General features: G+C 58.8%; 33 protein-coding genes, 19 pseudogenes and 1 riboswitch (2 of these 53 running past the window's edge). Of the genes and pseudogenes, 28 read left to right on the forward strand and 24 right to left on the reverse strand.

The features are described 5' to 3' along the window. Both hemN (WDM24_RS06550) and WDM24_RS06555 read right to left on the reverse strand, forming a co-directional pair. Nucleotides 1–256 carry the 5' portion of an oxygen-independent coproporphyrinogen III oxidase gene (hemN, locus tag WDM24_RS06550; RefSeq protein WP_338830720.1) on the reverse strand. 1079 nt of this gene lie to the left of the window's left edge, so the window shows 256 of its 1335 coding nt (coding positions 1–256); the start codon lies at nt 254–256; its stop codon lies beyond the left edge, outside the window. An 817-nt stretch (nt 257–1073) separates the two neighbouring features. Further along, nucleotides 1074–1175 (reverse strand): annotated as a pseudogene (locus tag WDM24_RS06555) (IS66 family transposase); the annotation flags it as partial. 1686 nt (nt 1176–2861) lie between these two features. Between WDM24_RS06555 and WDM24_RS06560 the strand changes: the two are divergent. Beyond that, nucleotides 2862–4030 (forward strand): IS3 family transposase gene (locus WDM24_RS06560; RefSeq protein ID WP_338830721.1). Its coding sequence is split into 2 segments (ribosomal slippage): nt 2862–3150 and nt 3150–4030, totalling 1170 coding nucleotides; the frame shifts between segments, so codons are not numbered across the junction. Nucleotides 4031–4066: 36 nt separating this feature from the next. On the opposite strand, the pseudogene WDM24_RS06565 reads toward WDM24_RS06560, so the two are convergent. After that, a pseudogene (locus WDM24_RS06565) lies at nt 4067–4456 on the reverse strand (ISL3 family transposase); the annotation flags it as partial. Between WDM24_RS06565 and WDM24_RS06570 the strand changes: the two are divergent. The 4 genes and pseudogenes from WDM24_RS06570 to WDM24_RS06585 all read left to right on the forward strand — a co-directional run. Next, a pseudogene (locus tag WDM24_RS06570) lies at nt 4454–5224 on the forward strand (NEL-type E3 ubiquitin ligase domain-containing protein); the annotation flags it as partial. The pseudogenes WDM24_RS06565 and WDM24_RS06570 overlap by 3 nt on opposite strands. 444 nt (nt 5225–5668) lie before the next feature. Continuing rightward, nucleotides 5669–5915: pseudogene (locus WDM24_RS06575) on the forward strand (IS256 family transposase); the annotation flags it as partial. A gap of 1245 nt (nt 5916–7160) precedes the next feature. Then, nucleotides 7161–7750 (forward strand): annotated as a pseudogene (locus WDM24_RS06580) (helix-turn-helix domain-containing protein); the annotation flags it as partial. Between the two features lie 198 nt (nt 7751–7948). Beyond that, a complete protein-coding gene (locus tag WDM24_RS06585) occupies nt 7949–8914 on the forward strand; it encodes a TauD/TfdA dioxygenase family protein (RefSeq protein WP_166104080.1) in 966 nt (321 codons plus the stop codon). 637 nt (nt 8915–9551) lie between these two features. Here WDM24_RS06585 and WDM24_RS44410 read toward each other — a convergent pair. The 3 genes and pseudogenes from WDM24_RS44410 to WDM24_RS06600 all read right to left on the reverse strand — a co-directional run bounded on the left by WDM24_RS44410 (nt 9552) and on the right by WDM24_RS06600 (nt 11556). Further along, nucleotides 9552–10444, reverse strand: a pseudogene (locus tag WDM24_RS44410) (hypothetical protein). After that, nucleotides 10414–10788 carry a hypothetical protein gene (locus tag WDM24_RS06595; protein WP_224924218.1) on the reverse strand — a complete coding sequence of 125 codons (375 nt, stop codon included), beginning with the start codon at nt 10786–10788 and terminating at the stop codon, nt 10414–10416. Before WDM24_RS06595 ends, WDM24_RS44410 begins: the two are co-directional and overlap by 31 nt. Nucleotides 10789–10881: 93 nt before the next feature. Then, complete coding sequence (locus WDM24_RS06600) at nt 10882–11556, reverse strand: EamA family transporter (RefSeq protein ID WP_338696106.1); 675 nt, start codon at nt 11554–11556, stop codon at nt 10882–10884. A 936-nt stretch (nt 11557–12492) separates the two neighbouring features. Here WDM24_RS06600 and WDM24_RS06605 point away from each other — a divergent pair. From WDM24_RS06605 to hemN (WDM24_RS06620), 4 genes are all read left to right on the forward strand, one after another. Beyond that, nucleotides 12493–12981 carry a cyclic nucleotide-binding domain-containing protein gene (locus WDM24_RS06605; protein ID WP_338830722.1) on the forward strand — a complete coding sequence of 163 codons (489 nt, stop codon included), beginning with the start codon at nt 12493–12495 and terminating at the stop codon, nt 12979–12981. Next, nucleotides 12896–13072: a helix-turn-helix domain-containing protein gene (locus WDM24_RS06610; RefSeq protein WP_224924784.1), complete on the forward strand. Its 177-nt coding sequence runs from the start codon at nt 12896–12898 to the stop codon at nt 13070–13072. The genes WDM24_RS06605 and WDM24_RS06610 overlap by 86 nt, the downstream gene beginning before the upstream one ends. A 120-nt stretch (nt 13073–13192) precedes the next feature. Next, complete coding sequence (locus WDM24_RS06615; RefSeq protein ID WP_338696110.1) at nt 13193–13495, forward strand: hemerythrin domain-containing protein; 303 nt, start codon at nt 13193–13195, stop codon at nt 13493–13495. 566 nt (nt 13496–14061) lie between these two features. After that, nucleotides 14062–15414 carry an oxygen-independent coproporphyrinogen III oxidase gene (hemN, locus tag WDM24_RS06620; RefSeq protein WP_338823081.1) on the forward strand — a complete coding sequence of 451 codons (1353 nt, stop codon included), beginning with the start codon at nt 14062–14064 and terminating at the stop codon, nt 15412–15414. A 744-nt stretch (nt 15415–16158) separates the two neighbouring features. Here the strand turns inward: hemN (WDM24_RS06620) and metE are convergent. Continuing rightward, nucleotides 16159–18492, reverse strand: a pseudogene (metE, locus tag WDM24_RS06625) (5-methyltetrahydropteroyltriglutamate--homocysteine S-methyltransferase). Nucleotides 18493–18593: 101 nt separating this feature from the next. Further along, nucleotides 18594–18790: riboswitch (cobalamin riboswitch) on the reverse strand. A 900-nt stretch (nt 18791–19690) separates the two neighbouring features. Between metE and WDM24_RS06630 the strand changes: the two are divergent. The 7 genes and pseudogenes from WDM24_RS06630 to WDM24_RS06660 all read left to right on the forward strand — a co-directional run. Further along, nucleotides 19691–19882, forward strand: a pseudogene (locus WDM24_RS06630) (helix-turn-helix domain-containing protein); the annotation flags it as partial. A 4-nt stretch (nt 19883–19886) separates the two neighbouring features. After that, the gene (locus WDM24_RS06635) at nt 19887–20501 is read left to right on the forward strand and encodes a group II intron maturase-specific domain-containing protein (RefSeq protein ID WP_338701026.1); all 615 of its coding nucleotides are present in this window, start codon (nt 19887–19889) and stop codon (nt 20499–20501) included. Between the two features lie 78 nt (nt 20502–20579). After that, nucleotides 20580–21073: pseudogene (locus tag WDM24_RS06640) on the forward strand (IS630 family transposase); the annotation flags it as partial. 22 nt (nt 21074–21095) lie between these two features. Next, a pseudogene (locus tag WDM24_RS06645) lies at nt 21096–21855 on the forward strand (IS30 family transposase); the annotation flags it as partial. A 178-nt stretch (nt 21856–22033) separates the two neighbouring features. Further along, a pseudogene (locus WDM24_RS06650) lies at nt 22034–22751 on the forward strand (IS256 family transposase); the annotation flags it as partial. A gap of 593 nt (nt 22752–23344) precedes the next feature. Then, entirely contained in the window at nt 23345–23590 is a 246-nt protein-coding gene (locus WDM24_RS06655; RefSeq protein WP_338696114.1) for a hypothetical protein, read from the forward strand. 606 nt (nt 23591–24196) lie between these two features. After that, on the forward strand, nt 24197–24919 hold the full coding sequence (locus WDM24_RS06660; RefSeq protein WP_338830723.1) for an outer membrane protein: 723 nt from the start codon (nt 24197–24199) through the stop codon (nt 24917–24919). Between the two features lie 603 nt (nt 24920–25522). Here the strand turns inward: WDM24_RS06660 and WDM24_RS06665 are convergent. From WDM24_RS06665 to WDM24_RS06710, 11 genes and pseudogenes are all read right to left on the reverse strand, one after another. After that, the gene (locus WDM24_RS06665; RefSeq protein ID WP_338701028.1) at nt 25523–26248 is read right to left on the reverse strand and encodes a LuxR family transcriptional regulator; all 726 of its coding nucleotides are present in this window, start codon (nt 26246–26248) and stop codon (nt 25523–25525) included. Nucleotides 26249–28886: 2638 nt separating this feature from the next. Continuing rightward, complete coding sequence (locus WDM24_RS44415; RefSeq protein WP_063618987.1) at nt 28887–29048, reverse strand: transposase; 162 nt, start codon at nt 29046–29048, stop codon at nt 28887–28889. A gap of 21 nt (nt 29049–29069) precedes the next feature. Beyond that, nucleotides 29070–29523: pseudogene (locus WDM24_RS06670) on the reverse strand (transposase); the annotation flags it as partial. 354 nt (nt 29524–29877) lie between these two features. Continuing rightward, nucleotides 29878–30684, reverse strand: coding sequence for a glycosyl hydrolase (locus WDM24_RS06675; RefSeq protein WP_338696119.1), 807 nt, complete (start codon nt 30682–30684; stop codon nt 29878–29880). A gap of 330 nt (nt 30685–31014) precedes the next feature. Next, nucleotides 31015–32168 (reverse strand): IS3 family transposase gene (locus WDM24_RS06680; RefSeq protein ID WP_338832275.1). Its coding sequence is split into 2 segments (ribosomal slippage): nt 31015–31919 and nt 31919–32168, totalling 1155 coding nucleotides; the frame shifts between segments, so codons are not numbered across the junction. A gap of 223 nt (nt 32169–32391) precedes the next feature. Then, entirely contained in the window at nt 32392–32604 is a 213-nt protein-coding gene (gene tnpB / locus WDM24_RS06685) for an IS66 family insertion sequence element accessory protein TnpB (RefSeq protein ID WP_338696121.1), read from the reverse strand. Nucleotides 32605–33108: 504 nt separating this feature from the next. Beyond that, entirely contained in the window at nt 33109–33633 is a 525-nt protein-coding gene (locus WDM24_RS06690) for a hypothetical protein (RefSeq protein ID WP_338696123.1), read from the reverse strand. Nucleotides 33634–33880: 247 nt separating this feature from the next. Next, nucleotides 33881–34144 (reverse strand): annotated as a pseudogene (locus WDM24_RS06695) (transposase); the annotation flags it as partial. Between the two features lie 299 nt (nt 34145–34443). Beyond that, nucleotides 34444–34629 (reverse strand): hypothetical protein, encoded by a 186-nt coding sequence (locus WDM24_RS06700; protein ID WP_173640776.1) that lies wholly within the window; start codon nt 34627–34629, stop codon nt 34444–34446. Between the two features lie 240 nt (nt 34630–34869). Next, entirely contained in the window at nt 34870–35880 is a 1011-nt protein-coding gene (gene trpD, locus WDM24_RS06705; RefSeq protein WP_166072521.1) for an anthranilate phosphoribosyltransferase, read from the reverse strand. 2017 nt (nt 35881–37897) lie between these two features. Beyond that, nucleotides 37898–39052: pseudogene (locus WDM24_RS06710) on the reverse strand (IS3 family transposase). Nucleotides 39053–41169: 2117 nt separating this feature from the next. Between WDM24_RS06710 and WDM24_RS06715 the strand changes: the two are divergent. After that, nucleotides 41170–41340 (forward strand): hypothetical protein, encoded by a 171-nt coding sequence (locus tag WDM24_RS06715; RefSeq protein WP_165125932.1) that lies wholly within the window; start codon nt 41170–41172, stop codon nt 41338–41340. Nucleotides 41341–41522: 182 nt separating this feature from the next. Continuing rightward, nucleotides 41523–41741, forward strand: coding sequence for a DUF7694 domain-containing protein (locus tag WDM24_RS44635; RefSeq protein ID WP_420840919.1), 219 nt, complete (start codon nt 41523–41525; stop codon nt 41739–41741). 613 nt (nt 41742–42354) lie between these two features. On the opposite strand, the pseudogene WDM24_RS06720 reads toward WDM24_RS44635, so the two are convergent. Beyond that, nucleotides 42355–43651: pseudogene (locus WDM24_RS06720) on the reverse strand (IS1380 family transposase). An 897-nt stretch (nt 43652–44548) separates the two neighbouring features. Here WDM24_RS06720 and WDM24_RS06725 point away from each other — a divergent pair. Both WDM24_RS06725 and WDM24_RS06730 read left to right on the forward strand, forming a co-directional pair. Continuing rightward, complete coding sequence (locus WDM24_RS06725) at nt 44549–44998, forward strand: RICIN domain-containing protein (RefSeq protein WP_166072413.1); 450 nt, start codon at nt 44549–44551, stop codon at nt 44996–44998. A gap of 454 nt (nt 44999–45452) precedes the next feature. Continuing rightward, nucleotides 45453–45959: pseudogene (locus WDM24_RS06730) on the forward strand (transposase); the annotation flags it as partial. A gap of 219 nt (nt 45960–46178) precedes the next feature. Here the strand turns inward: WDM24_RS06730 and WDM24_RS06735 are convergent. Both WDM24_RS06735 and WDM24_RS06740 read right to left on the reverse strand, forming a co-directional pair. Next, a complete protein-coding gene (locus WDM24_RS06735) occupies nt 46179–46823 on the reverse strand; it encodes a class I SAM-dependent methyltransferase (RefSeq protein WP_338696141.1) in 645 nt (214 codons plus the stop codon). Then, nucleotides 46820–47653, reverse strand: a complete 834-nt coding sequence (locus WDM24_RS06740) for a radical SAM protein (RefSeq protein WP_338701030.1) — start codon at nt 47651–47653, stop codon at nt 46820–46822. The genes WDM24_RS06735 and WDM24_RS06740 overlap by 4 nt, the downstream gene beginning before the upstream one ends. 942 nt (nt 47654–48595) lie before the next feature. On the opposite strand from WDM24_RS06740, the gene WDM24_RS06745 reads away from it, so the two are divergent. The 4 genes from WDM24_RS06745 to WDM24_RS44420 all read left to right on the forward strand — a co-directional run bounded on the left by WDM24_RS06745 (nt 48596) and on the right by WDM24_RS44420 (nt 51209). Continuing rightward, a complete protein-coding gene (locus tag WDM24_RS06745) occupies nt 48596–48862 on the forward strand; it encodes a hypothetical protein (RefSeq protein WP_338696143.1) in 267 nt (88 codons plus the stop codon). 1197 nt (nt 48863–50059) lie between these two features. After that, the gene (locus tag WDM24_RS06750; RefSeq protein ID WP_248577157.1) at nt 50060–50236 is read left to right on the forward strand and encodes a glycosyl hydrolase family 28 protein; all 177 of its coding nucleotides are present in this window, start codon (nt 50060–50062) and stop codon (nt 50234–50236) included. A 451-nt stretch (nt 50237–50687) separates the two neighbouring features. Then, nucleotides 50688–50990 carry a hypothetical protein gene (locus WDM24_RS06755; RefSeq protein ID WP_338696150.1) on the forward strand — a complete coding sequence of 101 codons (303 nt, stop codon included), beginning with the start codon at nt 50688–50690 and terminating at the stop codon, nt 50988–50990. Between the two features lie 36 nt (nt 50991–51026). Further along, complete coding sequence (locus tag WDM24_RS44420; protein ID WP_414645695.1) at nt 51027–51209, forward strand: hypothetical protein; 183 nt, start codon at nt 51027–51029, stop codon at nt 51207–51209. 330 nt (nt 51210–51539) lie between these two features. Here WDM24_RS44420 and WDM24_RS06760 read toward each other — a convergent pair. The 3 pseudogenes from WDM24_RS06760 to WDM24_RS06770 all read right to left on the reverse strand — a co-directional run. After that, nucleotides 51540–52236, reverse strand: a pseudogene (locus tag WDM24_RS06760) (IS5 family transposase); the annotation flags it as partial. A gap of 106 nt (nt 52237–52342) precedes the next feature. After that, nucleotides 52343–53221: pseudogene (locus tag WDM24_RS06765) on the reverse strand (IS630 family transposase); the annotation flags it as partial. Continuing rightward, a pseudogene (locus tag WDM24_RS06770) lies at nt 53210–53977 on the reverse strand (IS5 family transposase); the annotation flags it as partial. The pseudogenes WDM24_RS06770 and WDM24_RS06765, both read right to left, overlap by 12 nt. Before the next feature lie 115 nt (nt 53978–54092). On the opposite strand from WDM24_RS06770, the gene WDM24_RS06775 reads away from it, so the two are divergent. The 4 genes from WDM24_RS06775 to WDM24_RS06790 form a co-directional block, all read left to right on the forward strand. After that, nucleotides 54093–55682, forward strand: a complete 1590-nt coding sequence (locus WDM24_RS06775; protein WP_338696151.1) for an acyl-CoA dehydrogenase family protein — start codon at nt 54093–54095, stop codon at nt 55680–55682. 374 nt (nt 55683–56056) lie between these two features. Further along, entirely contained in the window at nt 56057–56584 is a 528-nt protein-coding gene (locus tag WDM24_RS06780; RefSeq protein ID WP_338696152.1) for a hypothetical protein, read from the forward strand. A gap of 1 nt (nt 56585) precedes the next feature. Beyond that, entirely contained in the window at nt 56586–57470 is an 885-nt protein-coding gene (locus tag WDM24_RS06785) for a hypothetical protein (RefSeq protein ID WP_338823118.1), read from the forward strand. A 125-nt stretch (nt 57471–57595) separates the two neighbouring features. Continuing rightward, a protein-coding gene (locus WDM24_RS06790) for an IS110 family transposase (RefSeq protein WP_338823119.1) crosses the window boundary here: on the forward strand, nt 57596–57671 show its start. Its footprint extends 953 nt past the window's final position; only the first 76 of its 1029 coding nucleotides appear in the window; its start codon is at nt 57596–57598; its stop codon lies beyond the right edge, outside the window.

The following is a 57671-nucleotide window of genomic DNA, read 5'->3' on the forward strand; positions in this document are numbered from 1 at the left end:
CGCGGAGCACCGCGAGATATTTGCGGATCGGTCGCTCGCTGTGAGTGAGGCTTGTCGGGAAGCCGCAATACCAGCAAATCGAGCGACAGAACGGAACGTGGAGATAGATGGATACCGGTTCATCGCGCGGCAGCCGCCTCAACCATCTCCCATAAGTGTTGGCGCCCACCATCGCGGAGAAATCAGGTACGGTCGGATAAATAGTGTACCAAGGCAGGCGGGAATCGCAATATTTGTTCAGCAACGAGGTCTGCACGTCTTATCTATCCATGCTCACACAACATGAAGTTGACCCATCTCCTCTTCGGTGTCTTTGCTTCATGTCAATGCGCCCGCTTTGGTCTCGATCTTTGTCTGGGCGTAGTGGCAATCCGTCCTCCGAAGGTGTGTCGCTTCTGGCTCTCACACGTTTATGAAGAAGCAATGATCTCAAACCATCAGCTCGCGGCGGATGTGGTAAAGCGCGCCGACGGCTGGCGGGATCAAATTCGCTCTGGCAGCCTGGCAGCATAGGATCAATAGGGCAGGAGGGTTCATGAACTGATGGTCATACGTTCAAATCCGGTCCCGCAACGACCGATGTTTGCGATAGCAAGCCATCCAGAGCCCAGGCCTCCGAGAGGAAGTCGGGGTTCTTCTTGTCCGCCGCAAATCGCAGGATCGCGGCCAAGTCACCGCGCAGCACGATTCGAGCGCATCCATCTCAGCCTTCATCGACGGTTCATACATGCCATCTTGATCGCAGTGATAATGCCTCAAATCTGCTTTTTGACTCTTTCCAGCTCGCTTTGCCCAGCATCCTGATCGGTTCGACGTTCGATCCGCATTCGGTTCACTTCTTGGGTGAATTCCTCGCAAAACTGCTTGAACAATTCGGGCTTTATTAAGTGCGTCCGGAGGCCGTTCAATACGGATGGCGCCAGCGCATCGTGCCGGATGTTCACGCGATTATTGCACGTCCCCTTGTTCCCGCGCCGCCGCGCAGCCGAGCAGGTCCTTCGTGTACCCACCGCCGACGCCGGCGGCCCAGGCATCTCTTCGCCGGCCTAGTGAGATGCGGTTGTTGCGTGGCGGTCGAGCTTGTCGCGGGCGTAGATGGCCTCCTGGCGGTAAGGCGGCTCGCCATCGGCATATTTGGCAACGGCAATCTGGGCCAGAAGCGCTTCCGTCGTCAAAGCAAGTGCCGGTAACGAGAGACGCGGAAGCCAACTCCAGCGTCGCCGACCGCCTCGCAGTGTTCCAGTTCAACGTCCTCTCGGCCTAATCCTCCGTAGAAATCACCCGGCCTCGGCGAGCCGAGGGGCATCAGCAGCTATCGGATTGCACGTCTCTCCACCATACTGTGTATGTGAAGGACAGGACTTGGCGGCAATCAAATACCTGAACGTGACCGCTGACGATTTTCACTGAGAAGAAGGACGATGTGTCGTCCTCGTAGCCGATGCATATCTCCGAGGTCCCAGGGCTCAATATCCAACGCGATTTCGCCCCGTGGTGACATAGGTTCGGTAACAAACCGCTGACGTGGCATTCACTGTCGTAGTCGTATCCGTACACTTGTTTTCCGCATACGGCGACACTAATCTCGTTGCGCGTTTTGGTTTCGCGTTCGTACACGCTGAGGACTTCGCAGCGGCGATGGTAAGCGAACGCGACCGCCGCTGACGCCACTCGGACATGCTGTTTCATATCACCTACCTAATGCCGGACGGACGAAGGGCGGGATGCGCCGAGTGCGCCCCCGTGTCGTCAATGGCCGGCAACGATCGCCGAGGGTAAGGGAGTCCAAATAAAAGACGCCGCTCCTCTTCGTCCTAACTCCCCACCGCGGGTTCTTTCTTTAGGCCCGCAAGGGTGACGACCCGGATCCTGATCGCCGAATCACTGCGCTTTAGCTCACTCGCGATCTCTTGCGCAGCTCGCGCGGCTTCCCGCAGTTCGAATACCCGCTGGTCGTCCAGCTTAGTCCATCGGGTAAATCGCTTACCTAGCAACCCCACCTAAAAGCAGTCATTTATCTGGGTTCTCCCCGACTAAATTCGTGTCCTACCGCTGTGCGACGTCAGTGCTTTGCCTGACAAGCTCGCGAACTCTTACGCGATAAGGTCTCGTCTGAGAATGCTAACCCGTTTGTTCAGTGCTCGGCGCAACGCATTGCCCTCATCTGTCGTCATCCTGCCAGCGGACCGCTCGGACACACAATCCATCATGACCCGTTGAATCTGGACCAGTTTCATACTTTCGATCTGGGCAATGCGCTTCTTAACTTCGGCGTGCAAGCAGGCAGTCTTTCTAGACATCGTCAGATCCTGATGCTCCACGGAGTCCAGCCCGAAAGGCTAACGACGTTTGACGGTACAGCATCAACATTGGATCGGGCTCCTACCTTTTCTGGGGGGCCCGTCGCTCCCTGGCCACTCATCCTCTATTCATCCTCGGGGCGGCCCGGGCTAAAGAAGGGCACTGCCCGTCGTCACCCAGCGCTCAATCTAGCGGAGGTCGAGGCGCCGAGACCGAGCACCCGCGCCGTTTCCGTCTGCTCTCGCCGTCTTCGACCAGCGCGACCGCCCGCGCCCTGAGATCCTTCGAGTATCCCTTCGCCATCGCGACCTCGCCATTGCTTGTCAAAGCAACCCGAATCTGATTAGCGCGCCTCAGGGACCCCCCTTATTTGTTCCGATTCACATCAACCGAAAACCGCTCTAGCCTGAAGGAGATCGAGCTTAGCGCGCCCGTACATCTGCCGTTTGACCAGCTTGAGTTTCCTGAGCTTCCACTTGGCCATTGGACCATGGTTGCGTGTGAACCTCCTCCGAATGAGTGGACACCTGTAGTAGGCTCAATGAGCCCGGAGGTGTCGAATGGAACGTCAACGTCGGTCGTTTACCGAGGATTACAAGCGCCAGGCGGTCGAACTGGTCGTGTCGAGCGGTCGCTCGATCGGGTCGGTTTCCAAAGAGCTGGGTCTGCGCGACTCGGTGCTGCGGCGCTGGGTAGATAAGCTCCGGCAGGAGCCGGCATCGGCGGCGTGGCGCCCCACCACGCAGGCGACGCCGATGTCGGCGGACCAGGCTTCAGAGATCGCCCGGTTGCGTCAGGAGAACGAACGGCTGCGCATGGAGCGCGACATTTTAAAAAAGTCGATCGCGATCTTTGCCGGAACCCGGACATGAGCTTTCGCTTCATCGAGGACCACCGCGAGACCTATCCGATACGCTTGATGTGTGCCGTGCTCGAGGTCTCGCCGGCGGGCTATTACGCATGGCGCGAGCGCCCGGTGAGCGCGCGTGCGGGCTCCAATTCCACGCTCCTGGCCGAGATCCGGCAGGTCCATCACGACAGCGGTCAGCGCTATGGCAGCCCGCGGGTCTATGCCGCTCTGCGGACCCAGGGACGGGGCGCCAGCCGCGGCCGGATCGAACGGCTGATGCGTCGATATGGCATTCGAGCGCTCATGGCGCGACCCCGTCGGGTTCGCACCACCGACAGTCGTCACGATCTGCCGATCGCGCCGAACCTGATCGCGCGTGACTTTGCCGCCGCAGCGCCAAACCGGGTCTGGCTCGCCGATATCAGCTACATCCCGACCGCGGAGGGCTGGTTATACCTGGCGGCCGTCATGGACATGTTCAGCCGAAAGATCGTCGGGTGGGCGATGCGGGATCACATGCAGGTCGAACTGCCATCCGCGGCTCTGGCAATGGCCATCAAGCAGCAACGCCCGCAGCACGGGTTGATCCACCACTCCGATCGCGGAGTGCAGTATGCCTCACGCGCCCATCGCGACGCTTTCACGGGCGCCGGCATCACCGCATCGATGAGCCGCAAGGCCGATTGCTACGACAACGCCCCGATGGAGAGCTTCTTTCATACGTTGAAAACCGAGCTCGTCCATCATCGCGACTACAACACCCGCGCCGAAGCCCAGCGCGATATCTTCGCCTTCATCGAGGGCTTCTACAACCGCACCAGGCTCCATTCCGCCATCGGATATATCGCCCCGATCAAAACGGAGCTAAAAGCCGCTTAAACCGTCCACTTTTTCGGGGGAAGATCAGTGTTAGCCGTGCACCGCACCCTTATCTTTGGCGATGCCATTCGCGAACGAGCCAATGAGGCTCCGCTTGGATTCATCCATCCAAGGTTCGAACTCGATCTCGCCCCTCTTTCTGATCATCGCGTGGAAGCGGCCAACGAGAGCGTGGGCATCGGCCAGCATAGGAACGCTTTGTTCAATACCGGCATCCGTTACGGTCTCGGCCTTGCTTAGGTGGTCGCTCTTCGTCGTCAACAACTGCGCGATCGTCCTGGCGGCGGGGACCTTCTGCAATTGTTGACGGCTGATAGTCTCGGCGCGTCGCCGTCGCGTGGCCCATTCCGCCACCGCGTGCAGTGATCCCTTAAAGCCTTGCCCTCTCAAACGGCGCTAGAGTTCGGCACCGTTGCGACAGCCGCCTGGTTCCTAGAGAGGCTACGAGAGACCGTTAACTATGGCAATCACGAGTTTCGGCAGAGAGTGGCTGATGATCTGCGGCAGGCGGCGGCCAATCCGAGATTGCGCGAGCAGTTTTTTGCACAGGCTTCCGAGGCCAACGCGAGCTGCGAGGATCGAGTTACCTTGCACTGGAACGGTATGCAGACCGCGCGCCTCAACGCTGATGTCGAAGGCGGCGTATATGACGATCGTCTTGGCGAACTGATCCAGCGCGGCCGTGTTGCGTTCCGCTTGGAGGCACTTGACGAGATCGCGCGCGACAGGGTCAACTCGCTCCTCAGCCTCGACCCAGACATAGACGACGTGGAAGTCTACTTGGCCTATCAACATCGGCTGCGCGAGCCGCTGGAGCTCAGTCACGTCGCCCCTGACATGCGCTTCCTGGCGGTCTCTCGCGTAAGCGAGGATGATGCGACGGAGGCGCTGGACCTGGTCCGGGAGCGGGAAGCGAACCAATTCACCGACTATATGGCCACCCGCTGGCAACCTTGGGAGACGGTGCTGAGGCGCATCGCACCGGACGAACATGCAGCGATGCAGGACCGGCTTGTCGAAGCCATGGGCGAAGAGTTTCAAAGCCGTCTGGATCAGCGACTGGCCGAACATGGTCTGGTAGGCGACGTCGATGCCGAGCGGGTGCTCGGAGCCCAAGTCCGAAACCAAATCGCAGCCGAGATAAAAGGCGAGGTCATGCACCGGCTGCTCGCAGAGCGTGGCCTAGAACAGTGAGACTTCCCCTCTTGGAAGCCGACATGAAGCTTTGCCACGCCGAGCTGGCCGAAGAGAATCAGCTCCTTTTTCTGGTCCTGGCATCGACAGGCGTGAGCCTGTCAGAGGCATTAGAAATCAACAAAGAATTCGAAGAACGAACTTGTAGGTACACCTTTGTTGGAATGAAGTCCTTGACCTCCAAAAGGCGCACTCCTTTCCGAAAGTCCTGCGTCTCCGCCAGCCGAAACAAATACGACGGAACCTATTGACAGGTCGCATCCCGGAGGCGTTGAAGAGGCTGAACAGGTTTCTGGACAATTGCTGAATCGATGATTCGATAAGGTCATCCAAGTGGATCGACCGGATAGGCTATGGGCGAAAGTTGGTGACAGCATGAAGAGGTAAGGCGGCGTATCGTGGTGGTGTTCGAAGCCTCCAGTTTCCATCGAAGGAAGATACGCCGTGACCGACACTAACGGTTTTCAATTTTCCCAGCCAGGAAGTTTCGCGGACCCGCTTACCGAGGTTTTTCGCAACGGCGCGCGAGCGCTGCTGATGGAGGCCGTGGAGGCCGAAGTGGCGGCTTTGCTCGGCAGGCACGCCGCAGGTTACCGATGATGGCCGCCAACGGCTGGTGCGCCACGGCCATCTGCCCGAGCGAGAGATCATAACTGGCATCGGCTCGGTAGCGGTGCGCTGCTCGCGGATATCTGTCGTACTCACAGTTACGCAGGAGAGTGACCGTCGACGCGTGGTCGATGAAGGCTCCGCACGTCCAGCTCAAATTGTCTTCAGGTCTTTCACTCCGTGGTTGACGCTTGCTCTTCAGGAGCGATTCGATGCGCCTCATGCGGCGGCACCGGCCGAAATCAAGTCGAAGTGTCCTGCAAACCTACAACTCAATAGGGTCCGAGTTCAGGACGGTGATGCGTCTGGGCAACTGTTGTCGACTAACTCAAAAATGTCACGCCAAGTCGGCGCGCATCACGCCAAACTACCTGGCATATCGTATCGATGTCCGCGCTTAGAACGCGCAGCCCAAAGGTTGCGGGCATGAAACGCGCGTCAGGCGTCTGAACGATTGCGGAGGATGCCGTGAGGTGGCGGACCTTGCAGCGCATTGGACTGCCATCAACCAAGATCTGTCCTGCGCAGACAATGCTTTTCCGCTCATTCGACATATTCCGCCTTTCCCAATATAGCACCTGCACTTTTGACCGGCGACTTCCGCCTCAAATAAGGCCAGACCATGGTGTCACGCTACTCTCGGCGTCTCTTTTTCAATCCCAGCCAACTTTGCCAACCTCCCATCGTGTGTCCACAATTCTCCACCCGGCGTGCTTCGTGTCGCCGCTGCTGTTCCAAGCTGCAACCTACTCGACCATGACGCGCTCCACATTCCGTAAACCGCGCAGCGCGCCCTCATCATGCCGCTCTTCGCTCCGCCAGTAGCAGATTTGCAGCGTCTTGGACAACGGCCCGCCTCCCTTCTTCTCGCAGGCCCTCCAAGCTCCAAACAGCGCGCTTCCGCCTTGCGCGGTACACCCATAGAAGCTTCGACGCTCGGCGCGGCTTGGACTCTTGACAACCGTTTCTGCCGCGGCCCGGCGTGGCGAGCGCAAGCTCCGGCAAAGCCGGCCGGGCCAATCGGCCGTGAAACCGTTGGAGCACAGTATCTTGGCACACCCGGGGACGTTGATCTGCTTACAAGGATGCCGCGGAACTGGATCGACGAGGCGTTGAAGTCGCCGTGACGGCGTCACGACTGCCGCTTTCACATGTCGATTGGACCGCTTATCAACTGAGGTGTATTCCCCTCGATGACTCTGCGCGATCTCGATTGAACAGGCTTTCTTGTGCTGCCCGAACGAAAGGCTCTCCACACCCGCCTCGATCAACGCCTGCTCACCCTAGCACCCACTTTTCGTGGAACGAGAGTCGTGATTCAAGCGAGATAATACCCGAAGCAAGAGAAGTGCGCTTTTCGAGGAAAGATCGCAAGTGCCTGAAACCTGTTGCCCCTCACCGGTGACATTGCAGCGTGATTTGAAGCGAGCGCGGATACTTCTGTTGGCGGCGGCCGGACGCGGCCCCCGGTCGATCGCCAAGGAAGTTGGGGTCTAGCCGCGGATTGTCAGCCTTTGGCGGCATCGCTATGCTGAGCAACGTCTTGAAGGGCTGCAAGACAAGCCGCGGCCCGGCAAGCTGCGATCTATACGAAGACGACCGACAAGCGGATTCTCAAGCTGCTGGATAAGGCGCCCCGCGCAAGGGTTTGCGCGCTGGACCACCCGCCCTCTGCTGGCCGAGGCGCTGGGCGATGTTGATGTCCAATATGTCTGGCGGCCCCTGCACAACCACAAGATTGACCTCGCGGCTCGCCAGTCTGGTGGGAGAGCAATGACCCGAACGTTGCGGCCAAAGCCGCCGATGTAGTCGGCCTTTACGTCGCCCCGCCAGCGAAGGCGCTATGCGTGGACGAGAAGCGCTCAGATCCACGCCTTGGAGCATCCGAAGTTGCTCAACGGCCGCGCCTTGCCCGGCTAGAGCCACGATTAGAAGCGGCATAGTTGCGCCTGAGCTCAGTCCCTGGCCGGCTCGCGCCAAATATTCCAATCCTTTAGTGTCCGTGTCGTGCATGGCCGCCTGGGGCGCGGTCCCTTCGCCTGGCACAATGCTTGCTGTGGATCATTCACTGGCTGGGACGAGGAAGCGACGACCAGACGTGGGAGATATGTCACGATGAGTGCAACACCTTTGATCGATGATGTCATTCCGCGCGGCAACGTTGTGAAACGGGCAGCGCGCATCGGCGCCGAAATCAAAGATCTGAGGCTCACGGGCGATTTGCCGACCCAGATCATCGCTGCGATCAGTGGTCTGTTACTCGAGCACAAGGTGATCTTCTTCCGTAACCAGAGCCATCTTGATGATGCTGGGCAGGAGCGCTTTGCAGCTCGGTTCGGAAAGCTGGTACCGCACCCGATGCTCGGTGCTGCCAACGGAACTGCGTCGCTCCTTGAACTCGACTCCACCCGCGGCGGAGGTCGCGCTGACATATGGCACGCAGATGGGACCTTTGCCGACGCATATCCGAAGATTCTGGTTCTACGAGCCGTTGTAATCCCATCGTTCGGCGGCGATACGCTGTGGTCGAATACAGCAGCCGCGTATCTCGATCTGCCGCCTCCGCTACAACGGCTTGCCGACGGCCTCTGGGCCGTTCACAGCAACCTCTTCGATTACGCCGGAATGGCCCGTGTCCGCGAAGTCGACAAGAAGCATTTTGACGATGTCTTCACCAGAACCATCTTTGAGACCGAGCATCCTCTCGTCCGCGTCCACCCCGAGACCAGTGAACGCACGCTATTGCTCGGCGCGTTGGTACAGCGTTTTGTCGACATTCCCAAATATGACGGTCAGAAACTGTTCGACTTATTCCAATATCATATCACTGCAGCCGAGAACACCGTGCGTTGGAACTGGACGGAGGGCGACGTCGCGATATGGGACAACTGCGCAACGTTGCACTACGCGGTCAACGATTATGGCGATCAGCATCGCGTCATGCGCCGGGCCACGATCGATGGCGACGTGCCCGTAAGCGTCGACGGCAGGCGCAGCATAACGCGGCTCAAGATCACCAAGCAGCCGCCCTCGATACCGCCCATCATGCTCCAAGCTGGACAATCGAGCGAGCCTGGCTGAACGGAGCTGTTCCCGCTGAGTCCCACTGGTTGACTGCTCCCGCTGAAATCGTCTGAGGTCCAGCGCACGCGCCCCATACGTCGTTGTTCCCAGAGTAGTCACCGTGAAAAGTTGCCGTATGGATCGCTCGAGCTCCAAATCGGAGCCTTTGCCGGTACAGTTGGAGCAGATGATGACCCGACTTACACCATTGCGTCGATGACGCACGTGTTGTGCCGGCGACCTTTGCAGCCGGCCCGCTTGCGCGCGTCAGCTCAATCTTCGCTTTCATCTCCGCATGGTTTGTTCTGGTGGCGCTCACGGCCTGCTTGAATAGAGTTTTGTCCCCCTCTCTGCCGGAGTACTCCGTTGGAATTCCTGGCGAGCCAGCACCGCTTATCCAACTGAAGACCATAAAGCTCTCGCCGGTAGCCTATTTCCGGAGCGGACATCCCAGATTCGCGACGTTCGGTTATAGGCAGCATCGACCTCTTGAGCCGAGGTTCGAATGGTAAGAAGGTTCGCTTTCGAGGAGCTGACGAACTGGAACAGAATGGCCGATCGAACAGCCGGAAACGTGCGGTTGGTGATGCCGATCGCCGATACGCTCGGGCCCGCGGGCTTGCAAGGCGCTGTGCATCCTGACAAGGATCCGAGGTCAAGCCGACATCACGAACCATTGGAGCAGCATGGAGCTTACGCTAGGTGATCTCGAAGCACCGCTGACGTTAAAAGTCGGTAACACGATGTTGAACGGATTCCCATTCCCAACGGCGCGAGCAAGAAAAGGCTTCAACAAACATGTCTCCAAAGACATCCCTGGCGACTGGAGACCGTGCAAACCGGTATGTCGCCTCTGATAAGCTTTGCGGAAGTCAGCGGAAGTATGGCAGGTTTTCTCGCTTGCATCACCGACGATCGAAGCCCGCAATGCAGCATCTTCTTCGATTCCCAGAATGCCTGAACCGATCGCGCACGAGAGCGCGAGATATGGGTTCATGTCCGCGCCTATTGGACAGGCTGGAGCCCAGCAGCCGGGCACCAACCGCTTGTAGCTATTGAAGTTCGGCGCGGCGAGCACACAGAAATCACTCATGTATTTCAGCTGTCTGCCAATGAATTGACTCATCTGTTTTGAGATACTGCGGAACCTGTCGCGGTCGTGGAACGCATTGTCACCGTCGGACGCAACTGAGATGTGAATATGTCCGGACCGGCCGGGCCATTTCTCAGAAACCTTGGCCATGAAAGTGGCCATCATGCCCCGCGTTTGCGCCCACGCCTTTATCATCGATTTGAATGCGATGCTCGATCCGCGGCCTCCAGCGCATCACAATAATGAAGTGACGCTTCAATGACGCCAGGCCCCGTTTCAAAGTGCAGCGCGATAAGAGGTATTCTGGCCTTGTCACAAAGCACCAAGATCTCACCGAACAGCTCCTGGTGTGCGACAGAGCGCGCAATCGAGTAACCGAATGGACCACGCGTTAACGGAACCCATTTGTCAAAGGGCTTCTCTTCTATCGTGTCTGCGTTCTCCTTGAACAGCATAAATTCAAACTCGAACCCGGCAGCGCAGCTGTATACACGACCTGCCTGATCGATCGCACGCCTGCAGCGCCCAGCGCGTCAGCCAAACGCGCTTTGTCACGTCGGGCGGCTGACAGCGCCGTCCCATTTGAAGGTAAGCCTAGCCGCTCCGACAGCAAGTTGGCGAGCTCAACACCGGTTTCGCACCCTGCGATAACAAACTCCAGCTTCCTGCCGCGGAGGACCTGAGCATGAAATTCAACGATCTCCTCATTAGACATTTGCTCGGGCGGACGAGTGACTTCATCATACAGATCTGCATTGAAATGCGGTTGAAAGATCGCAGGAATTTGCGCAGCAGACATCACGTGCACCGTTCCAATTTCATAACATTCAAACTCCTCCGGTAGGTCATCGACCGGTCGAGTATGCGTCCACGATTACGCAACTGCGTTCCTTCATGCGGATCTCCGATACTGCAAGTAGATGTTGCCCGAGGCGACAGCCGTAATGAGCACGTTTCCAACGAACGTATGTGAGGAGGGCACGATGCGAGAATCGCAGTATTGGAACAGAAAGGTGATGATAGGAGCCGTGGACAGGACCATGTTGACTGTGAACGGCTCTACGCGGCGAATGCCCGCTTGGATCAAGAGCAAAGGAACGATGATCGTCGACAGCCCAATCGTCGCGATTGCAAGCCAATGCTGCGAGATCTCAAGCACGAGAGAGGAATAGTCAGCCAGTCCCAGCAGCAGCAGAATGGTTGCGTAAAACCGATGGGCCAGCACTTGCCGTACAGAAAACCCACGGTCGAAGAGTAACTTGACGAGAATATTTGTGAGGGCCAGCGAGAGACCGGCCACGATTGCCAAGACGATGCCAAAGGACGATCGAGTCCCCCACTCCATGCCCGCGTTGCCGCTAGCCGAGATCCAAATCATGTAGCATCCAATCGCCGCGATCGTAACGCTCACGACAACATCGGATGCTGGAGGGACGCCCTGTCGCCTGATCAGTGCATTTAACCACACTGTTGCTGTGGGCCCTAACGCCACCATGAACGCGACGACGATCGCCGGTTCTGCATATTTGAGACCGATGAACAAGCCGATCCAGCTTATCGCGGTCACGACATTGAGCGAGACAAAGCACCGGGAGCGAGCGCTTCGTCAGCCGCGCCTCGCCTCCCTCGTGGCGAGCTAGGAGATTGAACATTAGACAAACCGCAGCAAAGGACAGCAGCAGAGCGACGAACACGTCTGCTTGCTGAAAATACGACGCGGCATAAACCTCCCCTGCGGCGCTCACGACGACATAAAGCGCCACAAAGAGAACTCCTAGAGCGAAGCGACTTGCCGATCGCCCGCCTGCCATGCATCTTCCACGGCCCGTTTCGGCCTGGCGAATCGGGATTTGCTGGGACGGCAGCCGTCGCGCGGCCCGCGCGTTGCACGACGCGATGCCGCTGCTGCGCGAAGCTGACGTCCTCACCATTGTCGCGATCGCCGCTCCAAACAGGCTTCCGGCGGAAAGTTCTACGGAGCATTTGGGGCAGTACAAAGTCGGCCTTGCTGCAAAAGGTCGTTTCACTCCCGGCATCCCGGTCAGCGGGGCGCACCCTCCTGTCGCTCGCGGCGCACCAAAGCTTCGACCTGCTGGTGATGGGCGGATCCGGCACCTTCGTCCACGGCCGATTTCGGCTCTCCGCCTTAGGATGACCTGGCCAATAATCCTTCTCCAGCCACCGGCCGGCCGCCGCTGTGAACAACGCGCATATTGGCGGCTCCCCTCATCGGTTACGCCAGGTCCACCTGGACGACGAGCTTGGTATGATCGGATACGCGCGCACGCGTGAGCCCGAGAACTTGGCTCGGGTGACATATTGATCCGGCTCAACGGCTGGCCTTGCCGCTCTCCGGTGATTTTCGATCGATATCGACTTGCCACATTCTAAGGCATTGCGCTTCCGCCTGGCCGCACCTTCTCACGAGATCAGCCGACATCCGACTAGCGTCTTGCGCAGGCAGCCGCATGGTTGTGGTCCGTTTGGTATGATTGCGGCACCGATGCGGTTCACTCGCAACAGCGAGATCTACGGCGAGGATGAGGCAGCTGAATACCTGTATCAGGTGGTGTCAGGTGCTGTGCGAACCTACAAGATTCTGGAGGACGGACGCCGTCAGATCGGTGCATTTTATCTGCCCGGTGACATCTTCGGCTTCGAGGCCAGAGAAAGCCATATCTCTTCGGCCGAGGCGATCTGTGAGACGCATCTGCTGATGGTGAAGCGCTCCGCCGTCATTGTTCGCGCCAGTCACGAGAGGGAGCTCACGCGACAGCCGTGGGACGGTATGGCGCTGGAGCTCCGCCTCTTTCAAGCAACATTCAATGCTCCTGATCGGCAGCGCAGAAGATCGGGTGATGGCCTTTCTGCTCGATATGTCTCGCCGCGCTACCAAGAACGCTGCGATCGAACTTCCCATGTCACGGCAGGATGTTGCCGATTACCTTGGTTTGACCATCGAGACGGTGTCGTACGCCTTTACCCAACTTGAGCAGAATGGCGTTATTGCCCTACCAACCTCACGCCGAGTCGAGTTGCGTGACGGCAGATTATCCAGCCGCTATGCGCAGAACTTGGGTTAAGTCGCAAGCCGCGGCGAAAATGCGAATTCTGCAAGAACAGCGCGAACAATTGCGGCGCCGTGAAGGACACTGACCCTTAGCTCGAGCGACCTGCTACCTTGTTCCTCCATGGAGCCTGCAATGACCATCGATCTGTTGCTTCGAGAGCATCGCAATATTGATCTTCTTCTGACTTTCCTCCAACGCGAATTGGAGGTTTTCGAGCATGGGACCCGTCCGGACTATGAGGTCATTCGCGCGATCCTCAGCTATTTCGAGGTTTACCCGGCGATGTACCATCATCCTCAAGAAGACTTGATTTTCTCAAAGCTCGAGACTCGCGATCCGGATGCGATGTCGGCAATCTCGCACATGAACACCAGGAAGTCGTCGACCGTCTGCACCACGCCGTTCAAGCTATTGATGGGTCCTCGCGGATCGTGAACTCGTTCGGCAAGACGTCGGCAATACCGTACGCGACTTTATCGTACGCGAGCGGCACCACATGATGTTGGAAGAACGAGATTTATTTCCCGCCGCCGTTCTGGCTCTATCCCCTCAGGATTGGTCCGACATCGCTTCTGCTCTCACCGATCATGGTGATCCCCTATTCAGCGAAGCAGCAAGGGCGACCTCCGATGCGCTAAGAGCGCATATCCTAGAATTGGAGCAAGAAGCTGAAGCCGAACGGAGTTCGGTCGCTCTTTCCTCCGGAATGGCCAGCAGCCCGCTACATGGCCTCACGAGGGACGGCTAGTATCCTTCGGGAGAGGAATACTTTCTCCCTTCGCTCATGCAATTGGATCAAAACGAGAACTGGCTTGCATGCCGCCCATTGCTGCGGCATCACCGCTCATCGCGATCCAGGGACGATATACGCCGTGGGCATGCCCTACCAATTTGGCTTCAGACTCGCCACTGCCATCAGCCACCATTAAACTGACGCAGCGTAAAAACCTATCCGGCGTAACCTATCCGGCGTAACTGCGATTTGGACCCAGAGAAGAAGAATGCGACCCGACTTGGCAAAATCCTACGGGCAGCACTCCCTGCCACGCTACACCAGCTATCCGACGGCTCCCCATTTCTCGGCGTCAGTTAGCGAATCCGACTATCAAGCGTGGCTCAAGTCGTTAGGCGGCCAGCAGTCCGCCTCGATTTACGTGCACGTGCCATTTTGCCGAAGCATGTGCTGGTACTGCGGCTGCCACACATCTGTCATGAAACGCCAGGAGCCGCTCGCGACCTATGCAACCGCACTGCGAACTGAAGCCTACCTCATTGGAGAAACCATCGGTCGACGACAACCGGTCTCCCATGTCCACTTCGGCGGCGGCACGCCGACGATCATGACACCTGAAACGTTTGCTGATCTGGTCGCCTCGTTGCGCTATTCGTTCGCAATTTTGCCTGATGCCGAGATCGCCGTAGAGATCGATCCACGCATATTGACCGAGCCGATGGCCGAGGCGCTAGGCTATTGCGGGGTCAACAGGGCGAGCCTAGGTGTCCAAAGCCTCGATCCGGTTGTTCAACGGGCCATTGGCCGTCTGCAGAGCTTCGAACAGACCGCAGTATCGGTCGATCGTCTACACCGCGCCGGCATCGGCCGGATTAATTTCGACCTGCTCTATGGGCTGCCCCAGCAGACCGTCGTTTCCTGCCTCGACACTCTCTCCAAATGCCTCGCACTGCATCCGGATCGGTTCTCGGTGTTTGGCTACGCGCACGTTCCTTTCCTTAAGAAGCATCAACGCAAGATCGATGGATCCACTCTGCCCGACAGCGTCGAGCGACACCTCCAATCGGAAACGATCGCGCAAGCTTTGGTCGACGCTGGATATGTACGCATCGGCATCGATCACTTCGCCCTGCCGGACGACAATCTCGCCCTGGCACGGCAGGAAGGCAGGTTGAGGCGCAACTTTCAAGGTTATACGGATGATTCGGCGGACACCCTCCTTGGACTCGGCGCCAGCGCCATTGGCCAGATGCAACAAGGGTTCGTCGCGAACGCTGTGTCGATAAAGGACTACCTTGCTCGCATCGCCGAGGAACGGCTGGCCACGATGAAGGGCTATTTGCTGGCCGACGACGATCGCTTCCGCGCCGAAATCATCGAGCGACTCATGTGCGGCTTGGCAGTCGATCTTTGCGAGACATGCCGTCGTTACGGCAAGGATCCGAGCCTGGCCGTCGTCGATCGTTCTCGACTCGCCAACCTGATCGCAGATGGAGTTGCCGTACTGGACGACGGTCGACTTTCCGTGGTCGATGGCGCAGAGTTTCTCGTCCGGAGCGTCGCATCTTCGTTCGACGCGCACCTCCCTGGGTCGGAGGCTACGCACAGTCGGGCGGTTTGAACCGAAGCCAACCCGATCCGGTTCCGATCGGAGATCAACATCACCAAATCGGCTTCTGGTTAGGAGTATCGCGGGGCTGATAGCACGCCGATTTGGCATCCGGTCCCGAGCTATCTACAAGCGTCGTCACACCCACTACGTCGAGCCGTACGTAGATTTCAAACACTCGTTGGAACCGAGGATTCCAATCGGGCGACAACGGTTTGACCAACGACCGACCGAATCTGGCCTAACTCAAGCTGCTCATTTCATTGGTGATGATGAGGTCCTTGCGAGCGCGATTTTGATATGTCTCGGTGATTGAGCGTATTGTTTGCGGGCAGGAGAGCGCACCACGTTCTGCGGCTCGTTGCCTTCCATGGCGATCGCTCCACATCATCGCCCACCCATGCTCGACTCAGCGAGTCGTTGAGACAGTCCTCATCAGCAACAACCTTGGTGTAGTCTTCTAATCCTTGGCTATATTGGGCGCATACCAGGGCATAATTGAGTTACGATCATCCTGTGCCTTAACTGGGACTTAGATTTTCGGCGAATGTCCTCGCCGAGATCGATCCGTGGGCCGTGCTCCCTCTGCCGATGGAAGTGGCCGCGATGCCTAGCAGCGTCGCTCCTCCCAGACTCGACTTCCGCCCGGCCGCTAAACGCGGCCGGGCCTTTTGTATTCACCAAGGCTCTCCCGGGACTATCGAGATCTCCTTAAGCCGATCAGCTCGACGAAAGACCTGACCAAGGATCAATGGCCTATTGGAGCGGTGCAGCGCGCAGTTCGCGGGCCGCAGCGACCATGTTGACAAGTGCCGGGCGAACCTCCTCCCATTTGCGTGTCTTCAAGCCACAGTCCGGATTGACCCAGAACTGCGACCGCTGCAGCCGCTTCAGAGCCAAGGCCATGAGCTCCTTCATCTCGCCGGTCTCGGGAACGCGTGGGGAATGAATGTCGTACACGCCTGGCCAATTTGGTTCGGATAGTTGTAGTTCCTGAACGCGTCGAGCAGTTCCATCTTCGAGCGCGAAGTCTCAATCGAGATGACATCTGCGTCCATTGCAGCAATCGCATGGATGATGTCGTTGAATTCTGAGTAACACACGTGGGTATGAATCTGAGTTTGTTCGGCGACGCCCGATGAGCAGATGCGGAAGCAATCTCCAGCCCACTCGAGGTAAACGGTCCACTGCGCACTACGCAATGGCAAGCCTTCGCGTAGTGCAGCCTCATCGATCTGGATCATGGAAGCACCCGCATTCTCGAGATCGCCGACTTCATCTCGAATTGCGAGCGCAATCTGACGGCAGACTTCGCTTCGGGGAATATCCTCGCGAACAAACGACCAGTTCAAGATCGTTACTGGTCCGGTCAACATCGCCTTCATCGGCCTTTTGGTTAGCGACTGCGCATAGCGCCACCAGTCCACCGTGATCGGCTTCGGCCGTGAGACATCTCCAAACAGGATCGGCGGCCGGACACAGCGCGAGCCATAGGATTGCACCCAACCGTTTTTGGTAAATGCGAAGCCGGAGAGTTGCTCGCCGAAGTACTGCACCATGTCATTGCGCTCAAACTCGCCATGGACGAGCACGTCCAGACCGATGTCTTCCTGCCAACGTACGGCGCGCGCCGTCTCTTCCTTGAGGAACTTGTCGTATTGCTCGTCGCTCATCGCGCCTCGCGCATGCGCCGCCCGGGTATTACGGACCTCTGAGGTCTGAGGAAACGATCCGATCGTCGTGGTCGAGAACGCTGGAAGCCCGAAGCGCTTGCGTTGGATCTCGGCCCGACTGGCAAATGGGCTGGCCCGCCGGCGCATGGCCTGGTTGATCGCACTCAGCCGGACAACGACATTGGCATCTCGGATCTTCGGCGACGTCCCGCGGACGGCTGCGGCACACTCCGATTCCGCAAGAGCTTTCGCAACATTCTGGTCGCCTGCGAGTGCCCGCGCCAAGGTCGCAAGCTCACGCATCTTCTGAACCGAGAAAGCAAGCCAGCTCTTGACGTCGGAGGCGAGCCCGGTCTCGAGTTCAACATCGACCGGCACATGAAGCAGCGAGCAGGATGGGGCGATCTGTACGCGGTCCTTACCAAGCTTCGCAATCGCGGGATCCAGTCGCTGGCGGAGCGCCGACAAATTCGATCGCCAAACATTCCGACCGTCTATGACGCCGAGCGACATGACGAGGTCACTCGCCGCTCGCAATGATCTGGCTCAATAACTCTGGCGCGCGAACCAGATCGACGTGCAGCCCGGCAACAGGCAGGCGCAGGGCAGCGTCCAGATTGTCGCAGAGGCCACCGAAATAGCTTGCAACCATGATCTTGATGGCCGGCCCTTCCTTTGCGAGCCGGCCATAAGCATGTACCAAGGATTTTCGCGAACTCTCATCCAGAACAAGGACTAGGCAAGGTTCGTCGAATTGACCCCAATTTGCCCCGCGTTTGGCCAATTCCTTCAAAAGCTCAATATAGACCGGTATCAGGTCATCTAGCAGTGACAGTGGCTGGAACGCAAGATCGGCACTCTTGCCAAGCTTCAAGAATGTAACCGGCCCGATCAGGACAGGGCGCGTCTGAAAGCCAAGGGCCTTGGCTTCCTCGTACTCCTCGATTGGTTTGCGAGAGGATAGTCTGAAAGTCTGCCCCGGGTGAAATTCCGGGACCATGTAATGGTAGTTGGTGTCGAACCATTTGGTCATCTCCTGCGCGGGTGCGCCATATCCACGCGACGGGTGACCGCAACTCCCATCCTGACCGTCGCATTGTGCCCCGCGTGCCATGGCGAAGTATGTCTTGAGCGAAATGGATCCGGCATTCGTCTCGTAGACTTCTGGGATGGCACCAACCATGACACTGGTGTCGAGCACCTGGTCGTACAGCGAGAAATCGTTCGATGGGATCACGGTGACACCGAGAGACCTCTGGCGAGCCCAATTTGCGGCACGTAGGCCAGCTGCATCCTCGAGCAACTGCTGTTCGGCGATTTTTCCGGCCCAGTAACTTTCGAGCGCAACCTTGAGCTCTCGCCTTGGACCGATGCGTGGCGTTCCGAGTGTGGCAACCGGAAGAGAGAGAAGAGACATAGCGTTAACCCCATATTGGTGGCAAAGGCCATGGCGGACGCAGGCAGAAGAAGCCGCGCGAGCGACCGCTGCTTGGCGCACCACCGGGACACCCGCCGGTGGACGAAGATAGTGGCGGGGCAGGTCTCCTGGCTCGCGGCTCTGCGCTGCTGTCCGGTCTTCCCGAAACCGTCAGGCTTCAGTGCCTTCGTTGGACAGCTCGCCACTCACAGTTGCGGGGACAGCGCCGGAATTGACACCGGCTTCCCTCTTAGCTCCGGCCTAATGAGACCGGAGAACCTCGACACCTTCAATTATCGGCAAAAGGGATATTCCGTCAACCTCGCGTCATGTTGCGATCTGCTAATGTGCCTAGCGGCATGCCCACCGTTCATACTCGATGCAGAAGTCGCTCTACAATCACGGACATCGGATGACATCCCGAAAGTCCCTCCGCGTGGGCCGCGACAAATCCGAATACGCCGCCTTTGCACCGAGGACCACTTGGTCGAACAGACGGCTTTCATGCAAGCTGGCCCCGGTTCATCAAGCACGGCGCGCTGCGCTGCCTTCTCCAAGCAATCAACGATCCACCGAATAAGATAGCATACGCGGCGCGAGGTGGTTCTGTGATGCCAGCCATTTCTGGTAGGCGTCACTCGGACACTTTTTGGCGATACTGCCCAGGCAAGCATATCAACCAAACCAAGGAGACCGGCTCGCAATGAAAATGGCTGTTTGGAGTGCCCTCGGTGTCTTTGCTGTTGCCGTCTCGGCGGTCGGCTTGTTCGGGTTGATGGTAAGACCGCTCTTGAGTAACACCGCTCGACAGTTTCTCTCGAAACTATTGATCGGCTCAGGCCGAGGCTAGCACGGCTCGGCGTCCTCTACCTGCTTGAGGAGGACAGGACTTGCGTCGAAGCCGCATCTTCCGGTCGATTGAAGAGCACGATATGCGCCGGCCGACACGAGCGATCGCGCATGCCGGCGAGTGAATGCTACCATCTTGCCCGCCTGCTTAAAGCGTGCACTTCGGCGGCGTCTGTTCCAAACGCCCGGCGCTGATGGGCGGTTTCGTATCGTTGTGGGCCCTTGAGTGCCAAGCACATCTGCCTGGCGCTGCAACTAGAGCATTTCATTGCTTAACTGAATCGGAGGGGATTCCGGTTTTTGGCGGTTTGTGATTCAAGATGCTGACTGGATTGGAGGCCAGCATCGCATGACCCGACCTCTTTCCCTGGACCTTCGCGAGCGTGTGGTGGCGTCGGTTTTAGCGGGCGAGAGCTGCCGATCTGTGGCGGAGCGGTTTGGTGTTGCGGTCTCGTCGGTTGTGAAGTGGTCACAGCGGCAGCGGGCGACCGGCTCGGTTGCGCCTGGCAACATGGGCGGTCACCGCAAGCCCGTGCTTGATCTGGATGGCGCGGACACATCCCGACCTCCCTTGGTGTCGGTATGCCGACGACGGACTGGTGCACTGCCGGACCGAGCAAGAAGCAGAGGCCATTAGGGCGGAGCTTCAAGCGAGGTTGGAGGTGTGCGGACTTCAGATGCACCCGACAAAGACGCAGATCGTCTATTGCATGGACAACAGGCGTCGGCGAACGTATCAGAGGGTCAAGTTTGACTTTCTCGGATATCAGTTCAGGCCGCGGCAGGTGGCAACGTCACAGCGGAAGGAATTCTTTTGTGGATACACCCCGGCGGTCAGTCCGACAGCTTTGAAGGCCATGCGAGCAACGATCCGAAGCTTGCACATTCCCCGGCAAACGCCGGGGACGCTGGCTGAGCTTGCCCAACAGATCAATCCGCTCCTCCGGGGGTGGATAGGTTATTATGGTCGGTTCAGCCGTTCAGCGCTGTTCTCTCTGGTCGACTACGTCAATCAGAAGCTGAAGGCGTGGATCATGCGAAAGTACAAGCGCTTCCGGCTCCACAAAACCGGTGCTTCGCTGTTCTTGCGAAAGCTGGCTCGGAATAACGCGGAGCTGTTCGTACACTGGCAGTTCTTCGGAACGACCACGTTCACCTGACGGGAGCGGTGTGAACCGAGAGGTTCACGCACCGTTCTGCGAGAGGCCGGGGGTGAAAATCCCCGGCCTACTCACCCTTGGATCAAGACCAACATGGCCCCTTTGCGGGGCTGGGGCCCCAAGGGCGCACGCCTGCGCGGCTTCGCCCCGCACGGTCACTGGCGTACCCTCACATTCCTCGGCGCGCTCCGCCATGACCAACTCACGGCACCCTGCGTCTTCGACGGCCCGGTCAACGGCGAATGCTTCTGCGCTTATGTGAAGCACCTTCTCCTGCCAACCCTGCGCGAAGGCGACATCGTCATTCTCGACGAGCTCGGAAGCCACAAGTCGAAAGCTGTCAGGCAGATGATCCAGGCTGCTGGCGCCAGGCTCTGGTACCTGCCGCCATACTCGCCCGACCTCAACCCGATCGAACAGGCCTTCTCCAAGATCAAACACTGGATGCGGCAGGCTCAGAGGCGCACCGTCGAAGACACTTGGCGCCAAATCGGTCACCTCGTTCAGGACATCCAGCCTCGCGAATGCCAAACTACTTCGCAAACACCGGTTATGCTTCAGTCAAAATGTGAAACGCTCTAGGGTGTTGTGGCGATGGGACAATGTTATGGCCAGCTCAGCCTTGAAGAGCGCGTTGAGATTTACCGCCTGCATGCAGGCGGTAAATCTCGAAACGATATTGCGTCTGCGCTTGACCGCGCGACGTCGACGATAAGTCGGGAGCTGAAGCGCAACTCGCGGCCTACCAAGGTCTGGAGGGGCGGTTACGAACCTGTCCGGGCTCAACAATTGGCCGAACGTCGGCGACGGCAGGATGGCCGCTTCAAGCTGGCGCGCCAGCCGGCCCTGCGGGACTGCGTCGGCAAAAGCCTTGCGATGGGACATTCGCCGGAGCAGATCGCTGGTCGACTGGCGCGAGAGCATGGTCGCGTCATGATCAGCCACGAGTCAATCTATCGTTTCATCTATCATCGTACGGCCCAGAAGGATTACTGGCACCGCCTGCTGCCGCGCCATAAACTCAGACGAGGGCGCCGGCGACGCCCAGGCGGCAGCCCTGCCAGCTTCATTAAACAACGGCGCTCGATCGATGAACGACCCTCCGAGGTCGAAGGCCGCGGGACGCCGGGTCATTGGGAAGCCGACTTCATGCTGTTCGCGCGATATGGCCAAGGATTGCTGGTTCTCCACGGGCGACAAGCCCGCTTCAGCAGCCAGCGAGGCGCTCAAGCATATCGCCGAGTTCTACGCCAACATCGTGCTGCATCCACGCGATCGGAAAGCTGTCCTCACCCCTCGGACCATCGCCCGTCAACTTGGCAAGCTTCCACAGGCGATCCGCAAAACCATCAGCTGCCGAGGAGCGCCGTCTCGTTCGGCACCGCGGCCACGGATGTCCCTTTCGATGACCACGCCCTCACCAGGATCGTCAACGGCCATCCAAACAGCGACATCGATCAACTGCTTCCGTGGGCCTTTGCCGTCAAGACCTCAAAGCTGTGGCCTGAGAACGACGCTTACGCATGAAGAGGATCTGCGCCGTCGTGCAGGAGGCCTACGTGCAGGGCGTCTCGACCCGTTCGGTAGACGACCTAGTGCAGGCAATGGGGATGAGCGGCATCTCCAAGAGCCAAGTGAGCCGGCTGTGCGGCGAGATCGACGACAAAGTGAAGGCGTTCCTCGCCCGCCCGATCGAGGGCGACTGGCCGTATCTGTGGATCGACGCCACCTACGTGAAGGTGCGCCAGAATGGCCGCATGTGTCGGTCGCGGTGATTGTCGCGGTCGGCGTCAACAGTGACGGCCACCGCGAGGTTCTCGGCATGGACATTGGCCCTTCCGAAGCCGAGACATTTTGGACGGAGTTCTTGCGCAAGCTCGCCCGCCGCGGCTTGCGCTGCGTCAAGCTGGTTGTGTCCGACGCGCACGAGGGCATCAAGGCCGCCATCAGCAATGTGCTCAACGCCACTTGGCAGCGCTGCCGCGTGCACTTCATGCGCAACGCGTTGGTCGCATGCCGGCAAGAGCGGACCGCGCGTCGTCTCCGCCTTCATCGCCACCGCCTTTGCCCAGGACGATGCCGAGACCGCCCAAGCGCAGTGGGCGGAAGGTCGCCGACCAGCTCCGCCCCAAGCTGCCCAAGCTTGCTGGCTTCCTCGACGAGGCCGAGGCCGATGTGCTCGCCTACATGACGTTCCTGCCCCAGCATCGAACCAACCTGCACTCGACCAACCCGATCGAGCGCCTCAACGCGCCACACCACGCCCGTGGACCCGATCCGGCGCACTCTGGATCAATTCCGGCCCGATCGGCGCTGGCGTTTTTCATCCTCTTCTAACGTGTTCGGCTTGTACGGGGCTTAGATCCATAATGCGAGCAAGATAATGCCCCGACACATGTCACAACACCAACAACACTTGTCCGGAATATGCCGGGCTTGATCGGAAGCCGACATCTCAGAAAACGACCAGGCTGTTCGCTTGAGATCTGCAAATGGTGGACGACCCCGACCGCCATGGTCGTGTTGAAGCTGCGACTGGCACGAGCGAAGTTTGATCGCCCGAAACAACGCCTTGCACCGTTAGCGGACCTCAAGCGGTACCGCTAGAGACGCTTGTACTGCGTTGTTAGCTTCACTCGCTCCGAGATCAATTCCAATTGATCGACATTATGACGCTCGGTCATCCGAACTTCAACAAGCATCTATATGATGTCCATTATGGCGCCGAGCGTAGCTCGATGCGCGAGCAAGATCGCAAACCGATTTGAGCGCTGGCCACATGCTCTCGGTTTCGTTTGGGGCAAACTGATTTGTCTTTGAAGGGCGTTGCAGTGGAGTTTGAGATGGATCACGACTTATCCCAGCAGGTCCAGGCGCCAGAGGCTCTCGTGAGTGTGGCGTTTGATAAGGCGTGGCGCTTTGTCGAGAGTGATCCGATCCTAGCGCACAATCTGAAGTTCGTCCTTCGTCGCCGATTGCGCGATTTACTGGCGAGCTCGGTAAGGAACGGCGAACGCGATGCACTCCATCTTGCAAACGAGGCGATACGCAATTTGCGCGCCGAGCTTGCGCATGCGACCACGCAATAGGCTTCCTCGCACATCCACTGGCAAGAGAGATCCGGTTCGCCGGGTTTGCCCCGTCATTCAGCCAGAACGAACGCCGACGCCGATGGTGACCGATCTGACCTTCCTCCACTCATATCTTTCGCCGCGCTGAAGGCGCCGCAACGCCGCGCGCGATGTGATCGCACGTGCCCTGCGATCGGGTGATCCTCAACGGCTTGATAAAGCGCGGCCCGCCTGAGAGCACTCGCCAAGCAGCTCATCACGCACCGGCAGGACTTACGCAGCTCGGCTCTCGCGCTGGTTCTTGACGGGGAGCTTACACCCCATATCACGGCGCACCGCGATGCGAAACCGCAGTCCCAAGGAGCACGCTGCACCATAATGCCTCACGTCTTCCAACGTTGACTGATCCGAATTTCCATTGGCGTATTTTGCGTGTGAGCTCCAGCCAGATTCGGCCATTTCGCTGACGGGTGCGCGTGACGTCCTTGCACGCTCCACAATCTGACGCTGCGTGCGGTTCGACGCATTTCTCCCGAAGGATTGTTGTCCTGCAGTTACAGCAATCGGCGTCGATGTTGTTAAGACGCACAGCGCCGGGGGGCACCGAAAGGAACGACACTCGAAATGAAGAGTTTTCTGATTCTGACTGCAAGCATTGTCGCGCTCAGTGCAGCGGCACCGGCGCTTGGCGCAGACTTCGCCGTGCAGCCCGTCAATATAAAGGCGCCGCCGATGCCCATCGCGGCCCCGATCACACACTGGACCGGCTACTATATCGGTATCAATGGCGGCTGGGGGGCTGGCCATAATTGCTGGAACTTCAATGGCGTCACTCCCGAGGGCTGTCATAATTCGACAGGTGGTTCGATCGGCGGCCAGATTGGCTATCGTTGGCAGATCTTCAATATGGTTTACGGCATCGAGGGCCAGGGCAATTGGGCCGACTTCAGCGGCTCCAATGTCAGCACCGCCTTCCCGGCCGACACCCTCCGCACCAAGACGGATGCGTTCGGGTTGCTTGCTGGCCAGATTGGCTACGCATTCAATGCCGTGCTGCTCTACGCCAAGGGCGGTGCCGCCGTGACCAGCAACACCTACCACATCGACTCAGTGGCGACTGGTACGGAGATTGCCAAAAGCAGCAATGTGCGTTGGGGTGGCGCGCTGGGCGCCGGTGTCGAAGTCAGTCTTACGCCGAGCTGGTCCGCCGGCGTCGAGTATGACCGTTTGTTCATGCAGGGCACCAATGTGGCCTTCCCAGGTGCCGGCGTGGATCGCGTCCACCAGGACGTCGATCTGATCACAGCGCGGCTCAATTACAAGCTCAGCCCAGTGCTTGGCAAATAATGATCTCTACGCACTAGCGCGGTGAATCGAGAGCCTCGACTTGGGTCGGGGCTCTTTCTTCAGGAGGCGCTCTCTGCAGCGGCCCGGCCGCGGCCGAATTTTCCTGAATCCCGAGCTCGGTCTCTCGACGGACTGCGCGACGTCAGTCAAATGGCGGCTACCATCAAATGGTGTACGTGGCGCCACCAAATTTATGAGCCAGATGCCGGGATGATCACCGGTTTTCGCGGACTGAGCGCAAGCAGCTCCAGACGACGTAGGCCACTGGCGCGGCCACCTTGCCCTAGGCGATCTCATTGAAGTGATGCATCGAGCGACACGTTGTTGTTGGGGGCGTCGGCATCACGACCAATACGATGCGGCGACGTATCAAAGGCGGAGCGTTGGACGAGCCGCTTCTGTACTCGCCCCGCGGGTCTGGGGATCTCATCAGTTCCGCACGCATTACCTTTTCATCCGACATATTGGCAACGTAGCGGATCCGAAGTTGACGCGGCGTCAGATTTCAATGCGCTTTTTCCCGATCGATCGTTGCGCGGCAGTTTCGGTGGCAAGCGCCACATTGAAAGTTGTGAAACAGCCGGCGTTTGCTCTCAGCCGGTATCAAAGGACATTGAGTCGAACGGCCATGATGGCGGCCTGGATCCGACTCGTCGCGCCCAGCTTTCGCATCACATTCTTAATATGAAAGTTCACAGTATTCTCGCTGATTTGCAAGATCATTCCGATTTCCCACGACGATTTACCCTCGGCCACCCACCGTATGCAGCTGGTTTCCCGCCGTGACAGCGCAACTTTCTTGTCGCAGTCAGCATCCGCGCGGCGCGCGATTTCACCATAGGCAGTGTGAAATTGCCAAGCCAGAGCGTTGAGGTGACTGATGCAATGCTGAGGATCAATATTCTCTGATGGAGACGCAAACGAGGCGACAGATACCCGGCCCAGCGGACCAAACAATGGCACGCTCATACCATGCTTCAGACCTGCCTCTCTAGCCTCGTCAAGCACCCGTCTTTCGTCCGGCTGAAGTTGATATTGTTGGCCGAGCTGATCCCATAGATAAGGCCGCGAAAGCAGCGGAGTGCGCCGGACCACCGGATCGATGGTATGGTACTTGCGTTTAAAATAGCGGTCGCACCAGTCTATTGGCCATTTCACGGCTACGGTCGGGGGTGGGTAGTCCGCCAGCCGAAGTGGCTCGACGAAGTTGAGAGATCCATAGGAAACTTCAGTAAAGCCCTCCTGGCTCGCACAGCTTACAAGAAGGTCGAACAGGGCTCTGAGAGAATGTGTCCGGTTTGCGCATTCAGTGAAGCTAAAAAGATCCATAGGCGCCTCAGGACGCCCATCACCATCGGTGTTGGTGTGTTCGATTGCGCTTGTTTCAGGCGGAGCCAAGTTTCGTTCCATGACCTGAACTCTTGGGTTGCTCTTCGTCAAGGCCGGAGCGCTCGGATGCTGCGCCAGATCTGCCATTGCCGAACTTGTCACCCTCCCGTCCGCTGTGGTCGCGTGACGCATCCTTCAAACATTGCGAGGTGCCGCCGCTATTCTTGATCAAAGGTTGAACCGCATGCGGCAACCGCCGCGCCGATGCCCCCTCAATATGTTCTGTCCGGCTCATCCGATGAAGCATGGGCACATTGACGATTGCCCAGCTCGCCCTGGGTTGAGGGGGCAGGCCCGCGGCTAAAACGTCGGCTCTGCTCAGACTGGGCCGTATGAAACCGATGTCCTGCCGAATGAAGCTTCGCCGCGCGATCCAGGTGAGATAGAGCACACCGATCGGTTTGGCGGCGCCAGGATCGAACGTCGCGGTGTTGCCATCGATCTTCTGCGTGCCAGTGACAACGACAGCAACCTTATTCTTTCTCCCAATCCAGCGAATTGGCGCCGTTAGCCCGTGACTGGTCCTCTCCTTTCGACGGCCTCGAACGGGTGATCGATGAGCTTTACGGGGTACTACCCGAGGCAGAAGGTAGCCGCCTAGTATCAGTGCCCCGTGTCGGACCGGGAAGGTCGGGCAGGTCCTGCGCGAAGGGGTTGTGCCCGCAAATGTTGGCCGCGACGGCGGCGCAACTTTACATGCGCGGAGGCGCGAGGCTCGCTTGATGCAGACGACACTTTGCATACAGATCTCCAGAAAGGAGAGGACGTGGCATCTGAACAGCAAGCGTCGGACCAATTGCCGGCCACGCGAAACCATCCGTCTGATCAATGGCTTGAAAGACGGACGACGCGTTCGCGCGCCTTAGGCACATTGAAGCGATCGCGACATCGGGAGGAAACGCGACAATGGCGCAGCACGAATCAATCGAGATCAGTCAGCCCAATTGCAGCTCTCTGCGCTGGAGCGAGCTGCTCGCGCTGCTGCTCACGCATTATACGCTTGAACGGCGTCCATCGCATCCAGCATCCGCGAGGAACACCACCCGCTTGTCTTGAAGGGCGCGAAACTCATGCGCGATTGGCTCGAAGGTCCTCATTGTACCTATGCAGAGCCATCGATCTGCTCGAGTTTGGCGAAATCGATCCTGTCGATAGTTCAAAGTGATCGGGGGCACGGCGACAGCTCGCAATTCGCGCCGCAACATAGAGGGACTCGACAGATCATTCTGCCCGAATTCGGCGAGGGCGAGACGCCGTCGAACCAAGGCGCCCCGACGCACTTTGCCGGGGTTGGAAGTGCGCCGGGTCCGCCCCAACATCATCAGTACATCCGTGATGATGCTTGTGGCAATGAGACAAGCAGCGTGGCGGAATTGAGGCTCGTCGATTGCTTTGACCTCCAGTCCGAATTGTTTTCATGCGCGCTCCCAGAAACTTGTATCGGACGTAGCGTCGGGTTGTGCAATTCTCTATTGGGGTCTTCGTCGCACAAGCAGCTTCTTGTTCATGGCTCGCCAGACGTCGAACGAAACGCATGCTGGGCATCTTGAGGAGAGATGCCGAGCATGGTGAGCATAATCGGCGAGAGGCAACTCGCCTCGCCAAGTTGCACTTCCAGATTCCCGCCGCCGGCTACCGCGTGGACATTGTGGTTAAAAAGATATACGTTCAGCCCTTCTCTCTAGGAGGAGCTCCTATTCGGCACTCCCAAAAGCCCAGATTGGCTTGCCGGCCGGCAACTCGCTCATCGACACATTCAGACTAGGGCTGCACGTTCAAAAACAAGACGCGATGAAAACATCGTGCGGCACCTTTCCGCGCGATGAAGTCTTAGCGGTTCCGACGCTTGTCATCGAATTCCATCACCGCTCAGGAAGAGTATCCCTTGCAGATATCGGGAATGAACTCTTCCGCGCGGAAGCCCGGACTGGCGCTGAACTGACGCTTGGGGCCGGCTTTCCGGATCGACATCACCGGATCGGGTGACTTCGCTTGACCCGCCGCAAAACACCACCAGCATTTGCATGCTGAAGCCGCGGCAGCGGAGCCGCATTCGCACCGGCATCTCCACGAGCCGCTTCGCCACAAGCATTCGCGCTATCCAGATTTGCATTATCGACATCAACACTGTTGCGACTCCGCTCTCCGCAGATAACGGCTGCTTCGCGACGGCTCGGGTCCGAATCGGACGAAGGCGATACATCGCGTCACCTTCGCAGATAGCGGCTGAACCGAAAACGCTGCGTGTTGCCGCTGGGGGTAACATGATCGTGCCGCTTGGAATCGACCAGGTCGAACTCGGGTCCGAGCGCGGAGGCGCGGCAGCGCAATGGGGACGCAGAAAATTAGGCCCACGCCTTCCGGGATCGCAGACCTCGTCAGCTTCTCGAAAGTTTGCCCGATTAGGCTGTTTAGCCCGTCCTATTCGTGAGAGTGCTTTTTTATTCCGCTTGATGTGGCGCACATCTGCTCTGACGAGGCGCGCGGGATTGCCTTCGGCTTTTCACCGCCTGACGACCGGTACTTTGCAACGCGCTTGAGGGATGGGTTGGGCGAACGGGGGCGGACGCCCCGCCGGTCAAGGACCGAGCGGCAGCAGCGCGCCTGGCAAGCCGCGGATCAGGTCGGCTTCGGGACATGCCGCGGCAAACGCAAGGCGAATGCGGCTCGTGGTCTCGACGACACGGGCAGCGAGTTTCAAGAGACGAAGACGCAGCGTCGCGAACTCGGCTGTGGCCAATTCCCGGGCTTTGGGAATCGCGACGACATCGCAGGTATCATCGATGTCGAGCGTGACGGATGCCGGCTCGCGCGGGTAGCTATCCATCCATGCGTCGAAGGCGCGGAGCATTCTCCAGCCGCGACAGCGTCGGTTGGGAACACAGATCGCGACCCGTGTCCGGCAGCCGACCGCAGGCCAGCTTGAATGCGGGATCGGACCGCAGATGATCGAGGTCGTCGGCGTCCTCGTAGCCGCAGCAGATCGCGAACATGCGCGCGCGGAACATATCGACAAGGCTGTGCACGACCCGCGTCGGATCGCGCCGATCCGGGAACACGCGGGCCAAATTGTCGGCCAAGCCGAGACGCCGCTCGGCCATCGCCAGAAGCATCACGCCCCCGTTCGAGGTCAGCCGACCGCCATCGAAGGCAGCTGTGACTTTCTTGGCGTGAACGGCTGGAAACGAGAAGGGCAGAATCGTATCATCGGTCATGGCGGGCGTGCTGTTCGCGGCTGAAGGTGATGGGGTTGGCTTTGCAACCGAATCCTACGCCGCATCAGCGCTTTACACCACGCTCGCCAGCCTCTCAGGCGCCCTCTGACGAATAAGACGGGCTTTAGAGGCCTTGACCGCGAGGGCCGGCCGTCAAGCCGTCGACGCGAGTGATCCTTCCAGCGAAGCCATCACCGAACGCGTACAGAACGTCCGCGACATTTCATCAGAGGCTGGTGCGGCGGGAATGTGTCCATTACGGCCGCGAGCGAGACGGTAAGCGCAAGCTAGGCCGTCAGCCAGCGTGGCTCATTGGCATAAGCGCAGCTCACCTTGCCGCCCGCACACGGATCTTCACTTCGAGGTCACAGACCAGTTGTTGAAATTGAAGTTCTTTCCCCCCGGGGACGAGGTAATCTCGACGCCGTATTGGACGCTACCGACGTTTATGTCGCCAAAGTACCCCTTCGATTTGATCCACTGCAGGATACTCTTGATGTCCACTGTCCCGCTGTTGGTCTTCGAAGTGCGCAGCAATGAGATGACCTTGTGACCGTCGGGGCCTTCACCTTCAAACACGTTCCAAGTCGCTCCGCCTACATTGACATTGATGTAGACCGGAATCGCCGCACCGGAAGGGGCATAATGATATGAAATGGGCTTAACGTTGCCGCTCCCGTCCGAGTTTCCGGTGTAGTTTGTCCAGAGCATTACCTCATGCTGGTTTGAGCTGTCCCAGATATCGTAGGCGACATCCCAGGCGCCGCCAGTAGGAACCTCCTGATTGAAGCTCGAGCTCAGACTGTTGATTGAACTGAGCGGTTTCCCGATACTAAAAGCCTCGTGCGGATAGCTCTTGATGCCCGGCGTATCAGGCTGGTTCGACCATACGCTCCACCGGTTGACGCCACTCACCGAAATCGTCTGAGGCCCAGGGCGCGGACCCCATACGTCGTTGTTCCAAGAGTAGCCATCGCGTGAAAAGCTTCCGTATGGAGCGCTCGAACTCCAAATCGGAGCCTGCGCCGATACAAGCGCGGCAGATGATAATGACCCGGCTTCATTCGCGGCCTGCCTAAATAGATCATGATCCTCCTGTGTCCGGACGTACCCCGGTGGGGACCCTTGCGCGCCGCCACCGCTTATCCGATTGGAATCCATAAAGCTCTCCTTTCGATTATAATAACAAAGTCTCCTGCATATCCGCCCAGCGGGGACCCTAGTTCAGCATAGGCGGCATTGGCATCTAGAGACCAGGTGCGAATGCTAGGAAGGTTGGCTTTCGAGAAGCTGACGAGCTCAAGGAGAAAGGCGGAGCCACGCCCGGGTTTGCCGTCTTTCGGATGACAACAGCCTGCTGAGACAGTGGCAACGATCCACTGGATGACGAGCCTAGTTCGAACATACTTAGAGCGAACGTCCAACAAAGAGTGTGGTGCTCTCGTTCGACTTACGGAAGTTTGAGCTGCTGCCGGTTTGATGGACACCCGCTTAAGCTAATCCCACCTTGCGCTCGAACTCAACCGGGCTGAGATAGCCGATGGTCGAGTGCCTGCGGGTCGTGTTGTAAAATCGTTCGATGTAGTCGAACACATCGGCGCGTGCCTCATCTCTGGTTTGATAAATCTTGTTGGCCGTACGCTCGGTCTTGAGCGAGGAGAAGAAGCTCTCCATCGCCGCGTTGTCCCAGACGTTGCCGGAGCGGCTCATGCTGCAAACGATGCCGTGGTCGGCCATCAGGCGCTGGAACTGCTCGCTGGTGTACTGGCTGCCCTGGTCGGAGTGATGCAACAGCGCATCCGGCTTGCCGCGCCGCCAGACGGCCATCAACAATGCGTCCGTCACGAGCTGTGCCGTCATGGCGGCACTCATCGACCAGCCCACCACGCGGCGTGAGAACAGGTCGATCACCGCTGCGACATAGAGCCAGCCTTCGGCCGTCCAGAGATAGGTGAAGTCGGCGATCCACTTCTGGTTCGGCCGCTCGGCGGCGAACTGCCGGTCAAGGAGGTTCGCCGGTACGGTCTCGAGCTGTCGATCGCCGCTGTCCTTCGGTAAGCGCCGACGTCGCGGCCGCGCCCGCAAGCCTTGCAGGCGCATCAGCCGCTCAATCCGGTGCAGGCCGCAATCCGCCCCGTCGGCGAGCAGGTCACGCCACACCCGGCGTGCGCCATAGGTGCGGTCGCTGGCGGCGAAGCTGGCCTTGACCTTGCCGCCGAGCTCCTCGTCGCTGCGGGATCTGGCGCTGGGAGAGCGGTTCAGCCAGGCATGGAAGCCCGACCGCGACACTCCCAGCGCATCGCATAGCCATGCCACCGGCCAGATCGTCCGGTGCTTCGCGACGAAGGCGAACTTCATGTCGCTTCCTTCGCGAAGTAGGCTGCGGCCTTTTTTAGGATATCCCGCTCGGCCTTCAGCTTGGCGACCTCACGGCGCAGCCGCTCGATCTCCTGCTGCTCCGGCTTCATCTGCCCGTGGCCGGGAAAGGCTTGCGCCGGGTCGGAGCCCAACTCCTTCACCCATTTGCGGAGAACATTCTCATGAACATCCAGGTCACGGCCAGCTTGCGCCACCGACACCCCACGTTCCCGCACCAGCTTGACCGCCTCGACCTTGAACTCGCGGCTGAACTTCCGTCTTTTCATCGCCACCTCCGGCTTCATGAAACACCTAATCTCGGTGTCCATCAAACCGGCAGCAGCTCAGTTCGCAAATTTATGGGTAGTGCCGTGACTCCTTCTAAAGGTCGGATTCGTCTGGTTCGTTCATGGGGGGACACTTATATCTCATAGCCAGACGGTCTAACCAGCGCTGGCGCGCAGTCAGTTGTTCGTCCGTGGCTGGCGACGGCTTTCGTCCACGCTGCCTCTACCCTGAATGCGAACTGACCGAAAGTACGCGGCAAGGTGAGGCCGTCAGGCGGCCGCGTTCCATGGCATAAGCGCATCGATTTCGCTGCTCGGCCAGCCGTTTGGCGAGCGCACGGTCGAACGGATCTGAGCCGGCATCGCGCACAAGCGCAACAAGGCCATGGATGCCCTTGCGGAAGTCGACTGGATGGCTGGCGAGGAACACCTTCACACCAGAGGGGATCATGCCGAACGGGCCGCGCGGATCACCCGCTGCAAGCACGCTTCGTCGATATCCACGCCCGCACGCACGACTACCTCGCCCTTGGCAATCTCGATCACTGCGCCTTCCCAGACGCCACCACAACCTCGCAACTCGAGTGCCGCGAGCGATAATGCCGCTCGGCCCGAGCGTCAACGCGCCAGGTGTCCGCGACAATCTGCGCCTTCAAATCATCTGGCCACTGTTTCCGGCCGCCGCCGGCGTACACTTCTATGCGCGGTGACAACGGTCGTCTGATGTCGTCCGAATGGTCGTCCATTGTGAGCGCCCTTGCAGAAGATGACTCTTCTAACGGCGCTCACAGGTCTACGCACAAACAATCTGATGGGGCTTCGCAGCCCCGCTTACTGCGTATCTCTTGCCCTAGGTAGTGGACTGCTCTCCTCGCCGGTCAAGATGACATTTCCAAACCCACCGGCTCCATTGTCCAACTTAACAATTACGCTGCCGGTCTCAGAGCTCAGGGAGGTGACCGCTCTGAATAGTTCGTCTGGGTTCGTCGTGACGCGTCCGTTGGGCAACAGAAGGCCAACACACGTCGCCAATTGTCGGAAGTGGCTCTTGCGATTCAATAGATCTGGACCGCGCTGCAGAGCGAAGTCGTCTCCCGGCTGCGCGACACATAGCACATCCGCCAAGCGTGCAAACCTTCACTGAAGTAGCAGGGATAGATTCTCCAAGAGGATTTCTGACGAATATGGAGTTGCTGATTCGCTTTACGAGCGCTTCGGACAGCAGAGTGCAATCGAGGACCGGTGCTTTGCGAGCGCCTCCAGGCACAAGCTGCGACAGGCTCGAGGCGTCGATATTGAGCGCCGCGCCGATGAAGGATAGCAGATCGGCTGGGATAGCTACCGGGGAAACTATGAGGTCTCCCTTCTGAGCAAACCACGCTGAACGGCAAGCCGGGTTGGCGGTGAGCGAAAGTTGAGCTGCTGTCAGATCAGCGCCCGACATTTGAGCCGTACCAGCATTCATGATTAGGATCCGAGGCACCAACGTTCTTCCGGCCGGAGATGGTCAGTTCTTCTTGCGGTCATGGACTTAAAAATCATCTAATCTGCCTCGCGGCGTCTAATGTCACCGGTGCGATCAAACAACTGGATAGAGCCACGCACGTCGCTTATTGATAGGCTCATTATTTTGCAGACGAGGTGCATCTCCGTGTGGTTCGGTCGGCGCATGCGCGTGTCCCGATGCAGTTCAGTGGGAGGTCGGAAACGTCTAACTCGCCGGAGGTCGCCGCACGCGCCGTATCGCCCGCCAGGCGGCGCTTACCGGCTTCGAGGAACTCCTTCGACCAGCCGTAATACATTGAGGCGGCAATGCCCTCACGCCGGCAGAGCTCGGAGATGTTCTCCTCGCCCCGCAGTCCTTCCAGCACGATGCGGATCTTCTCTTCCGCCGAATACTGCCGGCGGGTCTGGCGCCGAATGTCCCTTAGTACCTGTTCTGCCGGCGCTTTGCCCGGTCCGGATTTCTGCTTCATCTTCGCTCCTGGTGGCTACGATGAACCAGAAATCCTCCCTCCGCAAAATCCTTCAATTTGTCTCACACGCCCTGACGGCAAACACTCTGTAGACCAATGAGCAATTGCTCGATCTCGTCGAGCTCAATCCTATCCCCGCTAGGCAGAAAGGGGCGGCCATGCTGCTGGATTCCGTCGGCGCGATCGGTGCATGGCTGGAACGTCGCCGACTGGCCGTGCGGACAGGATCATACCGATTGCGGTACTGGCGGGCGCTGGCCGGGGCAAATTGTTTCTCCTTATGCAGGGCATTGGCGCGCTTAATGTCCCCGTGAGAGAACACGCTTTTTTGCATCGATAAGATGCTCATCGAGTATTGCGTGCAGCGCGCCCCGCAGCTCCGGGGGGATCGAGCTGTCCGTATCAATCAATTCCCTAAACTTGCGAATGATGTGTTCTATCGTTGCGATGGATCCGAGTGCTTCCGTTTTTTGTGCGAACGTCATCGATCATCTCCTTTGGCCGGCAGCGTTAGCACCACGTAGCGGGCTCTGAAACCTCGGCAACGGTGCGCCGCAACAGGCTCTCGCCGACGATGAAGGCCGGCTCTTGCCACCTATTCGATGCCAACTGCGTTGATGCATGGGCAAGCGGCGCAAGCTCGCAAGCCTCGCAGGGGCAGCGCGCATTCGCGCTTGTGAACGTTGGCCTTGGCGGTCACAACTGAACAGGGCCCAACTCAGTTGTCATTCGTTGGAAGCCGCGATCAGGCGCTCCAGTCGGGTGGCTGCGGCGCCGCGATCAAGCGCTTCCTGGCCAAGTGCGACGCCTTCCTGGAGCGTGGAGGCCCGGCCGGCCACGATCAATGCCGCCGCCGCGTTCAAAAGGGCGGCATCGCGATATCGACTTGCTGCGCCACCGAGCACGCTTTGCAGCGCGACGGCATTGCCGTCCACATCGCCGCTCTCCAGCGCCTCGGTGTGGCGGGGGAGCCCAGCATCTTCTGGCGTCACCTCGAAGGTGCGGACTGCACCCGCCTCGAGCGCGGCAACAAAAGTCGGGCCGGCAAGGGTTATCTTATCGAGCCCGTCTGAGCCGTGCACCACCCACACCGATTCGGCGCCAAGGTTCTTCAACACTAGGGCCAGTGGCTGCACCCATTCACGAGAGAACACTCCGACCATCTGCCGCTTAACCCCCACGGGGTTGGACAGAAGTGTGATTAGATTAAAAATCGTGCGAGTCCCAAGTGCAGTTCGGATCTGGCGAATACGCTGCATGGCCGGATACTGGGCCGACGCAAACAGAAAGCCGATGCCGGCTTCCTGTAGACAACGAGCAACGGCTTCAGGCGTGAGATCGGTCTTCACGCCTAGGCGCGCCAAAATGTTCGCGGTGCTCGAGCTTGATGACGCTGCGCGGTCGGTGTGCTTGGCGACAGGAACGCCGGCCCCGGCGACGATAAAGGAGGCGCACGTCTCCACGTTGACTGAGCAAAACGGGGTATCGTTCGTGCTAGCGATACCGATGGGATCGCATGGTGCATCGACCCGTGGCATTCTATTGCGGATCGCGGAGGCCGCGCCGGTGACCTCTTCGACGGTCTCGCCGCGGACCCGCATTCCCAGCAACAAGCCACCGATCTGTGAAGGGCTCGCTTGACCCGACATCATGCTGTCGAAGGCGAACTCACTTTCCTCACATGTCAGAGTGGTGCCGCTGGCAACTTTGCCAATGATCGATCTAAGCGCTTCCATCGAACTTTACACGTTACCTGTCTATCCTCGGGCTCCTCGTTCAATAGGGGACTTTTCGTCGACGAGGCGTGGCGTCAATTGCATTGATATTGTTGTGCGAGCACCCGCTCGCGGCAGACCGTCCTCGATGCTTGCGTATCTGCCGCTTAAATGCGATTCCTTCGTGAGGCTACAACCTGACGCTACGTGAGGGTCAAGCGCTCCAGGCTGAGCTGCCCGATAGAAGTAATCGGCGACCGTGTCCGTCAGTTCTAAGTTATCGACGTCGCTCTCGATCGCCCGTGCCTGTTGTCCCGCCATCGCGTGACGGCCTGCTGGTCACGGTCGGCAATCTCTGAGCCTGAGGCGAAGGAGCAGCCACCTGGTTCGCCATCCCCTCATTTCGGTTCGTTACTCTTCTTGCCAGCGTCACCAGCGGAAATCATGTAGCGACATTTCAGACTGAGCCTCGATTGCTTGGATATGAGACAAGCGATGATGGCGACGCGATCCGGAATATGGCTGCTGCACAGGCGGAACACGTCCTCCATGCAGGCTTCTTTCTCCTTCTACGGTCGGCGCGTGATCGCGCGCGTCTACTCGCTCTGGGATGAGGACGGTCATTGCAAAAGCAAGGGGATGGCAGCCTTCAGGGGCGAAGCCAAACGAAGCCGCTGGTTTTGAATCATGGTGTTCCTTCGCGTCGGTTGGTTTGCGGCTTGTTCTTCAGGCCTTCCGACCGAAGACATGCCGGATTGTTAGGTGGGCGCCTGCGAGACCGTTTTTTTCTCTTGCGAAACCATCCGGGCCGGGAGTCGGTATTTTCGCGGCGACTTGTCAGCATCTTCGTTGCCGGCGCCGAGCTGCACTGACCGAACAATTTGATCACGGTTAAGCTTTCGGTGATCGTGCGGTGGCCGCGGTCATGCCCCGATCTCGTGAGGCATTGGGAGGCTTTTGCATGAGTCTAAAGTGCGGCCGCAGCCTAATGACGAGTCAACCGACGGAGGAGGCCATCGTCGTCCCGACGCAGGGATCGAACAGGACTTGTGACCGCGGGCCAGGAAAGGCGGCGAGGAGCGCCCAAGGCAGGGCTGCTCAATCCATTGACAAATGATGCACTCGACTGCGCAGGCAAAGCTGTCATCGCGCGTGTCCCTGTCACGCGCGGCGCGGTCCCGCAACGTGCGTGCCACTTCATTTGACGCAAGAGCGGGGGCGGGGGCAATCGAGTTGGCGTCAGTACCGGGCGTCCGTTCCCCTGCGCATGCCATGATCGAAAGGGGCCGTCCATGTCTCGAAGAGCGCAATTGTTTCTGCCTCTCATTGGACCAGCCACCAATAAAGTGCAGACAAGTGTGCTTTGAATCTCGCGGGTTGAGCTTGGGGTGTTTGAAGCATTCTCAGTTCTGGGGATTTGGCGGGAAACGCCTGGATTGTTCGAAACAGTCTTCACTCGTCTAGGATCGTGCAATCTGACGCTACGTGCGATTCAAGCCCTATCGTCTGAATACGTCTTGGGATCTACAGGGTCCGTCAGCAGGACGAGTATGCTCCGGCGAAACCTCGCGCTGAGTGTTTGTAAACCGCGGCGTCTCTATGACCACGCTCAGGGCAAGTGTGAGTTTGCGCGCACCGTTGGTGTCTACTCGCTGATAACCCAGGGCCACAAGCGTCACTGCTACGTAATTGTACGGAGCGCCACTGTCACATTTGTTTGATCTGCAAATTGCATGTTCATCGCTATGAATCCGAAGAGTAAACTCTACGATCCCGACCTTTGGCGCGGCCGTGCGGAAGCAACGCGAGAGAAAGCGGAAGCGCTGGCGTACGGCAAAGCCAGAGATAGGCTTCTCAAGATAGCCGAGGAATACGACAAGCTCGCTCGGCGCGCCCTAGAGTGGCAGACGCACAAGTGAAATGGACCCGCGGGGCGGGGCCGCTTGAGCCGGTTTGTTAGTTGGAAACTGACCGCTCCTGATTACTTCCTATCACGCTGCCAGAGACACTGTCTGCTGCTGTTGCTGTGGGCATGTGGTCAACGCGTCAGCGTTGTCCACCATTCCACAGCCTTCGCGGCCTGCATCCGTTCGCGCCAGACCGCCATCGGCGTGCGATAGCTGAGCGCCTGACGAAGGCGACGATCGTTATAGAAGGCGATCCAGCTCGCGATCCCTGCCTTGGCCTCGCGGCCGTCGGCATAGCCCTTGAGATAGATGTCCTCATGCTTGAGCGACCGCCACAGCCGCTCGATGAAGACGTTGTCCGCGGCCATCCATGGAGATCTTGATCCCTGCGCCCGCCAACGCGCCGGTGAAGGCCGCGCTGGTGAACTGGCTGCCTTGGTCGGTATTGAAAATCTCCGGCCTGCCGTACTTCGCCAGCGCCTCTTCCAGAGCCGCCACGCAGAACGAGACGTCGATCGTGTTCGATAATCGCCACGCCAGAACCGCACGGCTCGCCCAGTCGATGATGGCGACGAGATAAAGAAAGCCACGGCCGATGGGCAGATACGTGATGTCGGCGGCCCACACCTGGTTCGGCCGGTCGATCGTCATGTTGCGCAACAGATAAGGATAGATCTTGTGGCTCGGCGCCGGCTTCGTCGTGTTCGGCTTCGGTCCCAGCGCCGCGATGCCCATCTTGCGCATCAACCGCTGCACGCGCTTGCGATTGACCTGAAGCCCCTCAGCCTTCAGCATTGCGGTCATTCGCCGCGAGCCCAGGAACGGCCAGGCGATGAACAGCTCGTCGATCCGCCGCATCAGGGCAAGGTCGTTGTCGTTGGCCGGCCGGGGCGGCCGGTAGACCCCGGAGCGCGCGATGCCAAGCAACAGGCATTGCCAACGGATCGACAGCGCCTTGTCGGCGCGATCGAGCATTCCTCGACGGTCCGGCGTGCTCATCTTCCGGACCTCCGCGCTAAAAAATCGCGCTCGGCCGTCAGTTGTCCAATCTTGGCGTGCAGCTTCTCGATCTCGCGTTCGCGCGTTTCCTCGCTCTCGCGCCCGACACCCGCATCAAAGGCCCGCGCCGCCTGGTCCAGCAGTTGCTTCTTCCAGGCATAGATCTGGTTCGGGTGAACCTCATAGCGCTGGGCCAGATCGGCCACCGTCGCCTGCTCCCGCACGGCTTCCAGCGCAATCTTTGCCTTCAGTGCCGCGTCGATCTTGCGTCTCGTCTTCGTCGTCATCATGCCCTCCGTCTATCAAACGGAGCGGCCCTTTTCCAACTAACCTCTGGTCCCAAAATCGGGGTCCATTTCACAAGAACGAGCGGGGCACTTGGTCCGGCCAAGAGTCGTAGCGTCTCGCGTGTCGATGGAACCTCCATCGGCAGATCGCCACGAATGCCAACGGTGAGCAACAATCTGGCTCGGTACTCGGGTGGGCGATTCATTGCAGAGGCTGCCGTGCCGAGAATCTCCAGACGGTCCTCTCTCGCACAAATCGTTCCAATCGAATCCCAGTCAGCATGCCGCCTCAGCGCAGCGAGCCGCTTTAACGACCTACAAGGGATTGTATAGGCGCAGGCGTACTCTTTTCGTCAGCTTCTCGAAAGCTAATCCGCCTACTATCGAGCCGGCGCGCCGATCTTAGTCCCGTTCTTGCGCGAGAAACGTAAAGCACTTGTCGGGCGTAGTGCCGAATACCGGATGGGAAAATAGCTGCCGTCAGGTCAAGTCAAGCTTGCAGGCATATAAGTCCGATAATCCGCGATATCCAACACTTCTTCACCTGCCTGTCTGACCTCGGAGGTTTTCATATCTAGCCACTCAACAATTGCAAGACCGCGGCCGCGGTATACGACGGCATCCCTCCTATACCAGCACCCATCCACTGAGATCTCCTCCGGCTCGTCGTTTCGCTCATAAGGACGCTGCGATGATCCAACATATACTGGCCCAAAGCAGCGCATGAAGGAGAAGCCCGGCCAGCGGCGACAGGTTCCATCTCCTCTGCGTCTGCCAAGAGCGGCGGTCAGCAGCGTAATGCTTCACCATGGACTGCTTTGGTGCGCGCCAGTGCGTCATTCCTCGCATGCTCCACTGGTCCAGGGAAAAAGGTTAGCGTCCGGACGCCTCGTGTTATCCATCAGTTGGTCTTCCAAAGCTCGGAGTGTCAGAATTCGGCTTGTTGCACGTGAGGTATGCGGCCTGTCGACTTGGTCGCGTATTATCGATCAGGGAGATGCCGTGCAAGTCCGAAACGTGCTTTGGCAATGCATAAGTCAAAACCAAACACCAAACAACGAGTCCATTGCAAATTGATGTCGGGATAGCGTGTCCTTCCTGTTTCGACACTACAGCAATCAGTATGCCCGTAATCGAGAAGTGCCTGCACCGCTCGACAAGGGTTAGATGCGTGCCTCTAGAGTGCGGCGCTGTGGACCAATCGACGATTGTCGGAGCCGCGACCATCGATGTCCGAAAGCCGACGCCAGCAATGGGAGGCAAGCGTGAATGTTTGCTGACGTCATACCTGCAACGATGCGCCAGCTGTTGCATTGTATCGACGCGCCTGAAGATCCGCGGATGGTCGCAGTGATGGTCTGTCCAAAGGACTAACTCGTCATGTCTGATCATCCTCGCGAGGAGCCGTAGGATGCTATCAACTCGATCCGAAACACATTGTGCCAAGCATTCACGAGCTAGACGCGCCCGTTCGAATTTTTGGTCCGACAAGTTCTTCATGGTCACATAGATGACGTATTGGCATTGTTTCAGGCTCCGCTAGCGGCGAGAGCTGCGAATGATTCAAGTGCTGCCACGTCACAAGGCCGCATCGGGCCAAAGCCGATATTGCTTTTGCGTCGCGTCAGTCCGTGCGGCGTGACGTCGTTTCGGCGAGCCATAATCGAGTGCACAAACGGATATCGGCTGCGACATCAGAACAGGAGGGATCAGGAGGGATGAAGTGATACGCGTCGATTGACAAATTTCATATTGCCGAGATGCATCCTCGAGACTTGAACGGAAAGGCTAATGAACACTCGTTTTGCAAGTGCGGGAAATCGAGCGCGGATCTTACCTTGCTGAAGCGCACTCTGTCCGGCGCCGGGTGATCAGCGCCCGCGGGCATGGGTAAGTAAGATGTGTCGCCAAAAGCGCGCTTCGTGACCGAGTTGTCTGGCGGGGCTGGTTACCCCATCGGGTGTTCGTGAGTGTGGAGGTCAATTCCGCGGATGAAACGGATCGAGCACTTCGTGCATCGCCGGCCTTTCATGCAATCGGGGAGTGCAGTGAAGGCGTTCGTCGGGTGCTTGAAGAGGATGTGAGCTGCCGAGAACTAAGTAATGGGAGAATACGTGATGATGGACATCTGCGGCTTTCTCAGCAGATGGTTCGCTGGAGAGTGGTGCTCGAACGCTACGCTGCTGACGGAGCTTGCGCCGGCTCATGAGTTGCCAAACAACGTCATCTACGTCGACTTCAAAGCGATCCGTAAAGCAAAGGAGGGTGCGTGCGAGCGCAGATCATAGAGAAGCTGGAAGCCGGCCGCGTACGATCCGGCAAGTTCGCCAGCGTACCAGGATCAGGCCCCGGTGGGCTGTTCTTGGTGCAGGGCCCTTGCGGGAGTGAACTGAAAATCAGTGGCTTTGTCCGTCCGGGCTGGGAGCAGGTCGCCGTTTCGACGCCGCGGCGTTGTCCGAACTGGCAAGAGATGTGCTTTGTCAAAGACTTGTTCTGGGATGAGGAGGAATGCGTCATGCAATTGCATCCGCCGCATTCGCAGTATGTCAATAACAGCCGGTACTGCCTTCACCTCTGGAGACCCACTGATCGGCACATCCCAAGGCCGCCGCCGAGCTTTGTAGGTATTGTTGGGCTAGGACCATCCGAAGCGGCAATGTTGTCTGCTAAGATTCGCGCGACGGTATGATGGTTTAGAGGACGAGGCAGAGCGGGTGCAGAAAGATCGGTTCGGCGTCGCCGGAAGGCCGTGCAACCAGCTCACGTCGCAAGTGTTCTTCTGTATGCGACGGACGGGAGGTCAACCCGGGATCACTGCCGCCAAGCGAGAGGCGGCAGTGGAGAGGGTGTCTCACGCGGCTGGCCTCAGGGGGAGCTTCGACGACTTCTTGGCGATAATTCGCACCGTCGGAGTGATTATCAGGTCCGCAAGTCGGTCATCGCGCATCTCTCGTAGTCAGCCTGACCACCCGCCTTCGCGGGGCAAGCGCATCATGATCTATTCGCAAACGATATCGCGCGGCGAGCGGCCGCATTAGTGCTTCAGCCCTTGGTTCAGCACTTTGAGACCGATTCTGTGCCCGCGGCAGCCGACTTCAGCTTCCCAAGCGGAAGCTGAGAGCGGAGCTTTGGCTAACCCGTCCTATTCGTGAGAGTGCTTTTTTATTCCGCTTGATGTGGCCCGCACATCTGCTCTGACGAGGCGCGCGGGATTGCCTTCGGCTTTTCACCGCCTGACGACCGGTACTTTGCAACGCGCTTGAGGGATGGGTTGGGCGAACGGGGGGCGGACGCCCCGCCGGTCAAGGACCGAGCGGCAGCAGCGCGCCTGGCAAGCCGCGGATCAGGTCGGCTTCGGGACATGCCGCGGCAAACGCAAGGCGAATGCGGCTCGTGGTCTCGACGACACGGGCAGCGAGTTTCAAGAGACGAAGACGCAGCGTCGCGAACTCGGCTGTGGCCAATTCCCGGGCTTTGGGAATCGCGTCGCGCACGGTCAGCATCAGCCAATAAGCGGCGGTGTGGAGAACGAGGCGGACTTGATTGGCGAGCGCCGAACGGCAGCTGGTGCGATCGGAGGCGAGCTGCGTCTTATGCAGCTTGATCAGATTCTCGGCTTGGCCGCGCGCGCAATACAGGCTGTCGTAGATCCACTCGGCCGAGCCGACATCGAGGCTGGTGACGACGAAACGGATGTCGAGGCCGAGCATCGTCGCCTCAGTACGGGCGACGGTACGTCGTTCGCGATCCCAGGACTTTGCCTTGTGGCGCGTCTCGGTATAGCCACGCAGAACCGGCAGGTTCTCGATGGCGCGTCGCGTGCGGATGCCGTCGGCGGCCTCGTCGACTTTTCTGGCGAGCGGCTTGGTGCCGGACAGACCGAAGATGTAGTCGATGCCGTTGGTCTCGCACCACGCCATTGCCTCCGGCCGGGCATAGCGCCCGTCGCCACGGAACGTAATTCGCGTGTTGTGCCACCGCGTCCGGATATGCCGTATCAGGCGGCGCAGATGGGCACGCACCTCGACGCCGCCCGGCGTCTTGCCGGGCCGCAGCACGACCGCCACGGGCCGGCGCTTCTCCGTGTCGTAGACGTGGATCGGCAGGAAGCAGCGTTCGTCATAATGAGCGTTGAACAGCGAGAGCTGCTGATGGCCGTGGACGACATCGCAGGTATCATCGATGTCGAGCGTGACGGATGCCGGCTCGCGCGGGTAGCTATCCATCCATGCGTCGAAGGCGCGGAGCATTCTCCAGCCGCGACAGCGTCGGTTGGGAACACAGATCGCGACCCGTGTCCGGCAGCCGACCGCAGGCCAGCTTGAATGCGGGATCGGACCGCAGATGATCGAGGTCGTCGGCGTCCTCGTAGCCGCAGCAGATCGCGAACATGCGCGCGCGGAACATATCGACAAGGCTGTGCACGACCCGCGTCGGATCGCGCCGATCCGGGAACACGCGGGCCAAATTGTCGGCCAAGCCGAGACGCCGCTCGGCCATCGCCAGAAGCATCACGCCCCCGTTCGAGGTCAGCCGACCGCCATCGAAGGCAGCTGTGACTTTCTTGGCGTGAACGGCTGGAAACGAGAAGGGCAGAATCGTATCATCGGGGTTGGCTTTGCAACCGAATCCTACGCCGCATCAGCGCTTTACACCACGCTCGCCAGCCTCTCAGGCGCCCTCTGACGAATAAGACGGGCTAAGCGCGTTTGTTTCTTTGCCCCACTTCGTTCATTTGCTTGCACGTGATGACGGGCATGTCCGAAAGCTGATACTGATTGACCGCGAGAAGCCTCCGGGCGCTGTGAAAGCACATCGTTTTCCCTCGAACATCCAATGACCGTCTGGCACGCAAGTTGCTGAGATATCGACGGCTTGGGTGCTTCTACGTTAGTGACGCTTACGAGACAATCAAGCCCTTTCGTCGCGCCAACTCGCACGGGATCCACCCCACCGTCCGTGCGTCTTTACTGTTGATCGGTCTCAGCCATCCATCACAGGGGATCATGCCGTGACCCGCGAAGAGGCTCTGACAAAGGCGATAGCGGCGCTTAAAGAATGGTCGGAGGGGAATATCTCGATCAGCGACGTGCTCGACGCGATTGTAGAGCTTCACAAGACTGTTCCGCCACCCGAGCCCCCAAAGCCACCAAAACAGAAAGGCCTTTCATAGCATTCCGCTCTCTATTGCCTGCGTGCGTACAAGGGCGAGATGCAGCCGTGATGGCGCGCTCGTGCGTGCGGTTGTCGAAGAGCTATTCCATTGAACCTGAACTCGCGACGTCCATCTTTATTTTGAGGATAGCCAAAGTACGTGGTCTTGAATGCCGTGATCGAGAACAGCGCAAGCGTTGCTCGAGTAGCCTCTTCCCAGAGCACAACGCAGCCGTGGCATGTCATTTGCTTAGATCACAACGAAGGCTCAAACGCCCAGCCCCCTCTGCGTGCTGGATAGGACTCGCCTTCGCAAGCTTAGCAAACCAACAGGAGGAAAATATGGGTCTTTACCTTATCGAGTACAAACAAGACCGAAACTTCGTGCTCGGCGTGAAGGATCAGCAAGACGGTGCGGCGGTCGTGCTGCGGAAGAAAGATACGCCTCTCCGTTACGTTCTCTGGGACCTCAACTTCGATACTGGAGCGATTACACTGAACTCGAGCGGGGGCAATCTCGCAGTCGGCACCGATCGCGTCGCGCCGGAGGCTCTCCTCTCGCTCAAAGTGTATAACCCAGCCATCCAAAGTCAGCGGTGGGAATTTCTCAAGAGCCCCGGCTTCATCCTTAGCCTCCCGGATAACAGTCTGTGTATCGATAATAAGACTCGTGGCACGAGTGACGGCAACCCGGTTTGGCTGTTCAAGTTCAACGGCTCGCCCGCGCAGCAATGGAACTTCGTTCCCTTGATGAACCTGCGGGCCTTGGAAGTTGCGGAGAATGCGGCCTGACGCCGTTCGGCCGCTCGGCTCCTCAATGGCGACGGGTAGCGGTACGCGACAATGCGGCGGCGAGCATTCCGGTTGTGAATATTCGCCGCCACAGAACCGGACGTTGCGCAGCCGTGCAACTCAACCGTAAGGTCGGCCGTTCGCTTGGTCACCAATTGTGTCGGTCTGCGCTCACCAACTCATTGACCTATTCTCCGCCCGGGCTCAGGTCGGAGTCCCTTGACTGACGAGGCTTCTGGATAAAGTTGGCTTCTTGTACTGCCATCGGCGGCGCGTTCAGTGGTTTGGTTGCACACCACACCTCTCGATTGGACTAATGTCCCCGAGCTCTTTCCATCTGCGAAGCGCTCCAAACCCTCAAAGCCCGGGGTGTGAGGCTTGCACTGACCAGTTCCCCGAGCCGACATCGAGGCTGGTGACGACGAAACGGATGTCGAGGCCGAGCATCGTCGCCTCAATACGGGCGACGGTGCGTTGCCAGATCCACAAGGCACGCAACATCATGGAACGCCTGCCGAAAGAGCATCATGCGGCCACCCGTCGGGTGCTGCGCCAGGCCTGGCAGCTCGATGACGCCGACAAGGCTGAAAAATTGATCCGCAATCTCGCGCGTCGACTCGACCAGCAATGGCCCGGCGTAGCGGCCAGCATCCTCGAAGGCCTCGACGAAATCCTGACTGTCGTCCGGTTGAAGCTGCCGAAGGAGCTTCGTCGCTCGCTCGCCTGGACCAACATCGCCGAGAACATCATGGGCACCATTCGCCGCGTCACGCGCAACGTCAAACGCTGGCGGGATGCCGGTATGGCCTTGCGATGGGTCGCGGCCGGCATGATCGAGGCCAACAAGGACTTCCGACGATTGAAGGCGCATAAGCAATTGTCGGTTCTGCGTGCGGCCCTTCAAGCTCGCCACGATCGCATGACGATCAAGCCCGTTGCCCACGTCTCGAGGGCCGCGTAACATTCATTCCGGCAACGTCGGCCCGACGTAGTTCAACACCGATCGGGACATCCCCGACGTGACCCAAGACCTTTTCGACGGGCCAAGGCGGCCAATGAGAAACCGTTCGAGCATCACTTATTTCGAATGAGCAAGCGCTTCGGGGGCGTGAGGTATCGATATTTGCCGGTAAGCGTTCCATTGACGAACTGGAGGCCGTGATCGCCATAGATCATATCCTCACGCACGTAGCCGTCCGCTATGGCCACTTGATTGTTGCCGCCAACTGTCTTCCGGGTAGTCTTCAACCCATGGCTGGCTGGCGGCGAGCCGTATGGCATCGCGTGGTGTGCCCAATTTCAAGGTATCAAATTGTTTGACAGGAATCATCCCGGCTACCTTGATGGGCTCGGCTCTCATTCGCGGGAGATCTTCAGATCCAATTGGCTTACGAACCACAACTTTCTCGAGGCAGTGTGAATGGATTGGAATGCCAGGGTGCGAGTCCCATTTGATGTAATGATCGGAGCGCAAGATCTCCCAGCCCGCTTCTGTATAGATGGCCTCGAGCTCGCCGCGCTGGAACGAGTTTTTGTGACCAGATGCCAAAGCCTCCTTCGAAATAGGATGGTCTGGTTGATCGAGCGTGTTTGTGAAGCAATGAAATCCACCAGGCCGCGTTCGATTCATTAAGGCCGTGACGAGCGGCTTCCAGACTCCCCGTTCCGTGAAATGCAATACGCAATGCGCTATAAAGACGTCCAGGCAAGCAGGCGGCCGGAAGTCTTCAACGCGAGCGACCCCACTCGCTATGTTCACGCCAAGATCACCTGCGAGCCGGTTCAGCTTGGAGATAGCGGTTTCGGAGATGTCGGTCGTGATCACCTGATGACCAAAATGGGCCAAATAGAGGGCATGTACTTATCCGCGTCAGAGAAGAATAATTCGGGGGCGTGCGCCTTTGAGGTCATGATGTTTGTCATCGGACGAACAACAACGGGGTAAAGGGAGAGTGTCTGCGACTCGTAGTCGAGCGCGCGGCCAAGCGAAAAGTTCCAGGAGTCGCGAGTTTGACCACGCAGGCCGTAGATCAGATCAAGATTGACGTGGGAAAACCGTTCCGTCAGTGCTTTGATTCCCGCTTCTGCAGTCTCGACCGAATATGGTCTACCTGACTGCGCAAGCTCGCCGGGTACCATGGTCTGGATGCCCATGCTCATTCGGTTGACGCCAAAGGCCTTCAGGCAATCCAGAAGGTTGTTGTCGAAAGTGTCTGGCGCGCTCTCGACGGTAATCTCACATTTCCGGCTTCGTTTTGGAAATGCAGCCTCAAGGGCGGCGAAAAGCTCGCGGAATTGATGCTGAGTCAGCAGAGTTGGCGTGCCGCCGCCGAAATAGATACTTACAACCTCTCGATCTCCGAAGTATTCTCCATATCGCGCGATGTGCTCCGCCAATCGAGCAACATAAGACTCCCCCGTCGCCGGGTTTTGACGCGTTGTCAGGAAGAGCGTGCAGTAGGTGCACCGGTAGCGGCAGAACGGTATATGGATATAGATGTTGATGTGCTTAGAACGGCTAGCCTGCTCAACGACATCAGTTATGCGGAGTGGCTGCGGAAAAACCCGATACGCTCGCTTGGAAGGATAGCCATAGACGTAGGTCGGCAGCTCCTTTTTCGCTATGCTCGTCCGAAGAAAGTCCAGACAATTTATGACCTAACCTATTGATTGCCAAACCCGGTGAATGCCTGTACGCCGTCGTTCGCCGAAGCCCACAAGTTCATGGCTTGTGGTGATTAGCAGCTTCCATGGAAGCTGCTAATCTGTAGTCCGTACTGCGTTTTCGTCACTTGTGTTCATCGGGTCTAGCCGTGCGGCTTACGTGTAAGAGACCAGTCTAGCCGTACGGCTTATATGTAGGAAACCGGACGCCCGCAGATATAACTACAGCGGCTGCACCCCGAGAATTCCGCCCACTGCTCCTATGAGGAGCCAAAACCGGCCTCCTGAAGTTGCAGATGCTTCTTCAGCAGTTAATTTAGTCACACCTTAAGCTGACATATCGATCTTCATTGTTGCTTCCCTTCTCAATGAGAGGAAGAATCAGTGATGGCCGTCGGCAACTCGTGCCGCCGGGCAACGAGAGACACTCAAGAGTCGTGCCAACTGTGGGGGAAGAGACCCCAAAAAGCCGTCGTTCATTCTATTCAACAACTTGACTGCGAGCTCAGCACCCCGTCGGTCGAGCATCATGTGTCGCAGACGCGATAAGCCGAGCAACTGAAAGCAGCGCAAGTCACGTCGGGAGAGCTGAAGCGGTGGGGGCGTTGGAAGACCAACGGCGTCGAACAGCAGGCCGCATGCTGTGACGCCGATGATCACGTAGTGGTCCTCATGTCCCGCGAAAAACCCCGGAACTTCTCGATGCCAGCTACCATGTGATCCTCTCCAAGAGATGTTCTTGCCGTCATGGAGACACGTTCGTCACGGTGAACCTATGCGTGCCGCTCATCCACACCATCGATGTGCCCGGAGCAGCTCTCGTCACAGCGAGCATCAAGCGGGCGCTGTTGCTGGCCACGCTCTACACAATGGAGCAGCCGTTCCATTGTGACCGACTGCGTGAGCGGTTCGATCTTTCGCCGATCGTGCCCGATGAGAAGGATCGGAGCCGGATCCACAATGTTGTTTTCAATGAAATTTGCGGCGGTTGTCATTTCGGATCAGCAGGACTTTATTGAAATCATCGCGCGCGGTCGCGCAAGAGGCGCCGATGCGGTCATCCTCGGCTGCACCGAGATCGGCCTGCTGATCGGGCCGGAGCATACACAGCTGTCGCTGTTCGATTCGGCCAAGCTGCACGCCAAGGCGGCAGCTGACTTCGCCGACGGCAAGCCGCCTGCCGGCGCCGTTTTCAGTTGAGCCGCACAGAGGCTGTCCCACGATGACAGCTGATCGAGCGCCACGATATTCGCTCAGCTCTCATTTGCAAAGTTGCGCCGAGGTGGAATAGCATTGATCCGAGATCTGCGCACTCGATGGTGTGTGCTTGGTAAGTCCGCCCAGACCACTTGCAGTATGAGCCATTTCAGCCCAGTGATCGAAGACGTCGGTTGTCCGAAGCCCGACGTCGGTATCCAGACAGCGCGCCGAGAGGTGCCGCGATTCGTCAAAAACGACGGTCGGCGTCACTGGCACGTCGGTTGCTCGATGTGCCGAGCATCCGCTGCGGCGACTATTGCGATCTCGCGGCACCTGATCTGTGAGTCAGATGAAACTTGCTCGTTCATTTCAAGCGGTCAGCGAGCTGCATCGGAGACGCAGCCTCGCCTGGCAAGCTCTCTATCTTCCGGTGCGGCTTCGGTCCTGCGCCGAGGATGAGATTGCTCTGTACGGTATCGACGAATGGTGATCCTAAACGTGCTACGCACAATTCGAGCAACTTGCTGTGAACAGTGCCTCAAGTCATTCTGGCAAAGGTCCACCTGCGCCGGAGATCGACAGTCCGAGGCTTTGAGGATTGTAGTCATCTGCAGATCGGAGACCGTACGTAAATGACCATTGAGCCGATCGAGGATAATTTGCGGCTTGAAGAGGAATCGAGGCGACGAGACGAGATCAAAGTCAAGCTCCTTCGCGCGCGATCGGATGTGGCCAGGTACCAAGCAGAATTGACAGAGCTCGAGCAAACGCCGAAGCGTGAAGACGGCTCATCGATCTGCTCTGGGACACTTCAGCGCACGTGCGCAGGAGGTCGGAGAGCATAACGTGCGACCACGTCAATTGGAGCCTGTCTTGGATCCCGCTAACCTGCGAGCGGATGCTGGGGGCAGCGTCCGACCGAGCGACAGCTGGAAGTAGGCTGCCAACCGGGTCTTCGCAACAGGGGCTTGGCTTAGTGCAATGGCTGAGCGGTGTAGAGCGCAAGAATTCGCGCACAAGTGCAAGTGGCGAGAAGCCAAGCCACGAACGCTCACGCGCGTGACAAGTGTTGGGATCAGCCGTTTTTGACCGGCTCATCTTTGTTCGCTCACAAGCAAGGTGCTGTCGCCGGGTTGCAAGGTTCACGTCTCGCGCCGCCGCGCTCAGACTGAGAGCGGCAATCAGAACGCCCCGCGTTTGATCCAGATCGATCAGGCGCAGAACATCACGTTCTATGGTGTCACGCTACGCAATGCGCCCAATTTCCACGTCGCGATGAACAGGGTCGGAGGTGCCACCTTTTGGGGGCTCACGATCGGTGCGCCGGCCGAGGCCCGCAACACCGACGGCATCGACCCTGGCGCAGGCCCATAGGCGCTAAAATAGGATTGCGCGTTGAATTTGTATGTGATTCCAAGAAGGGATGAGACACGAATCGCTTGTGAACGAAGACTGGGGCTAGAGGTTGGCGCGCGCGAGACGAAGGCGTTTGTTCGTCCGCGCGAGATCACCAATGCGGTTGATTTGCTGCGGCTGATACTTGCGTATCGTCTGGGCACGCGGGGTCTGCGGCTGACGGCGGCGTGGGCGACGTCGGTGGGCCTTGTCGGCATCTCCAACGTGGCTTTGTTGTATCGCTTGCGTCAGTCCGGAGATTGGCTGGCGCAACTGATAGGTCAGGCAATTGCGAGTGGTGCGCCGAAGGCAAGCCGCGGTCGGCTGATCCGCATCGTTGATGCCACGACGGTCCCCAAAGCGGGACCGAGGGCAGGCAAAACAACGCAGTGTGGCGTATCCACAGTGCGTCGATGCCGGCGCGGACTTCGTGATCCGCGCGGGCTGCAAGAGCGCGCGTTGGCTGGATCGCAACGGCAACCTTGTCGGTCTCATCGCGGAGCTGCGCAAGGCCTTGGCAGGCGGCATGATCGATCGACCGATCTGGATAGAGCGCAAGTCCGGCGCGCAACCGCTTGCTGTGCGCTTGGTCGCGGTCAAAAAGCCGGCGCATGCGGCCGCGGAGGCGCGACGCAAGGCACGCAAGACAGCCCAGAAGGGAGGCCATCAACTCTCCAGGCAAACGCTTGAGGCCGCTGATTGGGTAATCCTGGCGACCTCGCTCAAGGGCTAGGACTTCACGGCTGCTGACGTCATTGCCCTCTACCGGTTGCGATGGCGGATTGAGCTCGGCTTCAAGCGGCTGAAGAGCTTGATTGGCTTGAAGGGACCTCCCGGAACTGACCAGCGGTCCGCTAAACCCCATATCCTCGCTCACCTGCTGATCACTCTACTGCTCGAGCCGCTGGTCAACGAACTCGAGGACTCTCTCCGCTTGGACGAAGCCGCCTGACCGGACCTTCCGCATGGCGCCTGCTACGTCAGCTCATCGCCTCATTGCTCCAAGCCGTCATTCCCGAATCCACGATCGCTTGTCTGCGCAGAGCAAGCCGTGCTCCCCGGCGACATCTGCGCGAGCCCCCCAGACGCAAGCGCCGCTATCAGGCAATGATCAAACTATCTTAGCGCCTATGGGGGGTCGATGTGACCATCACCCACAGCTTTATTCGCGCTGGAGATGATAACGTGGCGCGACAATGGCCCAAGCAGTCATATCTCCATCATCGACAACCTGCGCATAGAGCGATGTCAGGCGTGGCGGACGCAGGCGAGGAAGTAGTCTCGCCCGTCGGTCATATCGCGTGGCGAAGCGGCGGAAGTGTTTGAGCTTGTTGAGGCAGCGCTCGATGCGGTTGCGTAGCTTGTAGATCGTCTCGTCTTGCGGGATGGGGACCTTACGAGAATGGGTTGAGTGGATACCGCTTCGGCGTTCATGTCTGTGATGGTCGTGCGTAGATTGTTGTTGTCGTAGGCCTTGTCGGCCAGCACGGCCTCGGCATTGAAGCCTTCGAGCAGGGCTTTTGCAGTGAGGTTGTCATGTCGTTGGCCGGCGGTGAGCATGAAGCGCAGCGGCCGACCGAGGCTGTCGCAGAGCATATGGATCTTGGTGGTCAATCCACCTGCGGAACGCCCCAACTCCTGAGTTTTGGCCCCCCTTTTGCGCTCGCGGCCTGCTGGTGGACACGAACCAGAGTGGTGTCGAGCATCAGGTATTTGTTGTCGCGATCCTTGATCAGTTCGGCAAACATCTTCTCCCATACGCCGGCCTTGGCCGAGCGAGTGAAACGCGCGTGTACGCTCTCCCACTTGCCATAGCGCTCCGGCAGGTGCTGCCAATTGGCGCCGGACCGTAAAACCCACAAAACCCCGTTCACGAACAAGCGGCTGTCAACACCGCTGCGGCCGGGATCAACTACCTTGCCTGGCAGCATAGCTGCAATCCGAGCCCATTGTGCCTCGCTCAGCTCATAGCGCTTCACACCCGTCAGTACGCTCCGAATCAAAAGGTTCGGAACGCATTGGTTCAGCATCATTCAGCTATGGGAATCCTGAATGTGGATTGGTCCTAGTACCTCGTCACAGTGATTATGACTCTTTGGAAGTGGCGGGATAGGCGCCTGCCATTTTGGCGCGAGCCTTGTCTGTTGTGAACATCCATTTGATACGGGAGCGGGTGGCATTTCGTTGTCGTTCCCAGGCGGTGATTTCGCGGCGCAGTCGCTTGGGGTCGTCAATCCTGCGATCCAGGCACTGGCCTCGCAGGACGCCGATTTCGATCTCGACCATGTTGAGCCAACTTGCGTGCTTTGGGGTGTAGTGGAACTCGAGCCGTCGCAAAATCCGCCTGGCTTCGGCGGGCGGGAACGCCTGATAGAGGGCGCCGGCGGAGTGGGTCGATAAATTGTCCTGGACGACCCGGATGATCTCGGCGTCGGGATAATGGATGTCGACGAGATCACGCATGCATTGGGCGTAATCTCGTGCCGCTCGGTGACCTTGACCTTGCGCCAGGGGCGATGCACGTCGAAGAGAACGAAGAGATTGACCGTGCCATTGCGCGATACTCATAATCGTAACGTTCGAGGTGGCCGGGCTTGGCCGGAATGGGCTGACGCACCTCGCCGATGAGTTGCACCGGGCTTTCGTCGAAGCACACCACTGGCCGTCTGGAGTCGGGCACCTCGGCATAGAGGTCGAGCACATCCTCCATGCGGGCGACGTATTCGCCGCCGACCTGCGGAATGCACCACATGTCTTTGCGCCAGGGCTTGAGGCCATTCTCGGCCAGGCGCCGCCGAACCGTCTCGTGCGACAGGCTCTTGTGTTCGGTGAGCTTGACCATCGCAGCCGCCAGCAGCTTTAGCGTCCAGCGGGCACGGCCCTTTGGGGGACTGGCGCAGGCTGTCGCCACCAGCAAGGCTTCTTCCTTGCCGTGAGTTTGCATTCCGCCCCGGCACGCGGTTCGATCAGGTGCAGCGCGGCCACCCGTTCGGCATGCCCGTCGGCCCGCGTCAGGCAGGCGTCGACCAGCAGGCCGTGGCGGTTCTCCATCAGCCCATGCCCGATGAAGCACAGCTTCGTTTCGTTGCCCTTTCCCTTGCGGTAAAGCCTGGCATCCCGATCGGTGGTCGAAGCATGGGTGCCGTTCGAGCGCTTCTGGCCATGGAAGTCCGCTTCGGCGTTGCGCCCGCCGCCTTGCGCCGGCGGCGCGCCAGAGCCATCCTTCGGCTTCACGCTCTTCATCGAGGCCCAGGCCTCGATCAGCGTGCCATCGACCGAGAAGTGATCGCTCGACAGCAGCTTCTTCACCTTGGGCTGCGCCAGCACCGCCGCGAGGAACTTGGCCGCGATGTCGCCTTCCGGCAACCGGTCGCGGTTTTTCGAGAACACCGAATGGTCCCAGGCTCCGTCGTCGACGCCAATTCCGACGAACCTGCGGAACAGCAGGTCGTATTTCAGCCGTTCGATCAAAAGCCGCTCCGAACGGATCGAATAAACGCTTGCAACAGCATCGCCCGCAGCAACTTCTCCGGCGGGATCGACGGCCGCCAAATCGGCGAATAGAGCGCGGCAAACTCGCGCTCCAGCGTCGACAGCGCCTCGTTCGCGATCGTCCGGATCGCTCGCAGCGGATGGTCACGCCGCACCCGCCTCCAGATCAACGTAGCTGAACAGCTCGCCCGCCGCGCACGCACCATCTCCGAATCTCGTCGGAGCCAATGAATCACGGTCGCTGGTCGGCGGCGAGCACCTTTTTCAACAGCCTGCTAGAGCAGCCTGCTCATGCTACGCTCCCACCCACATATACCATTGTGTGATCGAGCTAGCCCTGGGGATGATTGGCACGAAGGGCGGGCTCATCCATTATGCACTAATGGCTATGTACTCTCAAGTTTACTCTCCATTCGGGGAGGCGCAGGAACGCACAGCTGAAGGTGCTGTACCTACCCTATATTCCAGTTTGATCGATGACCTGAGTCAGCTGAATTTCGCTGATGCGGATGACCGTCGGGCATTTCCTCCGACCCTACACAGCATATTAGCAAGGCACGGACTGTTCGGGCTCACTACACAAACAGAGCTCGGCGGATTAGCTCTTCCCTTGCAAGAGGCCATCGACCTCATCTCTGCCACTGCATCCTTCGATATCTCGGCCGCCTCTACCCTCGTTATCCATAACTTCCTGGCCTTGCCCTGCATCGAAGCAGCACCGCGCATCCCTGAACAAAGGCATGTCATGTGGGGTGCAACACGCGGAGACCTTTGCGCTTTCGCTTTGACAGAGCCTGGGGCTGGCTCTGCCCCGCGGCACATAGAGACTTCGGCTTTCATGCACGAGGATAGAGTTCGCATCTCTGGCCGCAAAATTTGGATTGGCCTCGCTGACTGGGCTCGCTGGATCGTTTGCTTTGCACGAGCCTCTGGTCCCGACGTGAAAGGTCGGCTCGTTGGTGTACTAGTTGATAGGCAGGCTCCGGGCTTAATGGTCACACACGAGCATCGCACACTCGGTCTACGTGGCATTATCCAGAATACTTTGGAGTTCCAGGATGTCGAGGTGCCGAGCGCTTACGTTCTTTCTCGCGATCAAGACGGCTGGGGAACAGCAGCATCCAGTATGAACCGCGGGCGCATCGGTGTGGCTGCGATGGGCCTTGGAGCCCTTGAGCGCGCTATCCAGGTCGCAGCCTCATATGCAATACATCGTCGACTAGGTAAGCTGCGCATGATTGAGAACAGCTATATCGAGCAGCTATTCGGGCAAATGGTGCTCCGGCGGGAAGTAGTGAAGGCAATGCTAGCTGCATCCTGCCGACTTATCTCAGCGAAGGGCGCGCCCAATGTCCACCTTGCGTCGGCAACGAAGGTTTTGTCGTCGGAGTGGTGCGGCCTCGTCGCTGATCAATGCCTCCAGCTGTTGGGGGGCCGTGGTTACGATGAGGGAACGCCTGTAGCTAAAATCTATCGAGACGCTCGCATTCTCCGCATCTTTGAAGGTCCGACAGAGACGCTCCTATCACATCTCGGCCGCTGCCTTCTCTCTAGAGCCACGCGTGATGAGATAGCCGATCTTTTCCTGTCTCTTGGTGCGGCGCCGGTCCATGCTGCTGCAATTGAGGAACTCTCTGGGCTCAATGAGACAGATGGTACCGTGCTCATCTATGCCGGTTGGCTCACCACATTAGGACTTGCACAAGCAGTCATGTCTGCTGGTTGCTTCTCCGCCTCAGATTGCGCCGCTGCCGCGGCTGACCTTGTTGGTTCCGAACTAGCAACTCTCCGTACTCGCGCACCGGCACGGCTATCTTTCGAAGGCCGCGCTCGCGCTAGTCGGACACTGGATACCTTCCTTCAAGACGCAGCTTCTTCTATCCGCTCACCTGTCCTCACGAGCGATTACCTCAAGCTGGAGCAGTATGTCTGATCCCGTAGCTAACAAGGGGAGCGAGGAGGCCCGTCTTATAACTGCTGGCATTGTGAACGCCCCGATTCACGCTCGCTCCTCTCAGCGAACGCTTGGCGTCCGAAAGCCCGCTCGAAGAAAACGCTGAGCGCCTCAGCTTGCGTCCCGGCGGGGAGAGGACGGCGCCACGGTAGCCTCACTCATGGTACTTAAGGCTTCTCGTTGAAAACACATTGTGCGCGACGACGGGCTGGCATCGCAAGTATGAGGTGCGGGCGCTCCGGCGACGCGAGACGGTTGGACCGGGCCAGGTCGAGGCAACAAGAAAGCGAAGACGCAGATATGGCGCGACGATCAAGGACGCGCTGACGGCGCTGTGGGAGGCGTCGGATCGGGTGTGCGGCAAGCGGCTCAAAGTGATGATCCCGACCTTGCTGCCGGCCCTCGAGCAACATGGTCGATTGCAGCTTGGCCAGGCGGATCGTGACTGTGTTCTCTCGATCAGCCCCGCAACCATCGATCGCCTGGTCGTCGATATGAAGATCGCGGCGAGCCGCGGCAGGCGGCGCCGTGCCGGATTCTATTCGGCAATCCGGCGCGAAGTCCCGATCCGCACGTTCAATGACTGGAACAGCCCGGTGCCCGGCTTCTGCGAGGTTGACATGGTCGCCCATGGCGGCACGTCGGTGGCTGGTTCGTTCATCCAAACTCTCACGATGGTCGATGTCGCCACCGGCTGGACGGAGTGCCTGCCGTTGCTGACGCGGGAAGGTTCGCTCGTCGTCGAGGCGATCAACCGCGCACAGAGCCTGTTCCCCTGGCTGTTGCGCGGCGTGGACTTCGACAACGACAGCGCCTTCATGAACGATGTCGTCGTGCCATGGTGTCGCGAAGCTCGAAGTCACTCGCTCGCGCGCCTATAAGATGAACGATCAGGCGTTTGTCGAGCAGACGAATGGTGCCGTCGTCCGCCGCCTCATGGGCTATGGCCGCTTCGATGGCGTCGAGACGGCGCGTATGATGGGCCGCCTCTATGCGGCGGCACGGCTCTACGGCAACTTCTTCCAGCCGTCGTTCAAGCTGAAGAAGAAGCGTCGCGAAGGGGCTAAAGTGATTAAGCGCTATCATCTCCCATCGACGCCCTATGAGCGTGCCTTGGCGCATCCCAAGGTGACCGCGGCCGTGAAGAAACGGCTACGCGATCAGTATCGCTCGCTCGATCCGGTCGCGCTGTTGGCGGAGATTCGCGCAACCCAAGAGGAATTAGGCAATCGTGTCGATCGTCGTGCCGGACAGGCGCGCGGCTTGCAACCCGCTCACACTAGCATCCTGCCGGCGACCGCGGCGACGTTCGCGAAGACGCTCGGCAAGACCGCGACGGTCGGCGAGCCGCGTGCCAGGCACCGGCGAACGCGTCGGCCCTATAAGACCCGAGTTCGAATGCCGTCCAAGCTAGACCCGCATATTGCCGCGATCGAAGCGTGGCTCGCAGAGCAGCCGCAGCTGACGGCGCTGGCAATTGTCGGCCGGCTGCGCGAGAAATACCCTGAGGAGTTCGGAAAGAGACAGCATTCGATTGTGCAACCTCTGCTGAGGGCGCTCAGACGGAGGGCTGCCGAACGGTTGGTCGCCCAGGGCCCGCTCGACGACGCCACAACCGATGCCCCATTGCCCGGGGTTGTGGACGGCTCGGGCTATGTAGGGCCCGACCCGCCCACAGCCCCTCTCGTCGAGCAAACCGGGAAAGCCATCTGGCGCGACCAATTAATCGACATCGGATCGTCATCGGCAATGGCGCCATCAGGGTAACATTCGCAGATGAGGCAATACGGGGGTCAATATTGCAGACGATGACGTAATTGCGGTCAGCGCTCGTGACACGAAAGCTCCATTAGAATCGAGCTCTCGCAATCAACCGATTCGGAGAAGCTGTCATGAAGCAATATGTCGGACTCGATGTCTCGCAAAAAGAAACTTCAGTATGCGTGGTCAATGAAGCGGGCGAGGTCT

Origin of the sequence: Bradyrhizobium sp. 27S5, from assembly GCF_037217225.1 — a bacterium.
GTDB lineage: Bacteria > Pseudomonadota > Alphaproteobacteria > Rhizobiales > Xanthobacteraceae > Bradyrhizobium > Bradyrhizobium septentrionale.

Bases quoted from the DNA above. Each gene is read 5' to 3' on its own strand.
- WDM24_RS06585 (WP_166104080.1), top strand. From the start codon at position 7,949: ATGAGTGCAACACCTTTGATCGATGATGTCATTCCGCGCGGCAACGTT.
- WDM24_RS06595 (WP_224924218.1), bottom strand. From the start codon at position 10,788: ATGTCTGCTGCGCAAATTCCTGCGATCTTTCAACCGCATTTCAATGCA.
- WDM24_RS06605 (WP_338830722.1), top strand. From the start codon at position 12,493: ATGCGGTTCACTCGCAACAGCGAGATCTACGGCGAGGATGAGGCAGCT.
- WDM24_RS06615 (WP_338696110.1), top strand. From the start codon at position 13,193: ATGACCATCGATCTGTTGCTTCGAGAGCATCGCAATATTGATCTTCTT.
- hemN (WP_338823081.1), top strand. From the start codon at position 14,062: ATGCGACCCGACTTGGCAAAATCCTACGGGCAGCACTCCCTGCCACGC.
- WDM24_RS06635 (WP_338701026.1), top strand. From the start codon at position 19,887: ATGGCGCGGACACATCCCGACCTCCCTTGGTGTCGGTATGCCGACGAC.
- WDM24_RS06655 (WP_338696114.1), top strand. From the start codon at position 23,345: ATGGATCACGACTTATCCCAGCAGGTCCAGGCGCCAGAGGCTCTCGTG.
- WDM24_RS06660 (WP_338830723.1), top strand. From the start codon at position 24,197: ATGAAGAGTTTTCTGATTCTGACTGCAAGCATTGTCGCGCTCAGTGCA.
- WDM24_RS06665 (WP_338701028.1), bottom strand. From the start codon at position 26,248: ATGGATCTTTTTAGCTTCACTGAATGCGCAAACCGGACACATTCTCTC.
- WDM24_RS06675 (WP_338696119.1), bottom strand. From the start codon at position 30,684: ATGGATTCCAATCGGATAAGCGGTGGCGGCGCGCAAGGGTCCCCACCG.
- WDM24_RS06690 (WP_338696123.1), bottom strand. From the start codon at position 33,633: ATGAATGCTGGTACGGCTCAAATGTCGGGCGCTGATCTGACAGCAGCT.
- WDM24_RS06700 (WP_173640776.1), bottom strand. From the start codon at position 34,629: ATGACGTTCGCACAAAAAACGGAAGCACTCGGATCCATCGCAACGATA.
- trpD (WP_166072521.1), bottom strand. From the start codon at position 35,880: ATGGAAGCGCTTAGATCGATCATTGGCAAAGTTGCCAGCGGCACCACT.
- WDM24_RS06715 (WP_165125932.1), top strand. From the start codon at position 41,170: ATGATGGACATCTGCGGCTTTCTCAGCAGATGGTTCGCTGGAGAGTGG.
- WDM24_RS44635 (WP_420840919.1), top strand. From the start codon at position 41,523: ATGTGCTTTGTCAAAGACTTGTTCTGGGATGAGGAGGAATGCGTCATG.
- WDM24_RS06725 (WP_166072413.1), top strand. From the start codon at position 44,549: ATGGGTCTTTACCTTATCGAGTACAAACAAGACCGAAACTTCGTGCTC.
- WDM24_RS06745 (WP_338696143.1), top strand. From the start codon at position 48,596: ATGAGAAGGATCGGAGCCGGATCCACAATGTTGTTTTCAATGAAATTT.
- WDM24_RS06775 (WP_338696151.1), top strand. From the start codon at position 54,093: ATGATTGGCACGAAGGGCGGGCTCATCCATTATGCACTAATGGCTATG.
- WDM24_RS06785 (WP_338823118.1), top strand. From the start codon at position 56,586: ATGAACGATCAGGCGTTTGTCGAGCAGACGAATGGTGCCGTCGTCCGC.